Consider the following 50959-nt stretch of genomic DNA (forward strand, 5'->3'; position numbering starts at 1 on the left):
GGATCTACCGGAGGGTCGTGACCCGTCACAGCGCCGTGGTGGATGCACGGACACCGAGTTACAAGCGAGCTCGGCGCCCGCCCCACTCACTCACCCACGAGCGAGTGTCACGACCGGACGAGCAGCCGCTCCTGCGGCGCGATCCGGGCCGCGGGCGAGGCGAGCGTGCGGAGGTGGATGTTCTCGAGCAGCCCCACCGCGAGCATCCCCGCGAACATGGACGAGCCGCCGTACGACACGAACGGCAGCGGTACGCCGGTGACGGGCATGATGCCGAGGCACATGCCGATGTTCTGGAAGGCCTGGAAGCCGAACCAGCAGGCGATGCCGGCGGCGGCGATCCGGCCGAAGACGTCGTCGGTGCGGGCGGCGATGCGCAGCGCGCGCCACAGCACCACCCCCAGCAGTACGACGAGCAGCGCGGCACCGACGAGCCCGAGCTCCTCGCCGGCGACGGTGAACACAAAGTCGGTGTGCTGCTCGGGCACGAAGCCGGACTGGGTCTGCGAGCCGTGGAAGAGCCCCTGCCCGAACAGGCCGCCGTTGCCGACCGCGATGCGCGCCTGCTCGACGTTGTAGCCGGCGCCCTTGGGGTCGAGCGCCGGGTTGGTGAACGCGAGGAAGCGGTCGACCTGGTAGGGCTTGAGCATCCCGCTCATCACGGCGACGACGGCCGCGCCGACGCCGCCGGCGGCCAGGATCCCGAGCCAGCGGCGGTGGGCGCCGGAGGCGGCGATGACGCCGAAGACGGTGGCAGTGAGGACGAGCATGGTGCCGAGGTCGGGCTGCGCGAGGATCAGTACGGCGGGTACGCCGGCCACCAGCAGCATGAGCAGCACGTCCGTGGTGCCGACCCGGTCGCGCCAGCGGCGGTCGCTGCGCTCGGCGACGACGAGGGCCATGCCGACGATCACCGCGAGCTTGGCCAGCTCGGAGGGCTGGAAGGACATCCCGCCGACGATCAGCCACGACCGTGAGCCGTTGATGGTCGAGCCCATCACCAGCACGAGCAGCAGCCCGCCGATGGCGACGAGATAGCCGATCGGGGCGAGGATCCGCACCCACCGGTGGTCGGTGACGACGACGAGCGCCATCAGGCCGAGGCCGATCACCACGTTGACCAGCTGCTTGGCGAGGAAGGCGCGGGTGTCGCCGCCGGTGAGGTCGTCGCGCTCGAGCGTCGCCGACCAGATCAGGATGCAGCCGAGCAGGGACAGCACGACGACCGCGCCGAGCAGCACGTAGTCGAGCTCGGCCCAGCGGATGAAGGACACCCGACGCGAGGCGGTCTTGCGCTGCGGTCGGCTGGCGCTCTGGATGCGGTTGCTCATCGCGTCACTCCTCGCGCGCCGGGGGCAGGATCGAGCCGTCGTCGCCGAAGATCGGCAGGCTGGTCGGAGGCGTCACGCCGGGGATCACCGAGCTCTTCGGCTTCACCTGGTCGCCGTCGACGCCGTAGAGCGCCTCCCAGATCGCGCGCACGCCCTCACCGGTCGCGCCGGATCCGGTGCCGCCCTGGCTCATCATCATCACCACGACGTAGTCCTTGGTGTAGGACGCGACCCAGCCCGTCGACTGCTTGCCGTAGACCTCGGCCGAGCCGGTCTTCGCGCGGATCTGGACCTGGTCGAGCGGGAAGCCGCCGAGCTTCCACGCCATGGTGCCCTCGGTGGCGACGCCCTTGAGCGCATTGTCGAGATAGCTCAGCACCGACGACGGGATGCTGATCCTGCGGTCCTTCTTGGGCTTGATCTCGCGGATCACCTTGCCGTCGGGCGAGACGATCGCCTTGCCCACCCGCGGCTCCCACAGCGTGCCGCCGTTGGAGAGCGCAGCATAGGCGCGGGCCAGCTGCAGCGGCGTGACGATGGTGTCGCCCTGGCCGATCGCGAAGTTGGCGGCGTCGGGGAGCCGGTACTTCCAGCCCTCGACGCAGAACTCGCGCGCGAACTTGTAGACGAAGTCGGAGGTCTTCGCGTCCTGCGGCTTCTTCGCGATGCCGCAGTAGTAGCCCTTCATCGACTCGTAGTAGTCGCGCTTCCACTTCCGGTCGGCGACCCGGCCGGACGCCTCGCCCGGGAGGTCGACGCCGGTGCGATGGCCGAAGCCGAACTTCTCGGCCTGCTCGACCAGCGGGTCCTTGGCGTCGACGTTGTCGGGGTCGGAGCCGAGGGTCTGCCAGAAGTGCATGCCCACCTGGAAGAAGAAGGTGTTGCACGAGACCTCGAGCGCCCTGGCGAAGGTGATCGGGCCGTAGCCCGCCGACTCGTGGTTGTGGAAGGCGCGGTTGCCGATCTGCACCGCCGAGGAGCAGTTGAGGATCGTGGACGGCGAGTAGCCGTGGGTCAGTGCGCCGACCGTCATGAACGGCTTCCACGTCGAGCCGGGCGCGAACTGCCCCTGGAACGACCGCGCCAGCAGCGGCGTGCCGGCCGCCTCGGAGTACAGCCGCTTGAGCTGCTTGTCGGTGATGCCGCCCACCCACACCGAGGGGTCGTACGTCGGCTGGCTGGCCATCGCGATGATCCGCCCGGTCTTCGCCTCCATCACGACCGCGGCGCCCGAGTCGGCGGCGAAGTTGCGGCCGGTGACCGGGTCACGGGTGGCGCGCTGGGTGGCGATCATCGTCGCGAGCTGCTTCTCGACGACGCTCTGCACCTTCGCGTCGATCGAGGTGACGAGCGTGTCGCCGGGCTGCGCCTCGAGACCCGAGACGTCCTCGCGCACGCGGCCCTTGGAGTCGACGGCGACCTGCTGATAGCCGGGCTGCCCGCGCAGCCACTCGTCGTACTCCTTCTCGACGCCGGCGCGGCCGACGACGGAGGCGCCGTTGACCGAGCTGTCGCCGGACTTGTCGGCGGAGTCGAGCTCGTCCTTGGTGATCGGGCTGAGGTAGCCGAGCAGGTGCGCCGCGTTGACGCCGTACGGCGCGGGGTACTGGCGCACGCTCTGTCGGTCGACGACGACGCCCGGGAAGTCCTCCGGCTGCTCCAGGATCCGCAGCGCGGCGGCCTCCTTGACGTCGAGCGCGACCGGGACCGGCTGGTAGGGCGAGCCGTTCCAGCACTGCCCCGCGACCGCGCCCGGGTCGCCGCACAGCAGCAGCTTGCCCTGGATCTTGGAGACCTTCACGCCGATCGCCTGGGCCGTGCGGTGCAGCAGCTCGGTGCGGTCGGCGAGCGACATCCGGCCGATGAGGGTCCGGTCGAGCGAGACCACCCAGATCAGCCGGTTGGTGACCAGCGGACGGCCCATGTCGTCGACGATCAGGCCGCGCTGCGGCTGGACGACGATCTGGCGCACCGACTGGGACGCCGCCTGGCCGCGGTACTCCTCGCCGGACACGACCTGCAGGTAGTAGAGCCGCGCGCCGAGGGTGGCGAGCAGCGAGAAGACGAGCGTCTGGAGGACGACGAGCCGCAGCCGGCTGCGGTGCGAGGCGGTGGACTGCGCCATCAGGCCCGGGCCCGCATCCGCTCGACCCGCTGCGAGGACGGGTCGCTGGTCAGCCGCCGGAACAGCCAGTGCACGGTGGGGATCGCGACCAGGGCGGCGATCACGTCGAGCACCAGCGCGACCAGCGCGACGGGCAGCAGCTGGCCGACCGAAGCAGCCGAGTCGCCGAGGAAGAGCCCGGTGAGGGCGAAGACGGAGGTGCCGAGGAAGGAGCCGCCGGCGGCGGCCGCGACCATGACGACGAGCGGGGAGCGTCGCACGCCCTCGCGCTCGAAGCGGCTGCCCGCGCCCAGGTCGCCGGCGTTGTCGTGGACCAGCCGCCCGACGACATAGCCGACCGCCATCAGTGCGAGCGCCCAGCGCCCGGCGATGTGATCGGCCGGCGGGGCCAGGTCGAGCAGCAGGCCGGCGAAGAAGCCGGTCAGCGTGGCGAAGCGGGTGTCGCTGGCGAGCGCGGTCGCGACCACGACGAGCAGCACCAGGTCGGGGACGACGCCCAGGTCGCCCACCGTCCAGGCGAGCGGCGGCAGCACCGTCACCTGCAGCAGCAGGGCGACCAGCGTGGCGACGAGGACGCCGACCAGGCGGCCGGTGGACCCGGGCCTCATCGGTCGAACCTCGCGCTTCCGTCGGCCTCGATCACGGTGCCCTTCGTGCCCGACGGGACGACGACGCCCACCAGGTCGAGCGCGGTGAAGTCGACACCCGGCGTGATCTCGGCGCGGTAGGAGGTCTCCCGGACCGACTCGTAGACCTTCTTCACGGTGCCGATCGGCACGCCCGCGACATACGGCGCGCCGTTCTCGCTCCCCCAGGTCACGATCTGCTGGCCCACCTTCGGGATCACCTTGCGGTCGGCGAGCTCGAGCTCGAGCCGGTCGTCGACGCCGAACGTCCCGTGGCCGCGGACCAGGCCGAGCTCGAGGTTGTCGCCGACCCGGCCGCCGACCGAGGAGTCGTTGTCGACGATGAGCAGCACGGTCGCGGTGTGCGCGGTCACCGAGGTGATCCGCCCGACCAGGCCCTTGCCGGAGACGACGGTCATGTCGGGGTGCAGGTCGGAGTCGGTGCCGGCGTCGAGGGTGACGGTGCTGGAGCCCTGGCCGAATGCGATCACCCGCGCCGGCACCAGCGCATAGCCGATGTCGCCGGCCAGCGCCTTGAGCTCCTTGAGCTCGGCGACCCGGTTGGCGTCGTAGCCGGCCTTGCCGAGCTGCGCGTCGAGCGCCTCGTTCTCGGCGGTGAGGTCCTTGACCTTCTGGCGCAGCGCGTCGTTGGTGCGCAGCGCCGCCGGGAAGGTGGTGATCGGGCGCGTCACCGTCGCGACACCCGCCTGGACGGGGCCGAGCACCTCGCCGACCACCCGTCGTACCGGCTCGATCGGCGAGTCGGCGCCGCCGGCCTTGTCGACGACCATCATCGCGGCGCTGGCGAGCACCAGCGCGACGACGAGCGAGCGCGAGGGCCGCCCGGAGTCGCGCTCGGCGTCGCGGGAGGCGCCGGTACGTCGTACCGGCGTCGTGGGGGGACGGGTGTCGAGGGCCATGCTCAGAACCGCCGGGGGTTGGTGACCAGGACCTGCTGCAGCGCCTCGAACTCCTCGACGCAGCGGCCCGCGCCCATCGCGACCGACACCAGCGGGTCGTCGGCGACGTGGACGGGCATCCCGGTCTCGTGGCGGATCCGCTCGTCGAGGCCGCGCAGCAGCGCGCCGCCGCCGGTGAGCACGATGCCGCGGTCCATGATGTCGCCGGACAGCTCGGGCGGCGTCTGGTCGAGGGTGACCCGGACGGCGTCGACGATCGCGTGCAGCGGCTCCTCCAGCGCGTGCCGGATGTCGGCGCTCGACACCTCGACGGTGCGCGGCAGGCCGGTGACCATGTCGCGGCCGCGGACCTCGCCCTGCGGCTCGCCGGGGCGCGGGAAGGCCGAGCCGAGCGTCATCTTCACGTCCTCGGCTGTGCGCTCGCCGAGCATCACGCCGTGCTCCTTCTTCATCCACGCGATGATCGCGGCGTCGAGGTCGTCGCCGGCCGTGCGGATGGAGAGCGAGGTGACGATGCCGCCGAGCGAGATGACGGCCACCTCGGTGGTGCCGCCGCCGACGTCGACGATCATGTTGCCGGTCGCCTCGTGCACCGGCAGGCCGGCGCCGATCGCCGCCGCCATGGGCTCCTCGACGACGTACACGCGGCGGGCGCCGGCCTGGTAGCCGGCTTCCTTGACCGCGCGCTGCTCGACCGGCGTGATCGAGCTGGGGACGCAGATGACCATCCGCGGCTTCGCGAAGTAGCCGCGCCGGTGCACCCGCGCGATGAAGTGGCGCAGCATGTGCTCGGTCGCCTCGAAGTCGGCGATGACGCCGTCGCGCAGCGGCCGCAGGGCGGTGATGTTGTCGGGGGTGCGGCCCAGCATCTGCTTGGCCTGGTGCCCGACGGCGATCACCTCGCCGGTGGTGTCGTTGAGCGCCACCACACTCGGCTCGTCCAAGAGGACCCCACGTCGGCGGACGTAGACGAGTGTGTTGGCGGTGCCGAGATCCACGGCCATGTCGCGGCCGACGATGGAGTTCGCCCTCACGCTTCCTCGCAAGACGTCACCGGACCGACCGGCCTGGCCGGGTCCGCTCGTGCGCATCGGGGAAGCCGGCCCGCTCCGGGGAGTGCGCCGGGGAGGACGGCGGGCGCACGGTCCGTCGGTCTCCGTCAACGAGCGTAAGCAGGGCGGGGCGCTCAGGCCGGGAGCCACGCCGGTACGGCGCGGCGCGGCCCTGGTCACGCGCGGTGAGACGGGAGGTGGCCGCCGCGGTCGCCGATGCCCTAGAGTCCGCAACGCAGGCTCGAGGAAGCCGGTGAGAGTCCGGCACAGTCGCGCTACTGTGACATCGCCTCCGTCTACGGACGAGTGCGGTGGAGTCAGACCCGAAGGCCTGCGACCTCATCACTACGTCAGGGACGCAGAATCCCTCAGGAGGCATTTCCATGTCGCAGTCGTCTGCCGCTCCGTTCGCCCCGTCCGTCGAGCTTCCGACGGTCCCCCTTCTCAAGCTCGGCACCTGGGTCGTCTTCTTCGGCCTGCTGGCGATGCTCGCGATCTTCTTCGTGAGCGCCGACCAGGGCGCGCTCTCCCTCCCGGCCGGCAACGCCGTGCACGAGTGGGTGCACGACGCGCGCCACCTCCTCGGCTACCCCTGCCACTGAGCGGGTGAATCCGCTCACTCCGGCCGCGTTCCTGCTGCGCGGCCTGGTCGCGGGCGTCATCGCGGGCCTGTTCACGTTCGGCGTTGCGTTCACCCTGGGTGAGCCGTCGGTCGACTCGGCGATCGCGCTCGAGGAGGCCCACGCGGCTGCCTCCCCCACGCCCGCCGACGACGACCACGACCAGCCCGGCATGGTCGAGGTCTCGCGGGACAACCAGAAGAGCTGGGGCCTCCTCACCGGGACCCTCGCCATCGGCGCCGCACTCGGCGGCCTCACCGCGCTCGCCGCGGCAGCCGTCGTCGGACGACTCGGGAGCCTCTCGGCGCGCGGCGCGACCGCGCTGACGGCGCTCCTCGGGTTCGTGGCGATCGCGCTGGTGCCCTTCCTCAAGTACCCCGCCACCCCACCCGCGGTCGGCAACGCCGAGACGATCAACGGCCGGACGGCGTCCTACTTCGGGATGCTGCTGATCTCGGTGCTCGCCATGATCGCCGCGGTCGTCGTCGCCCGGCGGCTGATGACCCGCTTCGCGGGCTACACCTCGGTGGTCGTCGTCGCCGTCGGCTACCTGGCCGTCGTCGGCATCGCGTCCGCGGTGCTGCCCACCGTCGACGAGCTGGGCACCTTCCCGGCCGACACGCTCTGGTACTTCCGGCGCTCGTCGCTCCTCACCCTCGCCACGCTGTGGGGGGTGATCGGGGTCGTGCTGACCGGCCTGGTCGGCCGGCTCTACGACCAGGCGAGCGCGGACGCCGAGCGCCGCGCCCTCGCCGCCAGCCTCTGACCGAGGTGGGCACCGGGCTGCTCGTCGGCCTCGCCGCGGACCGGCTCCTCGCCGATCCGCGGCGCGGCCATCCCGTCGCCGGCTTCGGCCGGATCGCCGCCGCGCTGGAGCGCAGGCTCTGGCGCGACGACCGTCGCGCCGGCACCGTGCACGTCGTGGTGCTGGTCGGGGGCGCGGTCGCGCTCGGCCTCGCCGCCGACCGCGTACGACGTCCCGTGCCGCGCACCCTGCTGACCGCGGCCGCCACCTGGGCGGTCGTCGGCGGCACCTCCCTCGACCGCGAGGCGGCGGCGGTGAGCCGGCTGCTCGCGGACGGCCGGCTGCCCGAGGCGCGGGTCCAGCTGACCCACCTGGTGGGGCGCGACACGTCGCAGCTCGACGAGTCGGAGGTGGTGCGCGCGACCCTGGAGTCGCTGGCCGAGAACACCTCCGACGCCGTCGTCGCGCCGCTCGTGTGGGGCGCGATCGCCGGGATCCCGGGTCTGCTCGGCTACCGGGCCGCCAACACCCTCGACGCGATGGTCGGCCACCGCAGCCCGCGCTACGAGCGCTTCGGCTGGGCGGCCGCGCGCTTCGACGACCTGCTCAACCTGCCCGGATCGCGGCTCACCGCGGCGCTCGCCGTCGTCCTGGGTGACGACCGTCGCGGCGCGTGGCGGGCCTGGCGCCGCGACGCCGCGGGCCACCCGAGCCCCAACGCCGGACCGGTCGAGGCGGCCTTCGCGGGCGCGCTCGGCATCCGGCTCGGCGGCACCAACGACTACGCCGGCCGGATCGAGCATCGGGCCGTCATGGGCGACGGACCGCCGCCCACCCGCGACGATCTCGACCGCGCGCGCGTCCTCGCCCGCCGGGTGGGCCTCTCGGCGGGTCTCGTCGCCTGGTTGGCCCGATCGTCCATCATGGGCCCGTGGAGCTGACCGTCGGAGTCTGTGAGGACGACCCCGCGCTGCGACGCGTCGTACGCCAGGCGCTCGAGCGCGCGGGGCACGAGGTCGTGGTCGCTCACACCGGCGCCGAGGCGATGCGGGTGTTCGGCGACTCGGACCTCGACGTCGTCGTGATGGACATCGGCCTCCCGGACGCCGACGGCCGCGACGTCTGCCAGGCGCTCCAGGCCTCCGGCCAGGACGCCCCGGTGCTCTTCCTGACCGCCCTCGACGCGATGCACCACCGGCTGGCCGGGTTCAACGCGGGCGGCGACGACTACGTGACCAAGCCGTTCGACGTCAAGGAGCTGATGGCGCGCATCGCCGTCCTCGGTCGGCGCAGCCGGCAGACCGCGCCGCGCCCCGACGGCGCCGTCCTCGAGCTCGACGCGGCCGCGCACACGCTGCGCGTCGCCGACCGCGAGACGCTGCTCTCCCCCACCGAGTTCCGGATGCTCGCGGCCATCGCGGCCCGCCCCGGCGAGGTCGTACGGCGACGCGCGGTCATCGGCGCCGCCTGGCCCGACGGCGCGGCCGTCAGCGACAACACGGTCGACTCGCTGATGCGGCGACTGCGGTCCAAGCTCGCCGAGGTCGACTGCCCGGCGACGATCGAGACCGTGCGCGGGGTCGGCTACCGGATCCTGCACCCCGAGCTGCCCGGATGACCGGGGCGGGGCGTCGTCCCGCCCGCTGGCGCGGCGCCGGCGACTCCTTCCACACCCAGCTGGTCGCCGTCAGCGCCTCGGTGACCGCGCTGGTGGTGATCGCGCTGACCATCCTGGTCCAGCTGGTGCTCGCCCAGTCGACCAACCGCAGCGTCGACCGGGTCCTCGTCGACCGCAGCGCCACCGTCGTCGCGGCCCTGACCCTCGACCCGCAGGGCCGGCCGCAGGTGCCGGCCGACGAGCTCGACGCCGGCGTGGCCGTCTACGACGACACCGGGACGCTCGTCGCCGGCAGCGTGCCGGACGCCGACCGCGACACCTATGCCGACCTGTCCCACTCCCCTCGCCCGCGCAACGTCAGCCCGAGCGACACCGACACGATCCGGCTGCGGGCCCAGCCGTTCACGTTGCGTGCCGGCGCCGGCCCGCCGGTGCGGGGCGTGGTCGTGCTGACCGAGCGGATGGCGCCGTACGAGCGCAGCGAGATGCTCGCGCTCTGGGTGTCGGTGGGGGCCGGCGTGCTGATGATCCTGCTCGCGTCGGCGCTGACCTGGTGGGTCGCGCGCCGCGCGCTCGCGCCGGTGGCGGCGATGACGCTGACCGCCGACGACTGGAGCGAGCACGACCTCGGCCAGCGCTTCGACCTCGGCCCGGGCCGCGGCGAGATCGCCGGCCTCGGCCGGACCCTCGACCGGCTGCTCGACCGGGTCGCCGCGGCGATCCGCTCCGAGCAGCGGCTCACCGCGGAGGTCGCGCACGAGCTGCGCACGCCGCTCGCCGCCGTCCAGGCGAACGCCGACCTGGCCCTCCTCGACGACGACCTCACGCCCCACCTGCGCGAGAGCCTCGACGAGATCGCGCAGGCCGCGCGCCGGATGGCGGCCGCGATCGACGACCTGCTCGACCTGGCCCGCTCGGCCGCCGGGCACGGCGCGCCCGAGTCGTGCGTGCTGCTCGACGCCGTCCGCGACGCGCTCGACGTCACCGACCTGACCACGGCCACCGTCGCCGTCGATCCGGCGTTGCGGGTCCTGCTGCCCGCGCCCCTCGTCGTCCGGGCGCTCGCGCCGGTGCTCGACAACGCCCGGCGCCTGGCCGCGAGCCGGGTCGAGGTGTCCGCGCACGTCATCCGGTCCGGGCAAGTCGCGCTGTACGTCGACGACGACGGCCCCGGCGTGCCCCCCACCGCCCGCGAGGAGATCTTCGAGCCCGGCCGCACCGGCGGCACGGGCGCGGGCCTGGGACTGCCGCTCGCGCGGCGGATCGCGCGCAGCATGGGCGGCGACGTCCTGCTCGCCGACGGGCCGCTGAGCACGCGGGTCGTGCTCACCCTGCCCGCGGCCTAGCCGGTCTGGACCGGCCGCCGGTGCTCAGGTGCATGTCAGGTTGGCTCGCCGATCCTCGACGACATGGCCAACCACCTGTCTTCGGCGGCACCTCGGGTGCCGCGTCAACTGCTGAACAAGGTCCCCGAGGTCACCATCTGGTTCTGGATCATCAAGATCCTGTGCACCACGGTGGGGGAGAGCTTCGCGGACTACATCAACGAGACGCTCGGCGTGGGCCTCTACCGGACCGCGATCCTGTTCACCGCCGTCCTCGTCGCCGTCCTCTGGGCCCAGATGCGCGCCCGGTCCTACCAGGCGCCGCTCTACTGGCTCACCGTCGTCGTGGTCAGCATCACCGGAACGCTCTACACCGACATCCTCACCGACGGGATCGGCGTGCCGCTGTGGATCAGCTCCACGGTGTTCGCCTCGCTGCTCGCCGTGGTCTTCGGCATCTGGTACGCCCGGGAGCGGACGCTGTCGATCCACAGCATCGTCAGCACCCCGCGTGAGGCGTTCTACTGGCTCGCGGTGCTCGTCACCTTCGCGCTCGGCACCGCCGTCGGCGACTGGACGCTCGACCTCACCGGCTGGGCCCCCGGCCAGGCCGTCCTGCTCCCGCTGGGCCTGATCGCCGCCGTCGCCGCCGCCTGGAAGCTCGGCGCCGGCCCGGTCCTGACCTTCTGGCTGGCCTACATCCTGACCCGGCCGCTCGGCGCCAACATCGGCGACTGGCTGGCCACCCCGACCAAGGAGCAGGGCCTCGGCCTCGGCACCGCCGGCACCAGCGTGCTCTTCCTGGCCGCGATCCTCGGCACCGTCGCGTACCTGACGGTCTCGAAGGCCGACGTCATCCCGGACGCCGACCCCGAGCCGGAGCGCGAGCTCGTCGGCTGATCGCCCGCTCGTCGCCATCGGCCCCCGTCGTACCGGACGAAACGGTCGCGAAATCGCCTGATTCGCGACCAGAACGTCCGGTACGACGGGCGACCGGGCCGCTATACCCCGATGATCTGGTCGGCGTTCCGCCCCACCCACTGCAGCAGCGGCACCAGCACCGCCGCCAGCTCCTCGCCCAGCGGCGTGAGGCTGTAGTCGACCCGCGGCGGCATCACCGGCTGCTGCTCGCGGTTGACCAGCCCGTCGCCCTCGAGCGTCTTGAGGGTCTGGGCGAGCATCTTCTCGCTGATGCCCTGGGCGCGGCGGCGCAGGTCGCTCCACCGCTGCGGGCCGTCGGTGAGCGAGACCAGGACGAGGACGCCCCACTTGCTGGTGACGTGGTCGAGCAGGACCCGGCTGGTGCAGCCGGCCGGGAAGATCCCGCCCGGGTACTGCTCGAAGATCTCCATACTTTCCGTCACGGAAGTACCTTACTTCAAAGTGCGTACTCTCCCAAGGGAAGTAACTCCCCGAAGCGCCCGTTGAAGACGATCGACAGCACGTCCTCTCCCCGCAAAGGAATCCCCATGTCGATCGTCGTCACCGGAGCCACCGGCCAGCTCGGCCGCCTCGTCGTCGAGTCCCTCCTCACCCGCGGCGTGCCCGCCGAGCAGATCGTGGCCACCGGCCGCGACCTCGCCAGGCTCGACGACCTCGCCGCCCGCGGCGTCGTCGTACGCCGCGCGGACTTCGACGACCGCGCCTCCCTCGACGCCGCCTTCGCCGGCGCCGACCGCGTCCTGCTCGTGTCGGGTCCCGCCGTCGGCAGCCGCGTCCCGCAGCACCTGAACGTCATCGACGCCGCGAAGGCAGCCGGCGTCGCGTTGCTCGCGTACACCAGCATCACCAACGCCGACCGCGGCGGCTTCCTCATCGCCGCGGAGCACAAGGCCACCGAGGAGGCGATCGTCGCGTCCGGTCTCCCCCACACCTTCCTGCGCAACGGCTGGTACCTGGAGAACTACACCGGCCAGCTCCCCGTCTACCTCGAGCACGGCGTGATCGGCAGCGCCGGCGACGGCCGGGTCAGCCCCGCCACCCGCGCCGACCTCGCCGAGGCCACCGCCGCGGCGCTGCTGCTCGACCGGCCCGCGAGCATCTACGAGCTCGGCGGCGAGGCGTTCAGCCTCAAGGAGCTGGCGGCCACCGTGGGCGACCTCGCCGGCAAGGACGTCGTCTACACCGACCTGCCTGCCGAGGACTTCGCGAAGGCGCTCGTCGGCGCCGGCCTGCCCGACGCGTTCGCGGGCGTCCTCGCCGAGGCCGACGTGGCCCTCTCCCGCGGCGAGCTGTACGCCGACCCGGCCGACCTCGCCGGTCTGCTCGGCCGCCCCGCCACCACGCTGGCCGAGGCGCTGCGCGCCGCGCTCTGAGACCGGTCGGATCGGACCGTGTGCTCCTCGTCGATCGCGGGCATCGTCGATGCATGGCGATCGATGAGGAGCACGTCCGTCCCGACGGCGTCGACGACCTGACGGTCGAGGCGCTCGGCAACATCTCCGAGGCCCTGGAGGCCGTCGAGGTCGCCCGGGGCCACCTGTACGCCTTCCACCGGATGAGCGGCACCGCCGACCTCACCCTCGGCAAGGGCGTCGCGCAGCTGCGCGAGGCCGGGCACACCGAGCTGGCCGATCGCATCGAGACCGAGCTCGTCGGCCGCAACGTGCTGCACGGCCGCTGGACGTTCCAGATCGTCGAGGAGTACGACGACGGCTACTACGCCGACTTCCGCCGGCTCGAGCAGGCCGGCCGCGACGAGCTGGTCGACGGCCGGCGCCATCTCTACGAGGCGGAGATGAAGGAGGACCGGCGCACCCACGGCCGGCCGGGCCACGAGCGCGAGCCCGGTGCTCGCGACTAGCGCGAGCGCACCCAGGCCACCGCGGCCTCGACGTCGCTCACGGTGACCACACCCTCCGGCGCCGGCGCCCGCCGTACGACGACCACCGGGATGCCCAGCTCGGCCGCGGCCTCCATCTTCGGCCAGGTGTAGGCGCCGCCGGAGTCCTTGGTGACCAGCACGTCGCGGTCGGCCATCAGCTCCCGCTCGCCGTCGAGCGTGTAGGGCCCGCGCGAGGTGAGCAGCTGCCAGCCCGCCGGTACGGCGACGTCCGGTGCGTCGACCACCCGCGCCAGCACGTCCAGCTCGCGCAGCCGCGGCACGAAGCGGGCGAGCTCCTGCCGCCCGATCGTCAGGAACGGCCGGCTGCCCAGCTCGCCGGCGACGATCGCGGCCTCGTCGTGGTTGCTCACCCAGATCCACGACGGCGTCGCGCGGTCGGCCCAGCCGGGCCGCTCCAGCCGCAGCAGCGGCGTGCCGGTGGCGGCGCAGGCGGCGGCCGCGTTGCGGCTCATCCCCTGTGCGAACGGGTGGGTCGCGTCGACCACGGCGTCGAAGTCGGCCAGCGACGCGGAGAGCCCCGCGACCCCGCCGAAGCCGCCGATCCGGACCGCGCCCACGGGCAGGCGCGGCCGGGCCACCCGCCCCGCCAGGGAGGACAGGACGGCGACGCCGTCGTCGACCAGTCGCGCAGCCAGGTCGCGCGCCTCGCCGGTGCCGCCGAGCAGCAGCACCCTCATCGGGTGAGCTCCAGGATCGCGTCGAGGTCGAGGTGCTCCTCGACCAGGTCGCCGAGCAGGTCGAGCCGCGCGGCCCGAGCGGCGGGGAAGGACGCGGCGGAGGCCACGTCGAGCGCCTCAGCGAGGTAGGCGGCGCGCGTGGCGTCGTCCTCGAGACTGCCGTGCACCATCGTCCCGCTCACGCTCCCGCTGCTCGGCTCGCCGGTGATCCGGCCGTGATGGATCTCGTAGCCCGCCGGCTCGTGCAGCGCCAGTCGCTTGGTCGCGTCGAAGCGGGTGGTCAGGTCGAGCAGTCCGAGCCCCTCGACCCGCGCTCCCACGGTGCCCTCGATGCCGTCGGGGTCGTCGATCACCCGGCCGAGCATCTGGCAGCCGCCGCAGATCCCCAGCACCGGCCGACCCGCCTGCGCATGCCGTTGGATCGCCACGTCGAGGCCGCGCTCGCGCAGCCAGGCCAGGTCGGCGATGGTCGCGCGGGTGCCGGGCAGCACCACCAGGTCGGCGTCCGCGAGCCGGGCCGGGTCGGACACGAACTCGACGTCGAGCCCCGGCTCCAGGCCGAGCGCGTCGACGTCGGTGAAGTTGCTGATCCGCGGCAGCCGGACGACGGCCACCCGGCGCGTGCCCGCCCCCACCGCGGCCCGCCGGCCGACCAGGTCGAGCGCGTCCTCGGAGTCGAGCCACAGGTCGGGATGCCACGGCAGCACGCCGTACGTCGGCCGGCCGGTGCGCTGCTCGAGGTCGGCCAGCCCCGGGCGGAGCAGCGCGACCTCGCCGCGGAAGCGGTTGACGACGTACCCCTTGATCAGGGCCTGGTCGTCGGCGTCGAGCAGCATCAGCGTCCCGTACGCCGACGCGAACCACCCGCCGCGGTCGATGTCGCCCACCACGATCGTCGGGACGTCGCCGTGCCGCGCCAGCCCCATGTTGACGTAGTCGCTCGAGCGCAGGTTGATCTCGGCGGGGCTGCCCGCACCCTCCGCGACGACCAGCTCGAAGCGCGAGCGCAGGTCGTCGAACGCGGCGAAGGCGGTCTCGGCGAGGCGGGCCCGCCCGTCGTGCCAGTTGCGCGCGGACACCTCGCCGTCCGGCCGGCCCATCCGCACCACATGGCTGCGGCGGTCGCTGCCGGGCTTGAGCAGCACCGGGTTCATCGCCACCTCGGGCGTCGCGCCGGCGGCCAGCGCCTGCACCCACTGCGCCCGCCCGATCTCGCCCGGGTCACCGTCGAAGCCGGTGACGACCATCGAGTTGTTCGACATGTTCTGCGCCTTGTAGGGCGCCACCCGGATCCCGCGCCGCGCGAACGCCCGGCACAGACCGGTGGTCAGGACGCTCTTGCCGGCGTCGGAGGTCATGCCCGCGACGAGCAGCACGCCGCTCATCGGGGGCTCCGGAGGTGCAGGAATCCCCGCTTAACCGGGGATTCCTGCGCTTCCTGACGGTTGCAACCGTCAGGAAGCGCCAGTTTTCGGCAGGAAGTACGACGCCCCGCCCCCGACCAGACCACGACACTCATCCCCGCTTCCCCCGGAAGACGTGCCGCTGCAGGGACGCCGGCACCGGCCCGCCCTCGCGGACCCAGTCGACGACCGCCTCGGTGGAGGCGTCGGACAGCACGCCGCCGAGCCAGAAGTCCTTCGGCCGCCGCCCGCCCGGGAACCAGGTGAAGTCGCGCACCAGCACCACATTCGACCGGTCGCACTCGTCGAGGCAGTCGACCACGCGGACCCGTACCCGCGGCCCGCGCCGCCCGGCCGGGTCGTCGAGCGCCTCGATCTCGTCGCGCTGGGCACGGTGATCGACGCCGGGGTGCTTCTTCGCGGTGCCGCAGCAGCAGTCGCGGCACAGCAGCACGTCGCGCTCAGGCAGCGCCATCGGCACTCCCCTCGGCCGGTGCGCGCAGCAGGAAGAGGTCCATCACCCAGCCGGCCTCGGCCTTCGCCGCCGCCCGCGCCGCGACGATCTCCGCGACGACGTCGCGCACGGGGCCGGCGACCAGCTGCTCCCCCGCGCCGCCGAGGTTGGCGCCCCACCAGATCGTCCAGTCCTCGAAGCCGGACAGGTCGACGCCGCCGGTCAGCATCACCACGACATTGCGCTGACCCTCGGCCACGTCGGCGCGCAGCCGGCGCGCGGTGGTCACGTGGACCGGCCGGCCCACCTCGTGCAGCACCACGCCGTGGCGGGCGGCGAGCATCTGCGGCGCGCTGATGCCGGGCAGGACGTCGTAGTCGACCCCGAGCGACTGCACGATCCGGATCGTGCCGTCGTAGAGCGACGGGTCGCCCCACACCAGGAAGGCGCAGGTGCCGCCGCGCTCCTCGAGCACGCCTCGGTAGGCGGCCAGGCGGGCGGCGTACCAGTCGGCGACCGCACCCTCGTAGCCCGCGCGGTCGAGGCCCGGCGAGCGGTCCCGCTCCGGATCCCGGACGACGACCAGCTCGACGCCGTGGGCCGCGGCCACCGCCCGGCGCACCTCGAGCAGCGGGTCGTCGTCGCCCTTCTGTACGGCGAGCGCGTAGTCGCACTCCCGCAGCGCCCGGGCGACCTCCGGCGTCACGTGCTGCGGCCCCATCCCGAAGCCGAGAACCCGGACCCTCATCGGTCCTCCAGGTCGCCCTCGACCTCGAGGTAGGCGGCCTGCAGCCCGGCCATCACCTCCGGGTCCGGCGACTCCCACAGCCCGCGGTCGGCCGCCTCGTGCAGCCGCTCCACGATGCTCCGCAGCGCCCACGGGTTCGACCTGCGCAGGAACTCCTGGTTGGCCTCGTCGAGCACGTAGGACTTCGCGAGCGACTCGTACATCCAGTCGTGCACGACACCCGCCGTCGCGTCGAAGCCGAACAGGTAGTCGACCGTCGCCGCCAGCTCGAAGGCGCCCTTGTAGCCGTGCCGCTGCATCGCGCCGATCCAGCGCGGATTGACCACGCGGGCGCGGAAGACCCGGTTGGTCTCCTCCTGCAGCGACCGGGTCCGTACTGCGTCCGGCGTCGTCGAGTCGCCGACGTACGCCCGCGGGTCGGCGCCCGTCAGCGCGCGGATCGTCGCGACCATCCCGCCGTGGTACTGGAAGTAGTCGTCGCTGTCGGCGATGTCGTGCTCGCGGGTGTCGATGTTCTTGGCGGCGACCTTGATCCGCCTGTAGTTGGCGCGCATGTCGTCGGCCGCCGGGACGCCGTCGAGGTCGCGGCCGTAGGCGAAGCCGCCCCAGGCGGTGTAGACCTCGGCGAGGTCGGCGTCGTCGCGCCAGGTGCCGGACTCGACCGCCTGCAGGATGCCCGCTCCGTAGGAGCCCGGCTTGGAGCCGAAGATCCGGGTGCGGGCACGGCGCTCGTCGCCGTGCCCGGCGAGGTCGGCCTGCGTGTGGGCGCGCACGAAGTTCTGGTCGAGCGGCTCGTCGAGCTCGGCGACCAGACGCACCGCGTCGTCGAGCATCGCCACGACGTGCGGGAAGGCGTCGCGGAAGAAGCCGGAGATCCGCACCGTCACGTCGATCCGCGGCCGGCCCAGCTCAGCGAGCGGTACCACGGCGAGGTCGTGGACGCGACGCGACGCCTCGTCCCACGTGGGCCGGACGCCGAGCAGTGCCAGCACCTCGGCGATGTCGTCGCCCGACGTACGCATCGCCGACGTGCCCCACACCGAGAGGCCCACCGACTCGGGGTAGCGCCCCTCCTCCTCGACATAGCGCGCGACCAGCGACTCGGCCATCGCCTGACCGGTCTGCCAGGCCAGCCGGGACGGGACGGCGCGCGGGTCGACGGTGTAGAAGTTGCGGCCGGTCGGCAGCACGTTGACCAGGCCGCGCAGCGGCGAGCCCGAGGGGCCGGCCGGCACGTAGCCGCCGTCGAGCGCGTGCAGCGTGTGGTCGAGCTCGTCGGTCGTCCTCGCCAGCCGCGGCACCACCTCGGTGGCCGCGAAGGTCAGCACCGAGCGCACCTCGGGCGAGGAGTGCAGGTCGGCGACCCGCTCGGGGTCCCAGCCCGCCTTCTCCATCGCCTCGACCAGCTCGCGGGCCTCCGCCTCGACCCGGTCGACCTCGGCCGTCGGCGCCTCGGGCGCAAGGCCGAGGGCCGTCCGGAGCCCCGGTACGGCGTGCGCCTGGCCGCCCCACACCTGCGCCGCGCGCAGGATCGCGAGCACCAGGTTGACCCGCGCCTCGCCGACCGGCGGCTGGCCCAGGATGTGCAGCCCGTCGCGGATCTGGACGTCCTTGATCTCGCACAGCCAGCCGTCGACGTGGAGCAGGAAGTCGTCGAAATCGTCGTCCTCGGGACGCTCGTCGAGACCGAGGTCGCGGTGCAGCTCGGCGGCGTGCATCAGCTGCCAGATCTCGCCGCGGATGGCCGCGAGCTTGCTCGGGTCCATCGCCGAGATCTTGTCGTACTCCTCGAGCAGCCCCTCGAGCCGCGCGATGTCGCCGTAGCTCTCGGCCCGGGCCATCGGCGGCACCAGGTGGTCGATGATCGTCGCGCGCGCCCGGCGCTTGGCCTGCGCTCCCTCTCCCGGGTCGTTGACGAGGAAGGGATAGATCAGCGGCATGCTGCCGATCGCCGCGTCGGTCGCGCAGGACGCCGACAGCGCGGCGTTCTTGCCTGGCAGCCACTCCATCGAGCCGTGCTTGCCGAGGTGGACGACGGCGTGCGCGCCGAAGCCGTGCTCGACCCACCGGTAGGCGGCGAGGTAGTGGTGCGACGGCGCCAGGTCGGGGTCGTGGTAGATCGCGACCGGGTTCTCACCGAAGCCGCGCGGCGGCTGGATCAGCAGCACCACGTTGCCGGCCTGCAGCGTCGCGAGCACGATCTCGTTGCTGTCGTTGACGAACAGCCGCCCGGGCGCCGGGCCCCACGCCTCGACCATCGCCTCGCGCAGGTCGTCGGGCAGGTCGGCCGTCCATGCCGCGTAGTCGTCGGCGGAGACGCGCACGTGGGCGTCGGTCAGCTGCGCCGACGTCAGCCACTCCTCGTCCTGCCCGCCCGCGGCGATCAGCGCGTGGATCAGGGTGTCGCCCGCGACCGTGTCGTCGTCGAGGTCGAGCACGCCGAAGCCGTCGCCGACGTCGTAGCCGGCGTCCCGCAGCCGGCGCAGCATCCGGACCGCGGACACCGGGGTGTCGAGGCCGACCGCGTTGCCGATCCGGGAGTGCTTGGTGGGGTAGGCGCTCAGCATGAGCGCGATCCGCTTCTCGGCGTTCGGCACCCGCCGCAGCCGCGCGTAGTTGACCGCGAGGCCGGCCACGCGCGCCGCCCGCTCCGGGTCCGCGACGTACGACGGCAGGCCGGCGTCGTCGAGCTCCTTGAACGAGAACGGCGCGGTGCTGATCCGCCCGTCGAACTCGGGGATCGCGATCTGGTTGGCGTAGTCGAGCGGCGTGACGCCGTCGTCCGACTCCTCCCACTCGTCGCGGCTGACGGTCAGGCACAGCCCCTGCAGGACCGGGATGTCGAGGGCGGCCATCCGCTCGACGTCCCACGTCTCGTCCTCGCCGCCGGCGCTGACCGAGGCGGGCGTGGAGCCACCGGCCGCCAGCACGGTCACGACCAGCGCGTCGAGCTCGCCGAGGGCGGTGAACAGGTCGTCGGGGGCGGAGCGCAGCGAGCCGGCGAAGATCGGGACGCCGACGGCCTCGCCCGTCGCGTCGATCGCGTCGCACAGCGCGTGGGCGAAGGCCGTGTTGCCGCTGGCCTGGTGCGCGCGGTAGAAGAGCACGCCGACCTTGGCGCGCGACGCGGCGTCGGCGAGCGCCGGACGCTCGACCAGCCCCCAGGCCGGGATCACCTCCGGGGGCTCGAAGCCCTCGCCGGTGAGCAGCACGGTGTCGGACAGGAACCGGTGCAGCTGCTCCAGGTTCCGCGGCCCGCCCTCGGCGAGATAGCGGTGCGCCTCGGCGGCGACGCCGACGGGGACGGTCGACGTCTCCATCAGCTCGGCGCTGGGCGTCTGCTCGCCACCGAGGACGACGAGCGGCCGGCCGGCGCCGCGCAGGGCGGCGAGCTCGGCGTCGTACTGCTGCGGCGAGCCGAGCAGCCGCACGACGACCAGGTCGGCCTCGCCGGCGAGCGTCGCGAGCGCCGGCAGGTCGGCGCGGTTGGGGTTGGCCCATCCGTAGTCGGCGCCGCTCGCGCGGGCCGAGAGCAGGTCGGTGTCGGACGTGGAAAGCAGCGCGATGCGCACGGTTCCTCCTCGGGGTTCTCGCCCCTCATCGGTCGGACATCGCGTGCTCAGTGTCTGGCTCTCCCCCGCGCCGCCCGACGTGCGGACGAGCAAGGGATCACAGTGGCGGAACCGCCCCGGTCTCGCACCGGGTTCCTGCGTCACGGATGTGTGGGGGCTCAGCCTACGGTGGTCCCGTGAGCACGCAGCAGGCACCCGGCATCCAGGTCGCGGTGCACGGTCATCCGAACCTCGACACCCTCCTCCTCTGGCACCCCGCGGTCCGCACCGAGCCGGACGCCGTCGGCGCGCTCGCCAGCCGGATCGCGACGCGCAGCGGCGTCCGGGTCGTGGTGCCGACGTGGGCCGACGGCGGTGACCTGCTGCGCTCGATCCGCTATGCGCGGGCGTCGTCGGTGCACCCGCCCGACCAGCTCTCCGTCGTCGGCTACGGCGAGGCCGGCATCGCCGCGCTGAGCCTGGCCCTGCACCAACGCCGGCTCGGCATCGGGCTGCGCCGGGTCACCTGCGTCGACGGCGCGGCCGACCTGCTCGACCCGGTCAGCGGCCAGCCGCTGGCGGCGCCGACGCCCGCCTCGGTCGAGACGGCGGTCGACGTCGTCGAGTCCGACGGCGACTGGGCGCAGACGACGGTGACGGCGTGGCAGGCCGCCCAGTGGGCCGCCACGCTCGTCCCGTCGGCTCAGTTCACCTGGCGGGTGTAGCCCTCCCAGTAGGGCGCGCGCAGCTTGAACTTCTGCAGCTTGCCGGTCGCCGTGCGCGCCAGCTCGTCGCGGAACTCCACCGACGTCGGCGACTTGTAGCCCGCCAGCCGGTCCTTGCACCAACGGATCAGCTCGGCCTCCATGTCGGGGCCGGCGGTCGCGTCGCCGGTGAGGACGACGAGCGCCTTGATCGTCTCGCCCCACTTCTCGCTGGGGACGCCGATCACGGCGACCTCGGCGACGGCGGGGTGGGAGAAGAGGGTGTCCTCGACCTCGATCGAGGTGACGTTCTCGCCGCCGGTGATGATGACGTCCTTCTTGCGGTCGGCGATCGTGAGATAGCCGTCGTCGCCGAGGTAGCCGCCGTCACCGGTGTGGAACCAGCCGTCCTTGAGCGCGGCGGCGCTCTCCTCGGGCTGCTCCCAGTAGCCCTCGAGGATGACGTTGGAGCGGGCCAGCACCTCGCCGGCGCCCTCCTCGGACTCGTCGATCGCCAGCCGGACGCCGATCGCGGGCGCGCCCGCCCGGGTCAGCCGGGCCGCCCGCTCCTCGGCGGACAGGTCGTCCCACTCGGCGCGGGTGCGGTTGAGCGTCAGCAGCGGCGAGGTCTCGGTGAGGCCGTAGATCTGGATGAACTCCCAGCCGAGCTCCTCCTGGACCCGGATCACGGTCTTCGTCGGCGGCGGCGCGCCGGCCATGATGATCCGCACCCGGTCCCGCCCGGGGATCTCGCCCTCCCACGTCTGCGCTGCCTCCAGGACGGCGGCCGCGACCGCCGGCGCCGCACACATCACGGTCACCCCGTGGTCGCGGACCCGGCGCAGGATCTCGGCGCCGTCGATCTTGCGCAGCACGATGTGCTGCGCACCGATGCCGGTCATCGCGAACGGCATGCCCCAGCCGTTGGCGTGGAACATCGGCAGCGTGTGCAGGTAGACGTCGCGGTCGCTGATGCCGGCGTGCAGGCCGAAGGTGAGCGCGTTGACCCAGATGTTGCGGTGGGTGATCTGGACGCCCTTGGGCCGCGCGGTCGTGCCGGAGGTGTAGTTGATGGTCGCGGTCGCGCCCTCGTCGTACTCCCACGCCTTGGGCTCGGCGCCCGGCGCGGCGTAGAGCGCGTCGTCGTCGCCGATGAGGAACTTCTGCTCGCAGGTCACGCCCGCCAGCGACTCCTGGAGCTCGGGGTCGACGTACAGCACCCGGGCCCCGGAGTGGTCGACGATGTACTGCACCTCGTCGGGGCTGAGCCGGAAGTTCACCGGCACCAGGACCCGCCCCCAGCCGCTCACGCCGAAGAAGGAGGTCAGCAGCCGGCTGCTGTTGTGGCTGACGATCGCGACCCGCTCGCCGACGCCGATCCCCAGCTCGTCGAGCTTGGCGGCCTGCCGGCGGGCGAGCTCGCCGATCTGCGTATAGGTCAGCTCGCCCTGGCTGGGCGCGGGCTGCATCGGCTCGTCGACGACGCCTACCCGCTCGCCGTAGACGGTGACGGCGCGGTCGAGGAAGTCATTGACGCTGAAGGGGACGAACACGCGGGGCCTCCCTGGGCACGAGCACGGGTTGTGACACACACCACCCTAGGCCCGCGAGCCGAGGTCGTGCCCCCTCCAAAGTGGGCACTCCCCCGGCTTTCGAGGGTGCTCAGCCGTGGCGCAGCTTCGGCGACATCTTGCCCATGCTGTACTGCGAGACGCCCTCGCGCAGCGCGTCGTCGTCGTAGGTGATGAAGTCCTCGGAGAACATGTCGACCGTCGAGAGCGTCATGCTGAACCGCACCCACTCAGGGTTGCCGATGCACGAGCGCGGGACCTTGATCGTCATCACGGTGCGGCTCTTGTCGAACGTCCGCGCCAGACCGCGGCAACGGACCTCCGGGTCGCGCTTCTTGGTGAAGTCGAGCAGCATCGTCTGGTTGCCCATCTGCGGCATCCGGGAGGTCATCAGCATCAGTCGCTTGCGCGGCGTGCGGATCATGCTGGTCGCGCCCAGGGGGCCCGTCATCTTCGCCTTGGTCCGCACCTTGATGGTCAGGAACCGGCCGTGGTGGTTGCCCACGATCCGGGTCACGTCGACGTTCGCCTTCTCCGGCGCCGGCGTCGTGGTCCCGTCCTCCAGCGACTGCTTCACCACGTCGCCCACGGCGTCGTCGTAGGTCCACTTCGCGGCGTTGGCCGGCGCGGCGAGCGCGGCGCTCGAGCCGATGAGCGCGGTGGACAGGGTCAGGGCGGCGACGGAACGTCGTACAACGGACTGCATGCGGGCCACCTTGACAGATGACCGCCAGACTTTCGGCAGAACCAGTCAGATTCGGCAAAATCTCGCCAGAAACCGGGACCAAGGTCCGCGCGATGTGCTCGCCGTGCCGGGTGGGCGCAACAGGGATCGAACCTGTGACCACTTCGTTGTAAGCGAAGGGCTCTACCGCTGAGCTATACGCCCCAGAAACCGGGACAGCGTAGCGGAGCATCGTCCGCGCGCCCGAAACGCCGGATCCGACCGGCCGCACCCCCGACCCTCACCGGGCGCGGGAACACGGGTGGAAAAAGAGCTGAACCGCTGGCGTCTCGGGTCACCAGCGGTTCAACAAGTGGAACAGTACCGGTCACCTCGGGCCCTTCCAACCGTTCCCGGGAAACTGGTTGAAAAATGACTCAAAAGGACTAGGCGCCCGGGCCTCGCGGGCTACGAGCGCGCCGGGAGTCCCGGGGTGTCAGACCGCCGCGCGCAACGCCGCGAGCAGCTCGTCCATGCTCCGCGCCGCCGGCTTGGGGTGGTGCACCGACCAGGCCACGCGCCCCGCCCGGTCGATGACGTACGACGACCGCTCGGCCGAGCCGCCCCGCTCGTCGAAGACGCCGTAGGCGCGAGCGACCTCGCCGTGCGGCCAGAAGTCGCTGAGCAGCGGGAAGTTCAGGCCGTCGGCGTCACTGAAGGCGCGCAGCGCGTAGACCGGGTCGCACGAGATGGCGAGCACCTCGGTGTCGAAGGTCAAGAACTCGTCGAGCCGCGCCCGCAGGCCGCCCATCTCGCCGGTGCAGACGCCGCTGAAGGCGAACGGGTAGAAGACCAGGGCGACCGCCTTGACGCCCCGGAAGGACGACAGCGTGGTGTCCTGCCCGAACTGGTCGCGCAGCGTGAAGTCGGGGGCCGTCTGGCCGAGCGGGATGCCGGTGGCGACGCTGGGCGGGCCTGCCACGTCGGGCCTCACGCGTCCGGCTCGATCGTCGCGAGGTCGCGCTTGAGCACCTTGCCGGTGGCGTTGCGGGGCAGCTCGTCGAGGAAGACGATCTCGCGCGGCACCTTGTAGCGGGCCAGGTTCTGCTTCACCAGGTCCTTGAGCTCGTCGGCGCTGACCGGCTCACTGCCCGGCACCCGGACGACGAAGGCGCGCAGCCGCTTGCCGAAGTCGTCGTCGTCGACGCCGATGGCGGCGACCTCGGCGACCCGCTCGTGGCCGGCGAGGCAGTCCTCGACCTCCTTGGGGAAGACGTTCTCACCGCCCGACACGATCATCTCGTCGTCGCGGCCCTCGACGTAGAGCCGGCCCTGGGCGTCGAAGCGGCCGATGTCGCCGGACGACATCAGCCCGTCGACCATCTCCTTGCCGCCCCCGCCGGTGTAGCCCTCGATCTGCAGGCTGTTGCCGACGAAGATCCGCCCGGTCTCGCCCTGCGGCACCTCACGGCCCGCCTCGTCGAGGATCCGGACGACGGTCTGGTGCGGCAGCCGCCCGGCCGTGCCCGGCGCCTCGCGCAGGTCCTGGGGCGACGCGATCGACGCCCAGGCGACCTCGGTGGAGCCGTAGATCGAGTAGAGGTTGTCGCCGTAGCGGTCCATCCAGCGCGTCGGCAGGTCGCCGGGCAGCGCGGAGCCGGACGACGCGACGGCCTTCAGGTGCGGCAGCGGGTAGCGGTCGAGCACCTCCTCGGGCAGGGCGAGGATCCGCTGCAGCATCACCGGGATGACCGCGAACGAGTCGCACTCCTGCTCGTGCAGCAGCCGCAGCGCGTCCTCGGGGTCGAACTTGCGGGTCAGCACGAGCGTCGTGCCGAGCATCATCGAGAGCTGGTAGTGCGCGAAGCCCCAGGTGTGGAACAGCGGCGCGGCCACGTGGCATTTCCAGCCGCTGCGCAGCGGCATCCGCGACAGCAGCGAGATCGCCGCCGGCAGGCCGCCCTGCGGACGCGGTGCGCCCTTCGGCGTACCGGTCGTGCCCGAGGTCAGGATGATCGTGCGGCCCTTGCTCGCCGGCGGGGCGAGGTCGTCGGCCTTGCCGGCGGCCACCGCGGCCGCGATGAGGCCCTCGATGCTGTCGTCGCCCGGCACGCCGTCGGTCCAGCCGAGCACGCGGTCGGCGATCTCGGCGCCGGAGAGCAGCCCGGTGAACTCCTCGTCGTGGACGACGACGCGCGGCTTCTCGCGCTCCAGGACGTCGGCCAGCTGGGGGCCCGCGAAGGCGGTGTTGAGGTAGAGGACGTCGGCGCCCAGCTTGCTGATCGCGATCGACGCCTCGACGAAGCCACGGTGGTTGCGGCACATCACGGCCACGCCGTCGCCGGCCTGCACGCCGCGCTCGCGCAGCCCGTGGGCCAGCGCGTTGGTGCGGGTCTGCAGCTCACCGAAGGTGAGCGAGCCCCGCTCGTCGACGATCGCGACCTGCTCGGGCATCCGCAGCGCGATGGTCTTGAACCCGCCGGCCGGCGTGGTGCTCCACTGCCGCAGCGCGTTCGCCATGCCGGCGAGGACCAGCGGGGAGTAGGGACGCACGATCCCCGACTCGGTCAGGATCTTGAGGCTGGTGCCGGTGTCCTTGACCCGCCCGGCGACGCGGTTCGCGATCTTCCCCATGGGCCTATTGTCGTGCCCGAGACTCAGGCGATCGACTTCGGGGCCACCAGCCGGGTCGCCGCCCAGTCCTTGCTGACGCTCGCCGCGCTGGTCTGCGCGAGGCCGGCGACGGGCGCCGCCTCGGCGATGTCGGCGGCGTCGACGGCGCCGGGCCGGCCGATCTTGGGGGTGAGCAGCCAGATCACGCCGCCTCCCACCAGGTCGGTCAGCGCGTCGACGAGACCGTCGACCAGGTCGCCGTCGTCCTCACGCCACCAGAGCAGGACGGCGTCGACCACGTTGCCGTAGTCGCCGTCGACCATGTCGCCGTCGATCGCGTCCTCGAGCGCGACGCGGAGGGCGTCATCGGTGTCGTTGTCCCAGCCGAGTTCCTGGAGCACCATGCCCGCCTTGAGGCCCATCCGCTCGGCGGGTCCGGTCGGGGTGGTGCCGCCAGGGGCGGTCGAAGTCACGGTGAGTCCTCCAGTGGCTCGGGGGTACGACGATGTTCCCGCGCAGGTGCGGGTTGAGGAGTAGTCCAGCGGAGTCAGGTGCCCGGGCGCAACCCTCGCGCCCAAGACCCGGCTCCCTCAGGCGTACCCACGGGTAGATTTTCAGCCCTGGGAGGAGGTGCAACGATGGGCGACGTGACCTCCGACACCACCCCCGACGGCCCCACCCCGGCTGCGCGCGTGGGCTCGGCGCCCTCGGTCATCCACGAGGGCCTGCCGACCCAGCTCCCCGACATCGACCCCGACGAGACCCAGGACTGGATCGACTCGTTCAACGCGCTCATCGACGAGCGCGGCCGCGAGCGGGCCCGCTACGTCATGCTGCGCCTGCTCGAGCGGGCGCGCGAGGCCGCGGTCGGCGTCCCGGCACTGCGCAGCACCGACTACATCAACACGATCCCGCCCGAGCGCGAGCCGTGGTTCCCCGGCGACGAGGACACCGAGCGCCGGATCCGCGCGTTCATCCGCTGGAACGCCGCGGTCATGGTGTCCAGTGCCAACCGCAAGGGCCTCGAGGTCGGCGGTCACATCGCGACCTACCAGTCGAGCGCGAGCCTCTACGAGGTCGGCTTCAACCACTTCTTCCGCGGCAAGGACCACCCGGGCGGCGGCGACCAGCTGTTCATCCAGGGGCACGCCTCCCCCGGCATCTACGCCCGCGCCTTCCTCGAGGGCCGGCTGAGCGAGGAGCAGCTGTTCCGCTTCCGCCAGGAGGTCCAGCACGGCCGGGGCGCCGGCCTGCCGTCGTACCCCCACCCGCGTCTGATGCCGGACTTCTGGGAGTTCCCGACGGTCTCGATGGGCCTGACCGGCATCAACTCGATCTACCAGGCGCGGTTCAACCGCTACCTCGCCAACCGCGGCATCAAGGACACCAGCGACCAGCACGTGTGGGCCTTCCTCGGCGACGGCGAGATGGCCGAGCCCGAGTCGCTGGGCGCGATCCGGATCGCGGCCCGCGAGGAGCTCGACAACCTCACGTGGGTCATCAACTGCAACCTCCAGCAGCTCGACGGCCCGGTCACCGGCAACGGCAAGATCATCCAGGAGCTCGAGGCCAACTTCCGCGGCGCGGGCTGGAACGTCATCAAGGTCGTCTGGGGCCGTGAGTGGGACGCCCTGCTCGCCCGCGACGTCGACGGCGTCCTGGTCAACAAGATGAACTCCACGCCCGACGGCGCCTTCCAGACCTTCTCGGTCGAGTCCGGCGCCTACAACCGCGAGCACTTCTTCGGCCCCGACCCGCGGCTGCGCGCGATGGTGGCCCACATGACCGACCGGCAGATCGAGAAGCTGCCGCGCGGCGGCCACGACTACCGCAAGGTCTATGCCGCCTTCGAGGCCGCCACCAAGCACGTCGGCCAGCCGACCGTGATCTTGGCGCACACCGTCAAGGGCTGGACGATCGACGCCCTCGAGGGCAAGAACGCCACCCACCAGATGAAGAAGCTCACCCAGGACGACCTGAAGAAGTTCCGCGACCGGCTCTACCTGCCGATCAGCGACCGCGACCTCGAGGCGGCCTACCAGGCCACCGGAACGGCGCCCTTCTTCCACCCGGGCGCCGACTCGCCGGAGATCGAGTACATGATGGAGCGCCGGCGCCAGCTCGGCGGCTCGCTCCCCCGGCGCGTGATCCGGTCCAAGCCCCTCACCCTGCCCGGCGACGCGATGTACGCCGACCTGAAGAAGGGTGCCGGCAAGAACAAGGTCGCCACCACGATGGCCGCCGTCCGGCTCCTCAAGGACTGGATGAAGGACCCCGAGATCGGCAAGCGACTGGTCCCGATCGCGCCCGACGAGTACCGCACCTTCGGCATGGACGCGATGTTCCCCTCGGCCAAGGTCTACGACCCGCACGGCCAGCAGTTCGAGTCGGTCGACCGCAACATGCTGCTGTCCTACAAGATGTCGCCGCAGGGCCAGATGCTCCACGAGGGCATCTCCGAGGCGGGCGCGATGGCGTCGGCGATCGCGGCGGGCTCGTCGTACGCCACCCACGGGCAGCCGATGATCCCGTTCTACATCTTCTACTCGATGTTCGGCTTCCAGCGCACCGGCGACTCGATCTGGGCGATGGCCGACCAGCTCTCCCGCGGCTTCCTCATCGGCGCCACCGCCGGCCGCACGACGCTCACCGGCGAGGGCCTGCAGCACGCCGACGGCCACTCCCCGCTGCTCGCCTCGACCAACCCGGCCGTCGTCCACTACGACCCGGCGTTCGCCTACGAGGTCGGGCACATCATGCGCAGCGGCATCGAGCGGATGTACGGCGTCAGCGCCGAGCATCCCCTCGGCGAGGACCTGATCTTCTACCTCACCGTCTACAACGAGCCGGTCGCCCAGCCCGCCGAGCCCGAGGGCCTCGACGTCGCGGGCCTGCTCAAGGGCATGTACAAGGTCGCCGACTCCCCCGCCCCCGACGGCCCGCAGGTCCGCCTGCTCGCCTCCGGCGTCGGCTTCCCGTGGATCGAGGACGCCAAGCGGATCCTCGCCGAGGACTGGGGCGTCCACGCCGAGACCTGGTCGGTCACCTCGTGGAACGAGCTCGCCCGCGAGGGCATCGCCACCGAGAAGTGGAACCTCCTCCACCCCGACGAGGCCCACCGCACGCCGTACGTCACGGCGGCGCTGGGCGACGGCCCCCGCGCCAACGCCCCGGTCGTCGCGGTGTCCGACTACATGACCGCCGTCCCGCTGCAGATCGCGCAGTGGGTCCCGGCCGACTACCGCGTCCTCGGCGCCGACGGCTTCGGCTTCGCCGACACCCGCCCCGCCGCCCGGCGCTTCTTCCAGGTCGACGCGCAGTCGGTCGTCGTCCAGGCCCTCGCCGCGCTCGCCGACGCCGGCGAGATCGACCCGGGCCGGGTCAAGGAGGCCGTCGAGCGCTACCGCATCGACGACCCGACCGCCGTCGCCGGTGTCCTCCAGGAGGGCGGCGACGCCTGAGCGGACCACCGGCACCACCATCCGTGCGGGGCGGCCTCGAATCGAGGCCGTCCCGCACGGTCGTTGTGCGAGCTCAGCGAAGTAGCCGGCCGGGCCGTCCCGAAGAGGCAGGCAGGAGCAGGTCAGCTCTGGCCGATCGCGTCGAAGTGCTCGTCCACTGCCCGCATCGCCCGCGCGGGGTCGCCGGCAAGGATCGCGTCGTAGATCCGCGTGTGGTGGTCGACCAGCAACGCCTGCCGTGACGTGCTGAGCGGCTCGTTGCTGAGCCGTTCGCTGCGGTCGGCGAGGTCCTGGGTGAGGACGCTCGAGAGCGCCTCGGCGAAGAACGTGAGGGACGGGTTGCCGGCCGCACGCAGCAGCGACTGGTGGAAGGCTCGGTCCGCTGCCAGTACGTCGGCCTGCAGCTCGGTCGCCGCCATCGTGTCGATGGCGCGCTTCATGTAGGCGATGAGCACCGGGTCGGCGCGTCGCGCTGCCTCGGCGGCGGCCTGACGCTCCAGCGCGATCCGCACCGACTCCAGGGAGCCGAGCGGCAGGTGCGAGGAGCTGATCGCCAGATTCAGCGCGAAGGCGAGGGCGTCGGGGCGCAGCGTCTCGACGAACGTTCCTGCTCCCGTACGACGGCGCAGCACCCCGAGTCCCTCGAGCATGCCGAGCCGGTCGCGCAGTGCCGTCCGGCTGACGTCCAGCTGGACGGCGAGGTCGCGCTCGCTGGGCAGCTTGTCGCCCGGGCGCATCTGCTGGATCAGCGCCGCGAGAGATCCGGACAGGGGGTCGTCGGCGAACAGCTCACTGAGCGAGGAGCCGGCGTCGTGCTCGATCGACATGCGGAAGACCTTTCCTGCTGGGGCGCAGCGACTGTAGCCGCAGCCTGATCCAGCGAACCTCTTGACAGCCGATGGTGCGCCAGATCACTATTCACTCAATTGGTAGTACCACTTTCTAAAGCGGTAGCACCACTTTAGCAACCCATCCCCCCGACCGAAAGGACATCGGTGAGCACTTCCGTCTCGATCACAGAGCTGGGCGACGGCGTCGAGGAGGCGGTCCTGGCGACCTGGCTGTGCGCGGTGGGCGACACCGTGGACGCCGGCCAGCCGATCGCCGAGGTGATGACCGACAAGGTCAACCTCGAGATCGAGGCCCCGGTCGCCGGCGTCGTGGCCGCACTGCATGGCGAGCCCGAGGACACCGTCCGCATCGGCCAGGTGATCGCGGAGATCGGCGCGCCGGCATGAGCGTCACCGAGACCGCCCTCTGGCACGCCATGGTCGAGGCCCGCGCCTTCGACCAGGCGATGTGCCGCCACAACGGCCACTGGCACGAGGCCCGCGGAGAGGAGGCCGTCTTCGTCGGCGCGTATGCCGACCTCAGCCCCGACGACGTCGTCGCGCCCCACTTCCGCGGCACCTGCGCGGTCGCGCTCCAGCGCGGCGCCTCCCCCGACGTCCTCGCTGCCGGCGTCTTCGGTGTCCGCGGCAGCGGGTCCGGCGGCCACTGGCGCGGTGACATCTGCCCGACCCCCGGCCCGCGCTCGATCGGCATGTTCTCCGGCTCGCTCGGCACGTCGGTCGCCTACGCCACCGGCGCGGCCCTCCACCTACGGCGCACCAGCCCCGGCGCGGTCGCCGTCTGCGGCTTCGGCGATGGCACGGCCAACAGCGGCATCGTCGCCGAGTCGCTCAACCTCGCCGCCATGCTCGGGCTGCCGATCGTCTACGTCTGCCAGGACAACCAGTACGCCACCTCCCTGCCGTCGGCCGTCGCACTCGCCGGCGAACGGGTCTCCGACCGGGCCCGCGCGCTCGGCATCGCCGCCGACGACGTCGACGGCAACGACCTCCGCGCCGTCCGTACGGCGGTCGGCGCCGCCGTCGCCCGCGCTCGCGAGGACGGCGGTCCGTCATTCGTGCACGCGCTGACCTATCGCATGGGCGGCCACTACATGAACGACCCCGAGACCTATCGCACGTCCGAGGAGGTCGCGACCTGGGCCGAGCGCGACCCGATCGCCCGCTTCCAGGCGCTCCTCGTCGCCGAGGGCGCGCTCGACGCAGACGAGGCCGCGCGCCGCAGTGACGAGATCCACGCCCGCATGGAGGAGATCGTCACCGAGGCCAAGTCCCGTGGCGACGACGACATCACCCCGAGCACCAGCGCGTTCGCCGAGGACGCCTGGACCGACCTGAGGAGCGCCTCGTGACCAGGATGACCATGAGCGAGGCGATCGTCGCCGCGGTCGCCGCGGAGATGACGGCCGACGAGTCGGTCTACCTCATCGGCCAGGACATCGGTGTCTTCGGCGGTCCGATGCAGTCGGCCAAGGGCCTGTGGGACGCCTTCGGCGCCCAGGGTCGGATCATCGACGCTCCCATCTCGGAGGCCGCCATGGTCGGCACGGCCGTCGGCGCAGCGATGGCCGGCAGCCGCCCGATCGTCGACCTGATGTTCGCCGAGTTCCTTGCGCTGACCATGACGCCGCTCGCCCTGGAGGGCGCGTCGGTCGCGTTCCGCACCCGCGGGGAGGTCACCGTCCCGCTGGTGGTCCGCGCCAAGTGCGGCGTCGGCCCCCACCGCGGCCACGCCGAGAGCTGCGCCGGGATGCTGATGTCCTTCCCCGGACTCAAGGTCGCGATGCCGACCACGCCCCAGGACGCCTACTCGCTGATGCGCTCGGCGATCCGCGACGACAACCCGGTCGTCGTCCTCGAGCACATGAGCCTGCTCCACGGCGCCCGCGCGGAGGTCGACCCGACGATCGAGGTCCGCCTCGGCCGCGCCGCCGTACGACGCGACGGCGCCGACCTCACCGTCGTGGCCTCCGGCCTGATGGTCCAGCGCGCGCTGCGGGCCGCGTCCGAGCTCGCCGCCGACGGAATCGAGGCCGAGGTCGTCGACCTGCGCTCACTGGCACCGCTCGACGTCGACCTGGTCCGCGCCAGCGCCGAGCGCACCGGCGCGCTGCTCGTCGTCGAGGAGTCCTGGCCCGGGTCCGGCCCCGCCGCCGCGCTGTGCGCCGGCCTGCTCGACACCCCCGAGGGCCGCACCGGGTTCCCGGTCCGGCTGCTCCAGCCGCCCGCGACGCCGGTGCCCTTCGCCGCGTCGCTGGAGACGGCCTTCGTCCCGTCCGTCGCCGACATCGCCCACGCCGCGCGCACGTTGCGCTCGTCCCTGAGAGGAACCGTGACCGCATGAGCACCTCACCGGCCAGCCAGGTCTTCCACCGCGACCTGCTGCACCCCGCCCCCGCGGTCGATCGCGCCTCCGGCGTCCACGTCTGGGACGTCGACGGCAACCGCTACCTCGACGCCTCCTCGGGCGGCAATATCGTCATCAGCATCGGCTACGGCGTCCAGGACGTCCTCGACGCGATGGCCGAGCAGGCCGCCAAGGTCAGCTTCTGCGGCCAGTTCACCAGTGAGCCGCAGGAGCAGCTCGCCCGCGAGCTCGCCGACTTCGCCCCCGAGGGCATGGACTACGTCCGGTTCACCTCCGGCGGCTCCGAGGCCAACGAGACCGCGATCAAGCTCGCGCGCCACTACTTCGTCGAGTCCGGCAAGCCGTCGAAGCACAAGATCGTCGGCCGCTGGCGCAGCTACCACGGCAACACCCTCGGCGCGCTCTCCGCGACCGGACACGTCATGCGCCGCGTCAGCTACGCACCGATGCTGCTGCCGTTCGCGCACGCAGCGCCGCCGTACCGCTACCGGTGCACTCTCTGCGCCCAGAGCGACGCCTGCACCCTGTCGTGCGCGGACGACGTCGAGCGTGTCATCCTCAACGAGGGACCCGAGCACGTCGCGGCATTCATCGCCGAGCCCGTCGTCGGGGCAGCGGCGATGGGCATGGTGCCGCCCGAGGGCTACTTCGAGCGGGTCCGCGAGATCTGCGACGAGTACGACGTCCTGCTGATCGTCGACGAGGTGCTCAGCGGCATGGGCCGCACGGGGCGCAACTTCGCGATCGAGCACTTCGGTGTCGTCCCGGATCTGATCACCTGCGGCAAGGGCATCAGCAGCGGCTACTCGCCGCTCGGCGCGGTGATCGCGCGCAACGAGATCTACGACGCCGTCGCCGCCGGCAGCGGCATGTTCGAGCACGGCTTCACCTACGGCGGCAATCCATTGTCGTGCGCGGTCGGGCTCGCCGTGCTGCGCCACATCGAGAAGCACGACCTGGTCGCGCGCGCCGGCGACGTCGGCGGCTACCTGATCGACGAGATCCGCGCGGCGATCGGTGACCATCCGCTGATCGGCGAGGTCAGTGGCCTCGGCATGCTCGCGGGCATCGAGGTCGTGAGCGACCGCACCACCAAGGAGCCGTTCCCGTACGAGCTCGGCGTGAGCAAGCGGATCGCCCGCAAGTGCCAGGAGCGCGGCGTCTTGATCAACCCGTCGTTCAGCGGCAACGCCGACGGCTACCGCGGCGACCGTTTCGGTGTGTGCCCGCCGTACATCTTCGAGCGCGCGGACGTCGACCACACGGTCGCCGTCCTCGCGGAGGCCGTGGCCGACGTGGCCGCGGAGCTCGCATGACCACCCCGGCCCGCGCAGGCCGTCTCTCGGGTTCCACCCACCACCAAGGAGTCCCTGTGAAGCGCACCTACCTCGTCCTCGCCGCCTCTGCTCTGACCTGCGCGGCGCTCGCCGGTTGCAGCGAGGGCGGCGGCGGGAGCGCGAAGGACGCCGCCGATGCCAAGGTCTGCGTCGACCAGTACGCCACGGCGACCGTCATCGACGACCTGCTGGCCGGCATCAAGAGCGGGCTGAAGGGCGCGATGGCCGACGGCCTGAAGCTGGACGTGCAGAACCCCAACGCCGACGCCGCCACCGAGCAGACGCTCGCCCAGAAGTTCATCTCCGGCGGGTGTGACGTGATCGTCCCGGTCGGTACCTCGGCCTCACAGCTGATGGCCACCGCGACCAGGGACATCCCGATCGTCTTCGCCGCCTCATCGACCCCGGTGGAGGCCAAGCTGGTCGCGTCGATGGACAAGCCCGGAGGCAATGTCACCGGTGTCGCCGACGTCATCGACCCCGTGCCGGACATCGACGCGATGACCAAGCTGATCCCGGGCCTCCACAAGGTGGGCTTGATCTGGAAGCTCGGCGACCCCGCCGGTGACGCCCAGGCTGCCAAGGTTCGCAAGCACCTCGACGAGATCGGCATCGGCTACGTCACCGCCACGATCAGCAACGGCTCCGACATCACCCAGGCTGCGCAGAGCCTGGTCGGCAAGGTCGACGCCATCGAGATCCCGGGCGACACGACCACGATCAGCGCCGTCGAGGGACTGATGAAGGTCGCCGACGACGCGAACATCCCGGTCTACGGGGGCACCAGCGAGGCCGTCGACGCCGGCGGTGTCATCTCGTCCTCCTACGACTACAAGGTGGTCGGCGAGGAGGTCGCGAAGGTCGTGCTGAAGGTGATCGACGGCGCCGACCCGGCGACCACCCCGGTCGTCGTCCCCGAGACCGGCGGCTTCGACCTCAACCTGACCAAGCTCAAGGCGCTCGGCATCAAGGTCCCCGCCGAGATCCGCGACGCCGCGCTCACGACGCGCTGAGGAGGAACCACACCATGATCTGGAATCTCGTCGAGATCGCCGTCCAGGTGGGACTCCTCTATGTCCCACTGGTGCTCGGCATCTACCTTGCGATGGGGGTGATGAGCCTCCCCGACCTGACCCTGCAGGGCTCGTTCGGCGTCGGCGGGTCGACCGCGGCGGTCCTCGCCGTCCACGGCCACGACCCCGTGGTCTCGCTCGCGCTCGCCATGGTGGCGGGCGCCGCGACCGGCCTGGTCACCGCGGTGCTGCACATGAAGCTGAAGCTCAACGTGCTGCTCGCGAGCATCCTCGTCGCCACCGCGGCGTACTCCATGTGCCTGGTCATCATGAGCTCCGGCAACGTCTCCCTGTTCGGTACGACGACCGCGTTCTCCTGGGCCGCGGACGCCGGCCTGACCTACCGCGCGGGCACGATCATCACCGGCGGCGTCATCGCCGCGCTGCTCGTCATGGCGCTGCTCTGGTTCCTGCGCACCGACTACGGGCTCTCCCTCGTCGCCACCGGCCAGAACATCCAGACCGCCCGCGGGCTCGGCGTCCGGACCGAGCTGCGCCAGGCCGTCGGCCTCGCGGTCGCCAACGCGCTCGCGGCGCTGTCCGGCGGGCTTGTCGTCCACAACCAGGGCTTCATGGACGTCACCATCCAGAACGGCGTCATCGTGATCGGACTCGCCGGCATGATGCTCGGCCTCAGCTTCACCCGCTCCGCGCGGGTGCTGCCGATCCTGCTGGCGCTCGTCGCGGGCGTGGTCGTCTACCGCTTCGCGGTCGCCACCTCGCTGCAGATCGGGCTCGACCCCAACCTGCTCCAGCTGCTGACCGCCGGCGTGGTGGTCGTCGTCATCGCCGTGCGCAGCCAGGGCCGCAGCTGGCTGAGCGCACTCACCGCGAGCGGCCGGCGTCAGCGCCGGATCGCCCGCACCCGGTACTACGAGGAGGACCGCGTTGCTAGCTTCATCTGACCTCAACCCCGACCTGCTGATGAGCGGGTGCACCAAGCGCTTCCTGGCGCCGGGCCGCGAGCTCGTCACGGCGGTCGACGACCTGAGCCTCGAGGTCGCCGCGGGCACCTTCGTCTCGATCATCGGCTCCAACGGCGCCGGCAAGTCGACGACGCTCGCCATGATCGCCGGCAACCTGCTGGCCGACGAGGGCCAGGTCCTCGTCCGCGGCCAGGACGTCACCACGCTGCCGTCGTGGCGCCGGATCGGCCTGGTCTCGCGGGTCCGGCAGAACCCGCAGGACAACATGGTGTCCAACCTGACGATCGAGGAGAACTTCGCGCTCGCCATGGCCGGACGACGCGGCCGGTTCCCGCTGCGTCGTACGTCGTCGGCCAAGGTGCGCGCCGCTGCGCAGGAGCTGCTCGAGCCGCTCGGCATGGGCCTGGAGAACCGGCTCGGCGCCGTCTCCGGGTCACTGTCCGGCGGACAGCGGCAGGCCATCGCCGTCGCCATGGCCTGCCTCGGCTCGCCCGCGCTGATGCTGCTCGACGAGCACGTCGCCGCGCTCGACCCGAACAGCGCGGCCCGCGTCAACGCCGCCACCGAGCGCCTCGTCCGCGAGCGCCGGATCACCACGCTCATGGTCACCCACGACATGAAACACGCGCTCGACCACGCCGACCGGCTGCTGATGATGCACCAGGGCCGGATCGTCGTCGACGTCTGCGGCGAGCAGCTGACCGACCTGACGCCGCGCGACCTGCAGCAGCGCTTCGCGGCGCTGTCCGGCGGCAGTCTGTCCGACTCGACCCTGCTCGCCGAGAGCAGTCCGACGTGAGCGCGCCCACGGTCACCCGAACGCCGCTGGTCGGGATCCGCAAGGCGATCGCCGAGCGGATGGCTCAGTCGCACGCACAGATCCCCGGTGTCCACGTCGTCGAGGAGTGCGATGTCACCCGGGTCGACATGCGGCTCCTGCTCGCCCACGTGTGCCGGGCGGTCGCTCGGCTGGCCGCGGATCATCCGCTGTTCAACGCGCACGTCGTCGACGACGAGATCCTCACGTACGACGAGGTGGCCGTCGGGTTCGCCGTCGACACGCCCCGTGGGCTCGTCGTACCGGTGCTGCGGGACCCGCTCGCCCACTCCCCCGAGGAGCTGACCGCCCAGGTCGCCGAGCGCGCCGAGCGCGCCCGGGCGGGCCGGATCGCGGCCCGCGACATCAGCGGCGCGACCGTCACGGTCACCAGCCCGGGCAGGAGCGGCGGCATCCTCGCGACGCCGCTCATCAACCCGCCGCAGACCGCGATCATCGGGCTGCACCGCGCGACCGACCGGGTCGTCGCGGTCGCCGGAGGCGTCGCCGTCCGCCGGATGCTCAACCTCACCGTCACCTTCGACCACCGGGTGATCGACGGAGCCGAGGCCGGCCGGTACGCCCGCGAGCTGCGGGCCCTCCTCGAGCCGGAGGCCTGATGGCCGACGAATCCATCCGGCCGGAGGGACGCAGGCTTCTCCGGCTGGAGGTCCGCAACGCGGAGACCCCGATCGAGCGGAAGCCTTCCTGGATCAAGACCAAGGCGAAGATGGGCCCGGAGTACACCGCCCTCCACAAGCTGGTGAAGTCCGAGGGACTCCACACCGTCTGCCAGGAAGCCGGCTGCCCCAACATCTTCGAGTGCTGGGAGGACAAGGAGGCCACCTTCCTCATCGGCGGCGACCAGTGCACCCGCCGCTGCGACTTCTGCCAGATCGACACCGGCAAGCCCCAGCCGCTCGACCGCGACGAGCCCCGGCGGGTCGCGGAGTCGGTGCGGACGATGGGCCTGAAGTACGCCACCATCACCGGCGTCGCGCGTGACGACCTCGCCGACGGCGGCGCCTGGCTGTACGCCGAGACGGTCCGCGCGATCCACGACCTCAATCCCGGCACTGGTGTCGAGAACCTGATCCCCGACTTCAACGGCCGGGCGGAGCTGCTGGCCGAGGTGTTCGCGTCGCGGCCCGAGGTGCTGGCGCACAACGTGGAGACGGTGCCGCGGATCTTCAAGCGGATCCGCCCCGGCTTCCGCTACGAGCGCTCGCTCGACGTCCTCACCCAGGCCCGCGCCTTCGGCCTGGTCACCAAGTCGAACCTGATCCTCGGCATGGGCGAGACCCGCGAGGAGATCTCCCAGGCCCTCCAGGACCTCCACGACGCCGGCTGCGAGCTGGTCACCATCACCCAGTACCTCCGCCCGAGCGTGCGCCACCACCCGGTCGAGCGGTGGGTCAAGCCCGAGGAGTTCGTCGAGCTGGCCGAGGAGGCCGAGGACATCGGCTTCGCCGGCGTCCTGTCCGGACCGCTGGTCCGGTCGTCGTACCGAGCGGGTCGGCTCTACGACACCGCCCGCCGCGCCCGCCGTGCCCTCCCGGCCCCGCTCGAGGAGGTCCGATGACCCTCACCGCCCGCCCCTGGCTGACCGAGCTCGAGCCGTACGCACCGGGCGCCAAGGCTCCGTCGGCCGACGGGTCACTGTCGTCCAACGAGTGCGCCCTGGGCGCGAGCCCGTACGTCGTCGACGCGGTGCTGCGCGAGGCGCGGCGGTCGCACCGCTACCCCGACGCGATGGCCGCCGACCTGCGCGCGGCGCTGGCCGAGCAGCACGGCGTGCTGGTCGAGCAGGTGCTGGTCGGGAACGGCTCCGACGAGCTGATCTTCCTGCTGGCGCTCGCCTTCCTCGCCGGCGGCGGGACCGCCGTCTGCGCCTCCCCCGCCTATCGCGTCGACGAGATCAGCACCCAGGTGGTCGGCGGCTCGGTCGTCTCGGTGCCGCTCGTCAACGACCGGCACGACCTCACCGCGATGGCCGAGGTCGCCGCCGACATCGCGCACGTCGTCAACCCGCACAACCCGACGGGCACCCTCGTGGCCCGCGACGAGATCCGCCGCTTCCGCGAGCGCTCGCGCGCCGGGCTGGTCGTCGTCGACGAGGCGTACGTCGACTTCGCCCCCGACCCGGCCGCCGCGACCGCCGTACCGCTCGTCGCCGACGGCGGGCTCGCCGTCCTGCGAACGTTCTCCAAGGCCCACGGCCTGGCCGGGCTGCGGGTGGGCTACCTGATCGCTCCGGCCGACGTGATCGCGACACTCAGCAGCATCCGCGCCCCCTTCTCCGTCAACCGGCTCGCCCAGGCGGCGGCGCTCGCCGCGCTGCGCGATCGCGAGCACCACGAGGCGGTCAGAGTCCACACGATCGACATGCGAGGCCGCGTGGGCGACCTCCTGACCCGCCACGGGTACGACGTGGTCCCCTCGCACGCGAACTTCGTGCTGGCGCGCGTGCCCGACGAAGCCGCCGCCGTACGACGTCTCGCTGACGCCGGCATCGCGGTCCGCCCGGGCAGCGCGCTCGGCGCCCCGGGCGCGATCCGGATCTCGGTCCCTGGCGAGGACGGCTGGCACCGGCTCCGGCAGGCTGTCGAGGCCTCACGCGGTTTGAGACCGGCTGGTCACACGCCCTGACCCGCGACCACGCTTGTAACTCGGTGTTCGTGCAACTACCACGGCGCTGTGACCCGTCATGACCCCGTGGTGGATGCACGGACACCGCGTTACATGGGCGGGCCGCCGACGCCTATGCGTCACGACGCGATGGGGCCGGGTTCACGCGCCCTGACCCGCGATCACCCTAGTAACTCGGTGTTCGTGCAACTACCACGGCGCTGTGACCCGTCATGACCCCGGGGTGGATGCACGGACACCGAGTTACATGGGCCGCCCGCGACCCCGTCCCGCCGCTCAGGCAGGAGCAGCGGCCGCCGGCTCAGCAGCAGCCGTGCCCGGCTCGGCCCCGGCCGCCGCCGCGGCGGCCGCAGCCAGGGGCCCCAGCGGCGCCGAGGCGCCGGCTTTGAGCATCCGCCGGAAGCGCGCCCGGTTGTAGGTCGCCGGCTCGGTCGTGGAGATGAAGTCGTCGAGCAGGCGCACGAACCGCTCCGGGTGGGTCTTGTGCGGGAAGTGGCCGGCATCGGGCAGCACCTCGACCCGGACGTCGGGCGCCAGCGCGGCCGCGTTCGACGCGTGCCGGACCGGGATCACCTGGTCATCACGGCCCCAGACGACGGCCATCGGCATCGCCTCGGAGAGATAGGCCCGGTCGGACATGGTCACGATCTGGCCGCGCCAGTCGATGACCGCGCGGACCAGGTGGCGGATCGCGAAGCGGGTACGCCGGTCCTTCCAGGACTCGACGATGTCGGCGACCTCGTCGAGGTCGCGGGTGTACTTGCGCAGCGGGCCGAGGTCGCCGTACCGGGCGGCGGCGCGCAGCGCCAGGGTCTCGGCGTGCCGGATGCCCGGCAGCGTCAGCATCCCCATCACCCGGAACCAGCCGGGCACCTGGATCAGCCGGATCATCGGCGTCACCTCGGGCCCGAGGCCACCCGTCGCGACGAGCATCACCCGCTGGGTGCGCTCGGGGAACTGGTAGGCGAACTGCATCGCGACGCCGCCGCCGAAGCTGTGGCCGACGACGGTCACCTTGTCGATGCCGAGGACGGTGAGCAGGTCGCGCATGCCGTTGGCGTAGCCGCCGAGGGTGTAGTCGGCGCGCGGCTTGTCGGACAGCCCGTGGCCGAGCAGGTCGGGCGCGATCACGGTGTAGCGCTGCGCGAGGTCGTCGATCACCGGCGACCACGTGGTGTGGTCGCACGCGAGGCCGTGGAGCAGCAGGAGCGCGGGGCCCTTGCCCTTCAGCACGTACGCGCGCCGCTTGCCGTGCAGGGTGACGTACTGGACGTCGTCCGTCGTCGCCATGGCCTCTCCTGTCTGGACGGCTCGTCGCGCTAACAGGTGCGAACTCCTGCTAGCAACCAGTCAACGATTCAACCATGCACGCCGACGGGCCGACACCCCGAACTCTCCGGACCACCGCGTTCTAGGCTGGGTGCATGTCCCCCATGGGCCGCTCGTCCCGGTCTGACGCCACCCAGCAGCTGCGTGCCGCCTCGGGCTCGCTGGGCACCGCCGCGATCGCCCGGATGGACGCCGATCTGCCGTGGTTCCGCGAGCTCACCGCCGAGGAGCGCTCCTGGGTCGGGATGATCGTCCAGGCGGGCGTCAAGGGCTTCGTCGACTGGTTCGCCGACGGCGGCGGCACCGACCCGCAGGACGACGAGGTGGTGCTGCACGTCTTCGGCGTGGCCCCGCGCGCGATGGCCGGCGTCATCGACCTCCACCAGACCGTCGACCTGATCAAGCTCACCATCGACGAGGTCGAGCGCAGCGTCGAGCGCCTCCTCGACCCGTCGGTGCTGCCCGACGTCCACGCCGCCGTGCTGCGCTACGGCCGCGAGGTCGCCTTCGCCACCGCCGAGGTCTACGCCCGCGCCGCCGAGGTCCGCGGCCGCTGGGACGCCCGCCTCGAGGCCCTCGCCGTCGACGCCGTCCTGCGCGCCGAGACCGACGAGTCGGTCCTGTCACGGGCCAGCGCCGTCGGCTGGTCCTCGCGCGGCGAGGTCGCCGTCGTCGTCGGTCCCGCCCCCGCCGAGGCCAATGGCGCCCAGAACGGGGTCTTCGAGGAGGTCCGCCGCGCCGCGGCCGACCAGGGCCTCGACGCACTGAGCGCCGTCCAGGGCCACCTGCTCGTCGTCATCCTCGGCGGCGTCACGGTGCCGGAGAAGGACGCCGCGGCCGTCGTCCACCTCTTCGGCGAGGGCGCCGTCGTCGTCGGCCCCGCCGCCTCCGACCTGGCCCAGGCCCACCGCTCCGCGAGCGTCGCCCTCGGCGCGCTGCGCGCCGCCGTCGGCTGGCCCGACGCCCCGCGCCCCGTCTCCGCCCACGACCTGCTCCCCGAGCGGATCCTCGCCGGCGACGACGTCGCCCGCGCCGAGGCGGTCGACGACATCTTCCGCCCGCTCAGCGTCGCCCGCGGCGAGCTGGTCGAGACCCTGGTCGCCTACTTCGCCAACGGCGCCGGCATCGAGGCCACCGCGCGTGCGCTGTTCGTCCACGCCAACACGGTCCGCTACCGCCTGGGACAGATCGCCGACCTGACCGGGCTCACGCCCGCCGTGCCGCGGGACGCATTGACGCTGCAGCTCGCTCTCATCCTAGGTCGACAAAACGGGGTCTGATCGGGTCGGTCGCCTACAGGCGCCGATGGGGCAGGAACCGCACGTCAGCGGGCAGAAACGTTGCGGTTTGGTCCCCAACCGCAATACCTCTTCCATCCACCGGAAGCCCAGCGGCCCCCACCCGACACCCCGGCTTGTGGGACCCCTACAAAGGCGCGCCGACAAGTTCGTGGACGGCGCAGGCGCGTTCCGACGCCCCCGCCCGGCACTCTGGACGTGTGCTCGTGATCGTGGCCCCCGGACAAGGCGCGCAGACCCCAGGCTTCCTCAGCCCCTGGCTGGAGGACCCGACGTTCGCCGCGCGGATCGACTGGCTCTCTGCCGTGGCGGGGCTCGACCTCGCCCACTACGGCACCGAGGCGGACGAGGACACCATCCGCGACACCAAGATCGCCCAGCCGCTGCTGGTCGCGTCCGGTCTGGTCGCGGCGCTGCAGCTCTACCCGCATCCCGCGGACGCCTACCGCGGCCTCGGCGCGGTCGCCGGTCACAGCGTCGGTGAGATCACCGCCGCCGTCGGCGCCCGCGTGATCACCGCCGAGCAGGCGATGGTCCTGGTCCGCGAGCGCGGCAACGCGATGGCCGCGGCCGCCGCGGTGACGCCGACCGGCATGACCGCCGTCCTCGGCGGCGACCGCGACGAGGTCCTCGCCGCGATCGAGGCGCAGGGCCTGACCGCCGCCAACGACAACGGCCCCGGCCAGATCGTCGCCGCCGGTACGACGGAGCAGCTCGCCGCCTTCGCCGAGGACGCGCCCAAGGGCGCCCGCCTGCGCCAGCTCTCGGTCGCCGGCGCCTTCCACTCGAAGCACATGGCGCCCGCCGTCGACCACGTGGCCAACCTGGCCCGCTCGGTCTCCACGCACGACCCGCGCACGCGCTTCATCACCAACTCCGACGGCACCGTCGTCCACGACGGCCGCGACGTGCTGACCCGGATCGTCGGTCAGATCGCGCGCCCGGTCCGCTGGGACCTGTGCCTCGAGACGATGGCCGACATCGGCGTCACCGGCATCCTCGAGATGCCGCCGGCCGGCACCCTGACCGGCATCGCCAAGCGCTACTTCAAGGGCCGTGGCATGGACGTCGAGACGTTCGCGCTCACCGGACCCGAGCAGCTCGACGAGGCCCGCGCGTTCTGCGGCCGCCACGCCGAGGCGTCCCTCATCGACAGCGCGCCCACGTGGCGGATGGTCGTCTCCCCCGCCAAGGGGCTGTTCCACCGCGACCAGGCCGCCGCCGACGCCGACCTCCTCGCCGCCGGTACGACGATCGGCGAGGTCGCCAGCCTGCGCGACCGGATCACGGTGACCGCCGCCCACGGCGGCCAGGTCGTCGAGTGGCTCGTCGAGGACGGCGACCCGGTCGCACCCGGCCAGCCCCTGCTCCGCCTGCACCCCGAGGTCGTCCCCGCATGAGCGCGACCCTGCGCACCGAGACCGGCGCCGCGCACGCCGCGATCCTCGGCGTCGGCGCCTACCGCCCGCGCCGCGTCGTCCCCAACGCCGAGATCATCGACGCGATCGACTCCAGCGACGAGTGGATCCAGCAGCGCTCGGGCATCAAGACCCGCCGCTTCGCCTCCGACGACGAGACCGTCGTCTCGATGAGCGTCTCGGCCTCCCAGGACGCGCTCGCCGCGGCCGGGATCGACGCCCGCCAGATCGACTGCGTCATCGTCGCCACGGTCAGCCACCTGCTGCAGACCCCGTCGGCCGCGACCATGATCGCCCACCAGCTCGGCACCGAGCAGGCGGCGGCCTTCGACATCTCCGCCGCGTGTGCGGGCTTCTGCCACGGCATCGCCCTCGCCAACGACATGGTGCGCGGCGGCAGCGCCGGCTACGCGCTGGTCATCGGCGTCGAGCGGCTCTCCGACATCACCGACCCCACCGACCGCGGTACGGCGTTCATCTTCGCCGACGGCGCCGGCGCGGTCGTGGTGGGCCCGTCCGAGACGCCGGGCATCGGCCCGGTCGTCTGGGGCTCCGACGGCGAGCACTACGACCACATCCGCACGCCCGACTGGCGCGACGTCCTCGCCTCCGGCGAGCCGACCATGCCGTGCCTGTCGATGAAGGGCAACGAGGTCTTCCGCTGGGCGTCGTACGGGATGGCCAAGGTCGCCCAGCAGGCCCTCGACAGCGCCGGCATCACCGCCGACCAGCTCGACTGCTTCGTGCCCCACCAGGCCAACAACCGGATCACCGACGCGATGGCCCGCTCGCTGCGGCTGCCGCCCTCGGTCCGGATCGCCCGCGACATCATCGACGCCGGCAACACCTCCGCCGCCTCGGTCCCGATGGCGCTCCAGCGGATGATCGAGGACGGCGACGCGAAGTCCGGCGACGTCGCCCTGCTCATCGCCTTCGGCGCCGGCCTGGCGTACGCCGCCCAGGTCGTCGTCGTCCCCTGACGGGCCGCGCGCCCGCCCACGATTCAGCACCACCCAGCACCATCTCACAACACGGGAGAAACCAAGAATGAGCACCGAAGAGATCCGCGCCGCCCTCGCCGAGATCGTCAACGAGGTCGCCGGCATCCCGGCCGACAGCGTTCAGCTGGACAAGTCCTTCAGCGACGACCTCGACGTCGACTCGCTCTCCATGGTCGAGGTCGTCGTCGAGGCCGAGGAGAAGTTCGGCGTCACCATCCCCGACGACGAGGTCAAGAACCTCAAGACCGTCGGCGACGCCGTCGCCTACATCGAGCGCAACCGCGCCGCCTGATCACGAACCGGTAGGAGACCAACAGCCATGTCCCGCACTCGTGTCGTCGTCACCGGCCTGGGCACCACCAGCCCGCTCGGCGGCGATGTCGCCAGCACCTGGGAGGGCCTGATCGCCGGTCGTTCGGGGGTACGTCCCCTCGGCGACATGGCTGAGGGTCTCCCCGTCAAGATCGCCGGTACGGCCGCCGTCGACCCCGCCGAGGTCCTCGACCGCGTCGTTGCCCGTCGCCTCGACCGCTCCTCGCAGCTCGCCCTCGTGGCGGCGCTCGAGGCGTGGGCCGACTCCGGGCTCGACGCCGTCAAGGAGGCAGGCGAGCTCGACGGCGACCGTTTCGGCGTCGCCTTCGCCTCGGGCATCGGCGGCGTCCACACGCTACTGTCCAACCACGAGGTCCTCCTCGAGAAGGGGCCGCGCCGGGTCTCCCCGATCGCGGTGCCCATGCTCATGGCCAACGCCCCGGCCGCGACCATCAGCCTCAAGCTCGGCGCCCGCGGCCCGGTCAACACGCCGGTCTCCGCCTGCGCGTCCGGCAACGAGGCGGTCTCGCTGGCCGCCGACCAGATCCGGCTCGGCCGGGTCGACGTCGCCATCGCCGGCGGCACCGAGGCGGCCATCCACCCGCTGCCGATCGCTGCCTTCGCGAACATGATGGCCCTGTCGAAGAACGACGGCGACCCGACCACCGTGTCGCGCCCGTTCGACACCGCCCGCGACGGCTTCGTGCTCGGTGAGGGCGCCGGCGCCCTCGTCCTCGAGTCCCTCGCGCACGCCCAGGCGCGGGGCGCCCGGATCTACGGCGAGGTCCTCGGCACCGGCATCACCGCCGACGCCCACGACATCGCCCAGCCCGACCCCGCCGGTCGTGGCGGCGCCCGCGCGATCCGCGCCGCCGTCCAGGACGCCGGCGTCAGCCCGAGCGACATCGTCCACGTCAACGCGCACGCGACCTCCACCCCGCAGGGTGACGTCGCCGAGTCGCTGATGCTGCACGCCGTCCTCGGCTCGGCCGCCAACGACCTCGTCGTGTCGGCCACCAAGTCGATGACCGGTCACCTGCTCGGTGGCGCCGGTGCGCTCGAGGCGGTCGCCACCGTGCTGGCGATCCACCACCGCACCGCTCCCCCGACCATCAACCTCGACGAGCAGGACCCCCGGGTCGAGCTCGACGTCGCGACGAAGCCGCGGGACCTCCCGCTCGGCGACATCGCGGCGATCAACAACTCCTTCGGCTTCGGCGGCGCCAACGTCGCCGTCGTCTTCGGCTCGGTGAGCTGACCTTGGCGTCAGCCCCGACCGCAACCAGCGCCGCGAAGCCGGCCCGAGAGGACGACCCCCGTCACCCTCTCCGTCGGCTGAGCGCGCTCCTCGATCCAGGGTCGCTGGAACTCCTCCCGTCCGGCGACCCTGACTGCGGGATGATGGCCGCGACCGGCACGGTCGACGGCGCCCGCGTGGTGGCGTTCTGCTCGGACGCGACCGTCATGGGTGGCGCGATGGGCAACGACGGCTGCACCGTGGTCGTCGATGCCTACCACCGCGCACTCACCGACCGCATCCCGATCATCGGGCTGTGGCACTCCGGTGGTGCGCGTCTTGCCGAGGGCGTGCTCTCCCTGCACGCCGTCGGCCGGATCTTCGAGGTGATGACCCGGGCCTCCGGCGTCATCCCCCAGATCTCGGTGGTGCTCGGCCCGGCCGCCGGTGGCGCGGCGTACGGCCCGGCCCTGACCGACGTCGTGATCCTCGGCCCCGAGGGCCGGATCTTCGTCACCGGTCCCGAGGTCGTCCGCTCGGTGACGGGCGAGGCGGTCGACATGCTGCGCCTGGGCGGCCCCGAGCCGCACGGCCGCCGCTCCGGCGTCGTCCACGTCGTCACCACCTCCGAGGAGCAGGCGCTCGGCAAGGCCCGCTCGGTCGCCGCGCTCGTCGGCGCACAGGGTCGTCTCGACGCGACCGCCGTCCCCGACCAGGACCTCGGCGCCCTGCTCCCCGACAACCGCAAGCGCGCCTACGACGTGCACCCGCTCGTCGAGGGCATCCTCGACGCCGACACGACGGTCGAGCTGCACGCCGGCTGGGCGCCGAATATCGTCACCGCCCTGGGGCGCCTCGGCGGCCGCACGGTCGGCGTCGTCGCCAACAACCCGCTGCGTCTCGGCGGCTGCCTCGACTCCCCGTCCGCAGAGAAGGCCGCCCGCTTCGTGCGGATGTGCGACGCCTTCGGCATCCCACTGGTCGTCGTGGTCGACGTCCCCGGCTACCTGCCCGGCGTCGGCCAGGAGTGGGACGGCGTCGTCCGCCGCGGCGCCAAGCTGCTCCACGCCTTCGCCGAGTGCGAGGTCCCCCGCGTCACGCTGGTGACCCGCAAGTCGTACGGCGGCGCCTACATCGCGATGAACTCCCGCTCGCTCGGCGCCACCAAGGTGTTCGCCTGGCCGGGCGCCGAGATCGCCGTCATGGGCCCGCTCGCCGCCATCCGGATCCTGCACCGCCGCCGGCTCGCCGAGGTGGCCCCGGAGCTGCGCGACCAGGTCGAGGCCGAGCTCGCCGAGGAGCACGAGCGGATCGCCGGCGGCGTCGAGCGCGCCGTCGAGATCGGCGTCGTCGACGAGATCGTCGACCCGGCCAGCACCCGCTCCGCGCTCGCGGCCGCCCTCGTCGAGGCGGTCCACGCGCAGGGCGTGCGCCGTGGCGCGCACGGCAACATCCCGCTCTGACGCACCCGCAACGCACAAGCGCCCCGGCTCGATCATTCGAGCCGGGGCGCTTGCCTTGGTTCCAGGGGCGGGTCAGACGACCTGGTGCAGCCAGCGGACCGGCGCACCCTCTCCGGCGTGCCGGAAGGTCTCCAGCTCGTCGTCCCACTGCTTGCCGAGCAGCTTGTCGATCTCGTTCTCGAGGGTGACCTCACCGAGCGCCGAGCGCACCACGGCCGCCTTGAGCCGGTCCTCGGGGATCATGATGTCCCCGTGGATGCCGGTCACTGCGTGGAAGACGCCGAGATCAGGCGTGTACGAGTAGCGGGCGCCCTCGGTGGAGGACGTCGGCTCCTCGGTGATCTCGAAGCGCAGGTGGTTCCAGCCGCGCAGCGCGGAGGCCATCTCGGCCGCCGCTCCCGCCTTGCCGGTCCAGGAGAACTCGCACCGATAGCTGCCCGACTGCGCCGGCTGGGGTGTCCAGTCCGGGCTCACGGGTACGCCGAGCACACCGCCCACAGCCCACTCGATGTGCGGGCACAGCGCGGACGGCGCGGAGTGGACGTAGAAGACGCCCCTGGTTGCACTCATGCTTCCGGACACCACGAACTCCTCGACTCTCCCTACCTCCGGCGCGAGATACGCCTTCCCCAGCGGTCTCTTCGGAGGTCCTCGTCGTCTCGGAGCCGGTCGACCAGCGCCTGAGTGACGCATGTGCGGTTGTGTTGCCCATTGTGGCGCATGGGACGCCCTGTTTCCAGCGTATCCGGGCGTGTTCTGAGGCTACTGCCCCAGCGCGAGGAGCTCCTCCATCACCTTCTGGGCGATCCCGAGACCACCGAGGTGGCTCTCGCCGTCGATCACGGTCATCGTGGCGGTCGGGAGCCGGTCGACGCAATGCTGACCGTGCCGGAACGGGACGATGTGGTCGTCGTCCCCGTGCCACCAGCGGACGGGGACCTTCACCTCGTCGAGCCGGAAGCCCCACTCCCGGGTGAACAGCAGCAGGTCGGCCAGCGGAGCCGAGGTCTGGAACCGGCTTCCGTTGAGCAGGTCGTCGAGGAACATCGCCTTGAACTCCGGGCGCCCGAGCAGGTTCTTGTCGCCGGGCGGCTGGACGGCGGCGTAGAGGTCGAGCGCCGGCCCCGCCAGCGGCTTCACGGTGCGGATCGCGCCGGTCAGCGCCACGCCCAGCGGCACCCGGGTCGCGGCGAGCAGCGGCGCCGCGTGGACGGCGAGCTGGATGATGCCGCCCTCGGCGGCGTCCGGCCCCCGCGTCGGCGCCACGCCGCCCAGGACGCCCACGCCGTGCACCCGGTCCGGCATTGCTGCCCCCGCTGCCAGGGCGTACGGCCCACCGCCGGACAGCCCGATCACCCGCAGCGTGTCGATCGCCAGCGCGTCGAGCAGGAGCAACAGGTCCTCGGTCCAGTCCAGGATGCTCGGATAGAGGTACGGCGACGACGAGCCGATGCCCGGCCGGTCGATCCCGATGATCCGGACGCCGGCCTCCGCGGCGTACTCCCGCGCGTCGACCGGGATCTGCCGCCGCGCTCCCGGCGTCCCGTGCATCCACACGATCGCGGGCCCCCGGGGCGACCCGTACTCCGCGAAGCTGATCCGCCTGCCGTCGCGGACCGCGACACTGCCCTCCAGCGTCGGCCGCTTGGGCTGCTCGGGGATCCGCACTCCGGGGAACGTCATGCGCAGGAGTGTGACAGGTTCTAGAACCATCCGATGGGGCATCCCGCGGATGCCCTAGGGTGCGGGCATGACTGAGGGGGGCTCCACCCGCGGTACTACGTCCGTGCCCGGCAAACGCAAGGCCGAGCGCCCCAAGCGGGGACGCCGCCCGAGCGAGCCCGGCCCTCCGCCGGTGAGCCGACGGCCGGGCGCCCGCGCCACCGCGAAGACAGGCGGCGCGCTCAGCTCCCCGCCGCTCCCCCGCCCGTCGTTCTCGGCGAAGACCTGGCGCTACCTCGCGCTCGGCGTCGCGGTCGTCCTCGGCATCGGCTGGCTGGTCTGGTACGCGCTGACCCCCGACAGGCTCCCGACGACCACCAAGACGGTCAACGCCAGTGGAGTCGTGGGCCAGCCCCTCTACATCGGCATGTTCGCGCCCACCAAGGACTTCGACCGCACCATCCGGATCTCCGGCGTCCGGGTGCACACGACCGCCGACGTGAAGCTGAAGGTCACTCCCCTGCTGTGCCGGCGCGGCACGGTCGGGGTGACGACGAAGCCCGAGCAGTTCTGTGCCGAGCTGGTCAACCCCGAGGGCCAGCGCTTCACGGCCGGCGACTCGATCGTCGTACGGGTCGACTCGGACGTCGCGGCGCTCGCGGTCATCGACCGGATCAAGATCGCCTATCGCGAGGACATCCGGTGGGACACCCAGCCCGCCGGCTACCAGCAGGCGCTGGTGACCGTCGCCGGACGCCCGGAGGCGACCGGCGACGGCCAGTAGCTCGGGAGCTCGGGAGCTCAGTCCTCCGCGCTGCGGTCGACCCGCTTCTCGAGGGACTCCGCGCGCTCGGCCGCGTCGGTGTACTCCTCCGCGTCGATCGCGTTCGTCTTGTGGAACCAGGTAAGCGCGTCGCTGAGGCGGCCCGCGGCCTCGAGCGTGTCGGCGTACGCATAGCGCAGCCGGACTACCCACGCCTCACGGCTCTTGCTGTTGATCGGCGACACCTCGAGGGTGCGCAGCGCGGCGTCCATCTGACCGAGGTCGCGGCGGGCGCCGGCCTCGACGATGGTCATCTCCGCCTTGGCCGCCGGCACGAACCGGACCACGGCCGGGCTCTTCGCCAGCTCCAGGGCGCGCGTCGGGTTGCCGAGCGCCCGGTGGCAGTCGGCCATGATCGGCAGGTACGCCGTCGCGCCGTTCATCCGCTTCGCCGCGCGCAGCTCGGCGAGCGCCTCGGCGTAGTGACCGGCCGCGTAGGCCGCCTCGCCGACAGCCTCACGCACCACGGCGATCCGCGACGCCCGCGCCTTGGCGGCCAGCGCGTGCTGGTAGGCCGTCTCCGGCTCGTCGTCGACGAGCTGGCCAGCAGCGGCCAGGTGGCGCGCCACGCGGGACGCGAGCTTCTCGGGGAGGCCCTTGAGGTGGGCACGCACCGACGCGCTCAGCTCGGCGCCGGTGATGTCGTCGGGCAGCGGCGGGCCGTCGTAGATGGCCTGCGCCTCGGACCGGTCCATCCGCTCGGCGCGCTCGAAGCGCTCCGCGCGGTCGCGGGGCCCTCGGCGCTCGCCGTCACGGGGACCCTTGCGCTCGCCGTCGCGGGGACCCTTGTCCCAGGCTCCCTTGCGATCCGACGCGGCGCGCGGCGCGCGCTTCTTGTCGTCACCGGGCTTGCCGCTGCGGCCGGCGCTCGAGGCGCCCGGCTTGCGGTCACGGTCATAGGGCTTGCGATCGCGATCGCCGGGCTTGCGATCGCGATCGCCGGGCTTGCGATCGCGATCGCCGGGCTTGCGATCGCGATCGCCGGGCTTGCCGTCGCGCTCGTACGGCTTGCGGTCGCGGTCGTAGGGCTTGCCGCTGCTGCTCCGGCTGTCGGAGCTCTTGCGGGCACCACCACCACTCTGGGGGCGACCGCTGCTCTGGGGACGGCCGCTTCCGCTGCCCTGACGGGGCCCGCCCTTGCGGGGGGCCGGTGAGCCGTCGCCACGGCCTCGCTGGTCTGCCACGTCAGTCTCCTCCGACGTCGTCGAATCGCTATTGAAAAGTACAGGTACAAAACAGAGTAGAGGCCACCCGAAGGTGGCCTCTACCTGAAAGTATGTCCGGCGGCGTCCTACTCTCCCACATCCTCTCGGTTGCAGTACCATCGGCGCTGGCAGGCTTA

Annotated in this window: 48 protein-coding genes, 1 tRNA gene and 1 riboswitch; of the genes, 27 read left to right on the top strand and 22 right to left on the bottom strand. The window is 72.2% G+C overall.

Translation table 11 applies throughout. The features are described 5' to 3' along the window. Positions 1-107: 107 nt before the first annotated feature. From rodA to AB4880_RS08160, 5 genes are read right to left on the bottom strand one after another with little or no spacing between them, the layout of a single operon-like run. Positions 108-1331, bottom strand: a complete 1224-nt coding sequence (rodA, locus tag AB4880_RS08140; RefSeq protein WP_367918713.1) for a rod shape-determining protein RodA — start codon at positions 1329-1331, stop codon at positions 108-110. 4 nt (positions 1332-1335) lie between these two features. Next, entirely contained in the window at positions 1336-3456 is a 2121-nt protein-coding gene (gene mrdA / locus AB4880_RS08145; protein ID WP_367918714.1) for a penicillin-binding protein 2, read from the bottom strand. Beyond that, positions 3456-4064, bottom strand: a complete 609-nt coding sequence (gene mreD, locus AB4880_RS08150) for a rod shape-determining protein MreD (RefSeq protein ID WP_367918715.1) — start codon at positions 4062-4064, stop codon at positions 3456-3458. Before mreD ends, mrdA begins: the two co-directional genes overlap by 1 nt. Next, the gene (gene mreC, locus AB4880_RS08155) at positions 4061-5002 is read right to left on the bottom strand and encodes a rod shape-determining protein MreC (RefSeq protein ID WP_367918716.1); all 942 of its coding nucleotides are present in this window, start codon (positions 5000-5002) and stop codon (positions 4061-4063) included. The genes mreD and mreC overlap by 4 nt, the downstream gene beginning before the upstream one ends. A gap of 2 nt (positions 5003-5004) precedes the next feature. After that, positions 5005-6036 carry a rod shape-determining protein gene (locus AB4880_RS08160; RefSeq protein ID WP_367918717.1) on the bottom strand — a complete coding sequence of 344 codons (1032 nt, stop codon included), beginning with the start codon at positions 6034-6036 and terminating at the stop codon, positions 5005-5007. Positions 6037-6437: 401 nt separating this feature from the next. Here AB4880_RS08160 and AB4880_RS08165 point away from each other — a divergent pair, with 401 nt between their 5' ends. The 6 genes from AB4880_RS08165 to AB4880_RS08190 all read left to right on the top strand — a co-directional run bounded on the left by AB4880_RS08165 (position 6438) and on the right by AB4880_RS08190 (position 11262). Beyond that, positions 6438-6656, top strand: a complete 219-nt coding sequence (locus AB4880_RS08165) for a CbtB domain-containing protein (protein ID WP_367918718.1) — start codon at positions 6438-6440, stop codon at positions 6654-6656. Positions 6657-6660: 4 nt separating this feature from the next. After that, positions 6661-7440, top strand: a complete 780-nt coding sequence (locus AB4880_RS08170) for a CbtA family protein (RefSeq protein WP_367918719.1) — start codon at positions 6661-6663, stop codon at positions 7438-7440. A gap of 5 nt (positions 7441-7445) precedes the next feature. Further along, positions 7446-8360, top strand: coding sequence for a cobalamin biosynthesis protein (locus AB4880_RS08175; RefSeq protein WP_367918720.1), 915 nt, complete (start codon positions 7446-7448; stop codon positions 8358-8360). After that, a complete protein-coding gene (locus AB4880_RS08180; protein WP_367918721.1) occupies positions 8351-9037 on the top strand; it encodes a response regulator transcription factor in 687 nt (228 codons plus the stop codon). The genes AB4880_RS08175 and AB4880_RS08180 overlap by 10 nt, the downstream gene beginning before the upstream one ends. After that, positions 9034-10383, top strand: a complete 1350-nt coding sequence (locus AB4880_RS08185) for a histidine kinase dimerization/phospho-acceptor domain-containing protein (RefSeq protein WP_367918722.1) — start codon at positions 9034-9036, stop codon at positions 10381-10383. Before AB4880_RS08180 ends, AB4880_RS08185 begins: the two co-directional genes overlap by 4 nt. Positions 10384-10446: 63 nt before the next feature. Continuing rightward, entirely contained in the window at positions 10447-11262 is an 816-nt protein-coding gene (locus AB4880_RS08190) for a COG4705 family protein (RefSeq protein ID WP_367918723.1), read from the top strand. A gap of 101 nt (positions 11263-11363) precedes the next feature. On the opposite strand, the gene AB4880_RS08195 is transcribed toward AB4880_RS08190, so the two are convergent. Further along, entirely contained in the window at positions 11364-11726 is a 363-nt protein-coding gene (locus AB4880_RS08195; RefSeq protein WP_367918724.1) for a winged helix-turn-helix transcriptional regulator, read from the bottom strand. Between the two features lie 105 nt (positions 11727-11831). On the opposite strand from AB4880_RS08195, the gene AB4880_RS08200 reads away from it, so the two are divergent. Both AB4880_RS08200 and AB4880_RS08205 read left to right on the top strand, forming a co-directional pair. Beyond that, entirely contained in the window at positions 11832-12677 is an 846-nt protein-coding gene (locus AB4880_RS08200; RefSeq protein ID WP_367918725.1) for an SDR family oxidoreductase, read from the top strand. 53 nt (positions 12678-12730) lie between these two features. Then, positions 12731-13165 carry a hypothetical protein gene (locus AB4880_RS08205; protein ID WP_367918726.1) on the top strand — a complete coding sequence of 145 codons (435 nt, stop codon included), beginning with the start codon at positions 12731-12733 and terminating at the stop codon, positions 13163-13165. Here AB4880_RS08205 and AB4880_RS08210 read toward each other — a convergent pair. The 5 genes from AB4880_RS08210 to cobN all read right to left on the bottom strand — a co-directional run bounded on the left by AB4880_RS08210 (position 13162) and on the right by cobN (position 20061). Beyond that, positions 13162-13884, bottom strand: a complete 723-nt coding sequence (locus AB4880_RS08210; protein ID WP_367918727.1) for a cobalt-precorrin-6A reductase — start codon at positions 13882-13884, stop codon at positions 13162-13164. The two genes, AB4880_RS08205 and AB4880_RS08210, sit on opposite strands and share 4 nt — an antisense overlap. Continuing rightward, positions 13881-15269 carry a cobyric acid synthase gene (locus AB4880_RS08215; RefSeq protein WP_367918728.1) on the bottom strand — a complete coding sequence of 463 codons (1389 nt, stop codon included), beginning with the start codon at positions 15267-15269 and terminating at the stop codon, positions 13881-13883. The genes AB4880_RS08210 and AB4880_RS08215 overlap by 4 nt, the downstream gene beginning before the upstream one ends. Before the next feature lie 130 nt (positions 15270-15399). Beyond that, positions 15400-15762 carry a (2Fe-2S) ferredoxin domain-containing protein gene (locus AB4880_RS08220; RefSeq protein ID WP_367918729.1) on the bottom strand — a complete coding sequence of 121 codons (363 nt, stop codon included), beginning with the start codon at positions 15760-15762 and terminating at the stop codon, positions 15400-15402. Beyond that, complete coding sequence (cobF, locus tag AB4880_RS08225; protein ID WP_367918730.1) at positions 15749-16489, bottom strand: precorrin-6A synthase (deacetylating); 741 nt, start codon at positions 16487-16489, stop codon at positions 15749-15751. The genes AB4880_RS08220 and cobF overlap by 14 nt, the downstream gene beginning before the upstream one ends. Then, positions 16486-20061, bottom strand: coding sequence for a cobaltochelatase subunit CobN (gene cobN / locus AB4880_RS08230; protein WP_367918731.1), 3576 nt, complete (start codon positions 20059-20061; stop codon positions 16486-16488). The genes cobF and cobN overlap by 4 nt, the downstream gene beginning before the upstream one ends. Before the next feature lie 48 nt (positions 20062-20109). After that, positions 20110-20199, bottom strand: a riboswitch (cobalamin riboswitch). Positions 20200-20237: 38 nt separating this feature from the next. Between cobN and AB4880_RS08235 the strand changes: the two genes are divergently transcribed. Then, positions 20238-20765, top strand: a complete 528-nt coding sequence (locus AB4880_RS08235) for a hypothetical protein (RefSeq protein ID WP_367918732.1) — start codon at positions 20238-20240, stop codon at positions 20763-20765. Here the strand turns inward: AB4880_RS08235 and AB4880_RS08240 are convergent. From AB4880_RS08240 to AB4880_RS08265, 6 genes are all read right to left on the bottom strand, one after another. Continuing rightward, entirely contained in the window at positions 20744-22297 is a 1554-nt protein-coding gene (locus tag AB4880_RS08240) for an AMP-binding protein (RefSeq protein ID WP_367918733.1), read from the bottom strand. The two genes, AB4880_RS08235 and AB4880_RS08240, sit on opposite strands and share 22 nt — an antisense overlap. Before the next feature lie 109 nt (positions 22298-22406). Then, positions 22407-23021 carry a hypothetical protein gene (locus AB4880_RS08245; protein WP_367918734.1) on the bottom strand — a complete coding sequence of 205 codons (615 nt, stop codon included), beginning with the start codon at positions 23019-23021 and terminating at the stop codon, positions 22407-22409. A 111-nt stretch (positions 23022-23132) separates the two neighbouring features. Then, positions 23133-23204 (bottom strand) — tRNA-Val (locus AB4880_RS08250). A gap of 271 nt (positions 23205-23475) precedes the next feature. Then, positions 23476-23961: a peroxiredoxin gene (locus tag AB4880_RS08255; RefSeq protein WP_367918735.1), complete on the bottom strand. Its 486-nt coding sequence runs from the start codon at positions 23959-23961 to the stop codon at positions 23476-23478. Between the two features lie 8 nt (positions 23962-23969). Further along, a complete protein-coding gene (locus AB4880_RS08260; RefSeq protein WP_367918736.1) occupies positions 23970-25613 on the bottom strand; it encodes an AMP-binding protein in 1644 nt (547 codons plus the stop codon). A gap of 23 nt (positions 25614-25636) precedes the next feature. After that, positions 25637-26065, bottom strand: coding sequence for a DUF3052 domain-containing protein (locus AB4880_RS08265; RefSeq protein WP_379229001.1), 429 nt, complete (start codon positions 26063-26065; stop codon positions 25637-25639). A 165-nt stretch (positions 26066-26230) separates the two neighbouring features. Here AB4880_RS08265 and aceE point away from each other — a divergent pair, with 165 nt between their 5' ends. Further along, the gene (gene aceE / locus AB4880_RS08270) at positions 26231-29053 is read left to right on the top strand and encodes a pyruvate dehydrogenase (acetyl-transferring), homodimeric type (protein WP_367918737.1); all 2823 of its coding nucleotides are present in this window, start codon (positions 26231-26233) and stop codon (positions 29051-29053) included. A gap of 122 nt (positions 29054-29175) precedes the next feature. Here aceE and AB4880_RS08275 read toward each other — a convergent pair whose 3' ends face one another. Beyond that, complete coding sequence (locus AB4880_RS08275) at positions 29176-29880, bottom strand: FadR/GntR family transcriptional regulator (RefSeq protein ID WP_367918738.1); 705 nt, start codon at positions 29878-29880, stop codon at positions 29176-29178. Between the two features lie 168 nt (positions 29881-30048). On the opposite strand from AB4880_RS08275, the gene AB4880_RS08280 reads away from it, so the two are divergent. The 10 genes from AB4880_RS08280 to hisC are packed head-to-tail and all read left to right on the top strand — an operon-like array spanning position 30049 to position 39074. Beyond that, positions 30049-30291, top strand: a complete 243-nt coding sequence (locus tag AB4880_RS08280) for a biotin/lipoyl-containing protein (RefSeq protein ID WP_367918739.1) — start codon at positions 30049-30051, stop codon at positions 30289-30291. Continuing rightward, positions 30288-31256 (top strand): thiamine pyrophosphate-dependent dehydrogenase E1 component subunit alpha, encoded by a 969-nt coding sequence (locus AB4880_RS08285; protein WP_367918740.1) that lies wholly within the window; start codon positions 30288-30290, stop codon positions 31254-31256. The genes AB4880_RS08280 and AB4880_RS08285 overlap by 4 nt, the downstream gene beginning before the upstream one ends. 5 nt (positions 31257-31261) lie before the next feature. Beyond that, the gene (locus tag AB4880_RS08290) at positions 31262-32248 is read left to right on the top strand and encodes an alpha-ketoacid dehydrogenase subunit beta (protein WP_367918760.1); all 987 of its coding nucleotides are present in this window, start codon (positions 31262-31264) and stop codon (positions 32246-32248) included. After that, entirely contained in the window at positions 32245-33588 is a 1344-nt protein-coding gene (locus AB4880_RS08295; protein WP_367918741.1) for an aminotransferase family protein, read from the top strand. Before AB4880_RS08290 ends, AB4880_RS08295 begins: the two co-directional genes overlap by 4 nt. A gap of 56 nt (positions 33589-33644) precedes the next feature. Continuing rightward, on the top strand, positions 33645-34622 hold the full coding sequence (locus tag AB4880_RS08300; protein WP_367918742.1) for an ABC transporter substrate-binding protein: 978 nt from the start codon (positions 33645-33647) through the stop codon (positions 34620-34622). 14 nt (positions 34623-34636) lie between these two features. Continuing rightward, complete coding sequence (locus AB4880_RS08305; protein WP_367918743.1) at positions 34637-35587, top strand: ABC transporter permease; 951 nt, start codon at positions 34637-34639, stop codon at positions 35585-35587. Further along, positions 35571-36407, top strand: a complete 837-nt coding sequence (locus AB4880_RS08310) for an ABC transporter ATP-binding protein (protein ID WP_367918744.1) — start codon at positions 35571-35573, stop codon at positions 36405-36407. The genes AB4880_RS08305 and AB4880_RS08310 overlap by 17 nt, the downstream gene beginning before the upstream one ends. Beyond that, complete coding sequence (locus AB4880_RS08315) at positions 36404-37045, top strand: 2-oxo acid dehydrogenase subunit E2 (RefSeq protein ID WP_367918745.1); 642 nt, start codon at positions 36404-36406, stop codon at positions 37043-37045. The genes AB4880_RS08310 and AB4880_RS08315 overlap by 4 nt, the downstream gene beginning before the upstream one ends. Then, positions 37045-38007: a lipoyl synthase gene (gene lipA, locus AB4880_RS08320; RefSeq protein WP_367918746.1), complete on the top strand. Its 963-nt coding sequence runs from the start codon at positions 37045-37047 to the stop codon at positions 38005-38007. Before AB4880_RS08315 ends, lipA begins: the two co-directional genes overlap by 1 nt. Further along, positions 38004-39074 (top strand): histidinol-phosphate transaminase, encoded by a 1071-nt coding sequence (gene hisC, locus AB4880_RS08325; RefSeq protein ID WP_367918747.1) that lies wholly within the window; start codon positions 38004-38006, stop codon positions 39072-39074. The genes lipA and hisC overlap by 4 nt, the downstream gene beginning before the upstream one ends. 276 nt (positions 39075-39350) lie before the next feature. On the opposite strand, the gene AB4880_RS08330 is transcribed toward hisC, so the two are convergent. Then, positions 39351-40364 carry an alpha/beta fold hydrolase gene (locus AB4880_RS08330; RefSeq protein WP_367918748.1) on the bottom strand — a complete coding sequence of 338 codons (1014 nt, stop codon included), beginning with the start codon at positions 40362-40364 and terminating at the stop codon, positions 39351-39353. Between the two features lie 134 nt (positions 40365-40498). Here AB4880_RS08330 and AB4880_RS08335 point away from each other — a divergent pair, with 134 nt between their 5' ends. From AB4880_RS08335 to AB4880_RS08360, 6 genes are all read left to right on the top strand, one after another. Next, positions 40499-41683 (top strand): PucR family transcriptional regulator, encoded by a 1185-nt coding sequence (locus AB4880_RS08335; protein ID WP_367918749.1) that lies wholly within the window; start codon positions 40499-40501, stop codon positions 41681-41683. 230 nt (positions 41684-41913) lie between these two features. Next, positions 41914-43101: an acyltransferase domain-containing protein gene (locus tag AB4880_RS08340; protein WP_367918750.1), complete on the top strand. Its 1188-nt coding sequence runs from the start codon at positions 41914-41916 to the stop codon at positions 43099-43101. Then, positions 43098-44099, top strand: coding sequence for a beta-ketoacyl-ACP synthase III (locus tag AB4880_RS08345; RefSeq protein ID WP_367918751.1), 1002 nt, complete (start codon positions 43098-43100; stop codon positions 44097-44099). The genes AB4880_RS08340 and AB4880_RS08345 overlap by 4 nt, the downstream gene beginning before the upstream one ends. A gap of 67 nt (positions 44100-44166) precedes the next feature. Further along, positions 44167-44412 carry an acyl carrier protein gene (locus tag AB4880_RS08350; RefSeq protein WP_141799363.1) on the top strand — a complete coding sequence of 82 codons (246 nt, stop codon included), beginning with the start codon at positions 44167-44169 and terminating at the stop codon, positions 44410-44412. Between the two features lie 27 nt (positions 44413-44439). Next, positions 44440-45690: a beta-ketoacyl-[acyl-carrier-protein] synthase family protein gene (locus tag AB4880_RS08355; RefSeq protein ID WP_367918752.1), complete on the top strand. Its 1251-nt coding sequence runs from the start codon at positions 44440-44442 to the stop codon at positions 45688-45690. A 140-nt stretch (positions 45691-45830) separates the two neighbouring features. Beyond that, positions 45831-47132, top strand: coding sequence for an acyl-CoA carboxylase subunit beta (locus tag AB4880_RS08360; protein WP_437440495.1), 1302 nt, complete (start codon positions 45831-45833; stop codon positions 47130-47132). Between the two features lie 72 nt (positions 47133-47204). On the opposite strand, the gene AB4880_RS08365 is transcribed toward AB4880_RS08360, so the two are convergent. Continuing rightward, positions 47205-47702, bottom strand: a complete 498-nt coding sequence (locus tag AB4880_RS08365) for a DUF3145 domain-containing protein (protein ID WP_367918754.1) — start codon at positions 47700-47702, stop codon at positions 47205-47207. A gap of 192 nt (positions 47703-47894) precedes the next feature. Next, the gene (locus AB4880_RS08370; protein ID WP_367918755.1) at positions 47895-48815 is read right to left on the bottom strand and encodes an alpha/beta fold hydrolase; all 921 of its coding nucleotides are present in this window, start codon (positions 48813-48815) and stop codon (positions 47895-47897) included. Between the two features lie 67 nt (positions 48816-48882). Between AB4880_RS08370 and AB4880_RS08375 the strand changes: the two genes are divergently transcribed. Further along, entirely contained in the window at positions 48883-49578 is a 696-nt protein-coding gene (locus tag AB4880_RS08375) for a hypothetical protein (protein ID WP_367918756.1), read from the top strand. A gap of 17 nt (positions 49579-49595) precedes the next feature. On the opposite strand, the gene AB4880_RS08380 is transcribed toward AB4880_RS08375, so the two are convergent. Further along, entirely contained in the window at positions 49596-50801 is a 1206-nt protein-coding gene (locus AB4880_RS08380; RefSeq protein WP_367918757.1) for a tetratricopeptide repeat protein, read from the bottom strand. Between the last annotated feature and the right edge of the window lie 158 nt (positions 50802-50959).

The organism is Nocardioides ginsengisoli (assembly GCF_039537225.1).
GTDB lineage: Bacteria > Actinomycetota > Actinomycetes > Propionibacteriales > Nocardioidaceae > Nocardioides > Nocardioides ginsengisoli.

What these genes read in the sequence shown, in the direction of transcription:
- cobF (WP_367918730.1), bottom strand. Translation starts at nt 16,489, where the DNA reads ATGAGGGTCCGGGTTCTCGGCTTCGGGATGGGGCCGCAGCACGTGACG.
- AB4880_RS08360 (WP_437440495.1), top strand. Translation starts at nt 45,831, where the DNA reads ATGATGGCCGCGACCGGCACGGTCGACGGCGCCCGCGTGGTGGCGTTC.
- AB4880_RS08220 (WP_367918729.1), bottom strand. Translation starts at nt 15,762, where the DNA reads ATGGCGCTGCCTGAGCGCGACGTGCTGCTGTGCCGCGACTGCTGCTGC.
- AB4880_RS08215 (WP_367918728.1), bottom strand. Translation starts at nt 15,269, where the DNA reads ATGAGCGGCGTGCTGCTCGTCGCGGGCATGACCTCCGACGCCGGCAAG.
- AB4880_RS08290 (WP_367918760.1), top strand. Translation starts at nt 31,262, where the DNA reads ATGACCATGAGCGAGGCGATCGTCGCCGCGGTCGCCGCGGAGATGACG.
- AB4880_RS08330 (WP_367918748.1), bottom strand. Translation starts at nt 40,364, where the DNA reads ATGGCGACGACGGACGACGTCCAGTACGTCACCCTGCACGGCAAGCGG.
- aceE (WP_367918737.1), top strand. Translation starts at nt 26,231, where the DNA reads ATGGGCGACGTGACCTCCGACACCACCCCCGACGGCCCCACCCCGGCT.
- rodA (WP_367918713.1), bottom strand. Translation starts at nt 1,331, where the DNA reads ATGAGCAACCGCATCCAGAGCGCCAGCCGACCGCAGCGCAAGACCGCC.
- mrdA (WP_367918714.1), bottom strand. Translation starts at nt 3,456, where the DNA reads ATGGCGCAGTCCACCGCCTCGCACCGCAGCCGGCTGCGGCTCGTCGTC.
- AB4880_RS08365 (WP_367918754.1), bottom strand. Translation starts at nt 47,702, where the DNA reads ATGAGTGCAACCAGGGGCGTCTTCTACGTCCACTCCGCGCCGTCCGCG.
- AB4880_RS08245 (WP_367918734.1), bottom strand. Translation starts at nt 23,021, where the DNA reads ATGCAGTCCGTTGTACGACGTTCCGTCGCCGCCCTGACCCTGTCCACC.
- AB4880_RS08295 (WP_367918741.1), top strand. Translation starts at nt 32,245, where the DNA reads ATGAGCACCTCACCGGCCAGCCAGGTCTTCCACCGCGACCTGCTGCAC.
- AB4880_RS08345 (WP_367918751.1), top strand. Translation starts at nt 43,098, where the DNA reads ATGAGCGCGACCCTGCGCACCGAGACCGGCGCCGCGCACGCCGCGATC.
- AB4880_RS08335 (WP_367918749.1), top strand. Translation starts at nt 40,499, where the DNA reads ATGTCCCCCATGGGCCGCTCGTCCCGGTCTGACGCCACCCAGCAGCTG.
- AB4880_RS08305 (WP_367918743.1), top strand. Translation starts at nt 34,637, where the DNA reads ATGATCTGGAATCTCGTCGAGATCGCCGTCCAGGTGGGACTCCTCTAT.
- AB4880_RS08375 (WP_367918756.1), top strand. Translation starts at nt 48,883, where the DNA reads ATGACTGAGGGGGGCTCCACCCGCGGTACTACGTCCGTGCCCGGCAAA.
- AB4880_RS08260 (WP_367918736.1), bottom strand. Translation starts at nt 25,613, where the DNA reads ATGGGGAAGATCGCGAACCGCGTCGCCGGGCGGGTCAAGGACACCGGC.
- AB4880_RS08210 (WP_367918727.1), bottom strand. Translation starts at nt 13,884, where the DNA reads ATGAGGGTGCTGCTGCTCGGCGGCACCGGCGAGGCGCGCGACCTGGCT.
- AB4880_RS08355 (WP_367918752.1), top strand. Translation starts at nt 44,440, where the DNA reads ATGTCCCGCACTCGTGTCGTCGTCACCGGCCTGGGCACCACCAGCCCG.
- AB4880_RS08285 (WP_367918740.1), top strand. Translation starts at nt 30,288, where the DNA reads ATGAGCGTCACCGAGACCGCCCTCTGGCACGCCATGGTCGAGGCCCGC.
- AB4880_RS08165 (WP_367918718.1), top strand. Translation starts at nt 6,438, where the DNA reads ATGTCGCAGTCGTCTGCCGCTCCGTTCGCCCCGTCCGTCGAGCTTCCG.
- AB4880_RS08185 (WP_367918722.1), top strand. Translation starts at nt 9,034, where the DNA reads ATGACCGGGGCGGGGCGTCGTCCCGCCCGCTGGCGCGGCGCCGGCGAC.
- AB4880_RS08275 (WP_367918738.1), bottom strand. Translation starts at nt 29,880, where the DNA reads ATGTCGATCGAGCACGACGCCGGCTCCTCGCTCAGTGAGCTGTTCGCC.
- mreD (WP_367918715.1), bottom strand. Translation starts at nt 4,064, where the DNA reads ATGAGGCCCGGGTCCACCGGCCGCCTGGTCGGCGTCCTCGTCGCCACG.
- AB4880_RS08205 (WP_367918726.1), top strand. Translation starts at nt 12,731, where the DNA reads ATGGCGATCGATGAGGAGCACGTCCGTCCCGACGGCGTCGACGACCTG.
- AB4880_RS08350 (WP_141799363.1), top strand. Translation starts at nt 44,167, where the DNA reads ATGAGCACCGAAGAGATCCGCGCCGCCCTCGCCGAGATCGTCAACGAG.
- hisC (WP_367918747.1), top strand. Translation starts at nt 38,004, where the DNA reads ATGACCCTCACCGCCCGCCCCTGGCTGACCGAGCTCGAGCCGTACGCA.
- AB4880_RS08190 (WP_367918723.1), top strand. Translation starts at nt 10,447, where the DNA reads ATGGCCAACCACCTGTCTTCGGCGGCACCTCGGGTGCCGCGTCAACTG.
- AB4880_RS08200 (WP_367918725.1), top strand. Translation starts at nt 11,832, where the DNA reads ATGTCGATCGTCGTCACCGGAGCCACCGGCCAGCTCGGCCGCCTCGTC.
- mreC (WP_367918716.1), bottom strand. Translation starts at nt 5,002, where the DNA reads ATGGCCCTCGACACCCGTCCCCCCACGACGCCGGTACGACGTACCGGC.
- AB4880_RS08370 (WP_367918755.1), bottom strand. Translation starts at nt 48,815, where the DNA reads ATGACGTTCCCCGGAGTGCGGATCCCCGAGCAGCCCAAGCGGCCGACG.
- lipA (WP_367918746.1), top strand. Translation starts at nt 37,045, where the DNA reads ATGGCCGACGAATCCATCCGGCCGGAGGGACGCAGGCTTCTCCGGCTG.